This window comes from Neorhizobium descurainiae, assembly GCF_051400715.1.
Lineage (GTDB): Bacteria > Pseudomonadota > Alphaproteobacteria > Rhizobiales > Rhizobiaceae > Neorhizobium.
In genome coordinates this window covers 1-55,445 of record NZ_JBLFFK010000032.1, presented here as the reverse complement: position 1 = coordinate 55,445, position 55,445 = coordinate 1, and the positions used below count along the sequence as shown (strand labels likewise).

Below are 55,445 nucleotides of genomic sequence, written 5' to 3'. Positions count from 1 at the left end.
GAAGACACCTGGCGATATCTCGGCTCACTCGTCAAGACCATCGGTCCAGACGAGTGCACCAATTATCTTGTCAATGCTGGATACGCTTCAAATAAAACATGAAACGCTCTAGTGGAAATTCCGGCTCTTGATCTTGAGCGTATCGATCTGGCGATCAGGCTCGAACATGTCTTTCGACCTGACCGGAGCCGGCGGCTTCCCACGCGGATCAGGCGTTCCCGGAGCGCCGTGAACAAACTCGTCCCCGCGCCCCGTCGGCGGTCGGAATGTGCCGCCGCGTTCCGCCAGACTTGAGAGATCCGCAGACAGATCGAACAGCTGCTGGGCAACGAGGTGGATCGCCAGCATGCTCGATCCAAGCAGAACCCGACGTGACCGCTCGAACAGTTTTGGCCAGACCACGACGTTCGCCACACCGGTCTCGTCCTCGATCGTCACAAAGACGACGCCCTTGGCCGACCCCGGCATCTGCCGCACCAACACCAGGCCGGCCGCCATCAGCCATTGGCCGTCGCGAGCCGTCATCGCTTCCGTGCAGGTCACGATCCTCCTGCGGACCAGATCCTGGCGCAGGAAGCTTAGCGGGTGATGCCTGAGCGTCAGTCCGGTGTGGCTGTAGTCCTCCACGACATTGTGCCCTTCGGTCATCTGCCGAAGTATCACCTCCGGCTCCTGCTGCTCGGCGATCGCGCGCGCTTCCCGCTCGGCAGCCGCGGCAAACAGGGGAAGCGGCTCGTCGCGCAGCGCTTCGATCGCCCAGAGCGCATCGCGCCGTTCAAGGCCGAGGGAAAAGCGGAAGGCATCCGCCTCGGCCAGCTTAGCGAGGCGGTCGGAACACCGCAGCGGCGCCACATGTCGTCGATGGAAGCGAACGGCTCATCGGTCCGGGCAGCGGCGATCCGGGCAGCATCGGCGACCGGCAGGCCTTTCACCAACCGCATGCCCAGCCGCACGGCATGCCGATCCGAACCTTCGATCGGCTCCAGCGTGCAGTCCCATCGGGACCTGTTGATGCAGACAGGGCGGACCTCGACGCCATGCTTTTTCGCATCGGCGACGATCTGCGCCGGCATGTAGAAACCCATCGGCTGCGCATTCAATAGCGCCGCGCAGAACACGTCCGGATAATGGCACTTCACATAGTTCGAAGCGTAGGCGATCAGCGCGAAGGAGGCGGCGTGGCTTTCGGGAAAACCATAGGAGCCGAACCCTTCCAATTGGCCAAAGGTCCGTTCGGCGAATTCTCGCGAGTAGCCATTGCGGATCATGCCAGAAACGAGCTTGTCCTTGAACTTGCTGACGCCGCCGGTGAACTTGAACGTCGCCATCGCCCGGCGCAGCTGGTCGGCCTCGCCGGCCGAGAACCCGGCACAGACCATCGCCACCTTCATGGCGCTCTCCTGAAACAAGGGCACACCGAGTGTCTTGCTCAGCACCGCCTCGAGCTCCGGCGTCGGATAGTCGACCGGCTCCTTGCCCTCACGGTGACGGAGGTATGGATGGACCATGTCGCCCTGGATCGGCCCTGGCCGGACGATCGCCACCTGGATGACGAGATCGTAGAATGTCTCGGGTTTCATGCGCGGCAGCATCGCCATCTGCGCCCGGCTCTCGATCTGGAAGGTACCAAGCGTATCGGCCTTGCTGATCATCGCGTAGGTCGCAGGATCCTCTTGCGGGATGGACGCCAGGTCGAGCGGGATATTCTTCTCCTGCTCCAGCAGCGCGAAGGCCTTGGCCATGCAGGTCAACATGCCGAGCGCCAGCACGTCGACCTTCATCATCTTCAAGGCTTCCACATCGTCCTTGTCCCATTCGATGACGTATCTGTCCGGCATGTTCGCCGGTTCGATCGGCACCAGGTGATCCAATCGATCGTGGGTCAGAACAAAGCCGCCAGGATGTTGGCCGAGATGCCGGGGCGTGCCCATCAGCTGCTGCGTCAGCGCCAGCCGGTAATCATCCGGGTTGAGGCCGAGGTCGCGAACCTGCTTTTCGCCGACCCCTTCCGACCAGGACCAGACGCCGGAGGATAACGCCTTGATCAGGTCCTCCGACAGGCCAAAAGCCTTGCCGACATCGCGGATGGCGCCTTTGGCGCGATAGCGGGTAACGGTCGAGCAGAGGGCCGCCTTGTCATGGCCATAGGTGCGGTAGATCCACTGGATGACCTCTTCGCGCCTTTCGTGCTCAAAATCGACGTCAATGTCAGGAGGCTCGTCACGCTCCTGGCTCACAAACCGTTCGAAGAGCAGATCGTTGGTCTCGGGATTGATCGAGGTGATTCCAAGGACATAACAGACCGCGCTGTTTGCCGCCGATCCGCGGCCCTGGCAGAGAATGCCCTGCGAACGGGCATCGTCTCGATCAAGGAGAGCTCATGGTGGATGGTCTGTTCGACATGCGCCGGCAGGCCCTCCGGATAGCGGGTTTTGACGCCCTCCCAGGTATAATGCTCCAAGGACTGCTGGGCGGTCATGCCGGGGACGAGAGCCTCCTCGGGATACTGATAGACCAGTTCCTCGAGCGAAAACGTGCAGCGTTTGACGATCTCCATCGTGCGCGCCAACGCCTTGGGATAGCGGGGGAACAGGCGCGCCATCTCCTCCGGCGGCTTCAGATGGCGATCCGCAAAACGTTCGCGATCGAAACCGACGGAATCGATGGCCGTCTTCTCGCGAACACAGGTGACGATATCCTGAAGCTGCCGGCGCGACGGCTCGTGGAACAGCACGTCGTTGGTGACGACTGTCCTGACCCGATAACGCGCCGCCATGTTGGAAAGCGTGTGCAGCCGCAGCTGATCGTTTGGACGCCGGCGCAGGCACAGCGACATGTAGGCGCGATCATCGAAGATTTCGGCCATCTTCCTGAGCTGCATGGCGCAGGTCTCGTCGGCCAAGTCCGGCACGAGGATGCCGATCAGACCTTCGGCATAGTGCGCGACATCGTCGAGATGCAGGATGCAGTTCGCCTTGCCGCCTCTGCCCCTTCCGAGCGTCAGCAACCGCGTCAAACGCGAATAGGCGTCGCGATCGGTCGGATAGATGAGGATCGACATGCCGTCTGCGAGGTCCAGCCGGCAGCCGACCACGAGCCTGAGGCCGGTCGCGCGGGACGCTTCCAATGCACGCACGATTCCGGCAAGGCTGTTGCGGTCAACGACGCCGAGCGTCTCGATGCCCATCAGCTTGGCGGTGGCGAACAGCTCCGCGGCGGATGAGGCGCCCCGGAGGAACGAAAAATGGGTCGTGACCTGCAGCTCGGCGTATTTCATGCGAAAAGCCCATGCAGGTACCACTTGTGCGACCCGGTCCCGGCATCGACGCCATCGCCCGAACGAAAAATCCAGAAGCGCTCACCGCTCTCGCTTTCGACGATGAAATAGTCCCTGACCGCCTGAAATTCCGATCGTCTCAGCCACCATTCGCCGAAAATGCGCTCCGGCCCGTCGGCGCGCGCCACCCTCCGCCATGTGCTGGAGCCGATTATCGAACTCGATTGCCGGCTGTGCCGGCGTCGCGGCGGCGGGGAGCGGAAACGGCTGGTAAAAGCCTTCGGCGCCGGCGTCACCTTCGCGGAACTCCGCCGACGGATGACGGTAGGCTGCGAGCGAATGAACACCGAAGAGGGCGATCGATGCGGTGCCTATTTTCCGTGTCTGATGGAAAGAATATCCTCGCCGGACAAAGGCTGAGCTATGGACCACAACGAACGCACAGATCGGCCGCGTAAGATTCTTCATATCGATATGGATGCTTTCTACGCGTCGGTCGAGCAACGCGACAATCCGGAGCTCCGCGGAAAGCCGGTAGCCGTCGGCGGCTCGGCCGCCCGCGGCGTCGTGGTCGCGGCCAGTTACGAGGCACGCAAGTTCGGCGTCCACTCGGCCATGCCGTCGGTCACAGCCACACGCAAATGCCCCGAGCTGATCTTCATCCGGCCGCGTTTCGACATCTACCGTGCCGTCTCCATGCAGATCCGCGAGATCTTCGCGGAATACACGCCAATCATCGAACCATTGTCGTTCGACGAAGCCTATCTCGACGTCACCGAAAATTTGAAGGGCATCGAGATCGCGACCGAGATCGCCACGGAAATCCGGGCGAAGATCAAGGCCGCGACCGGTCTGAACGCCTCGGCCGGCATCAGCTACAACAAGTTCCGGGCCAAGATGGCGAGCGATCTCAACAAGCCGAACGGTCAGGCGGTCATCACGCCGAAGAACGGGCCCGCCTTCGTGCAGGGTCTGCCCGATGGTGGTGATTCAAGAGGCCGGACTGGATGGCTTCTGGCTGGGACGAATGCTGAGCAAGGAAGCTTGGATAGAAAGCCACATTGTAGAGGCCGCATCGATTGCCGTGCCGCGCCGGCATCGCCGGGCAAAGATCGACCGCATCGATGGCGAAACGCTGATCCGCGCATTGATTGCATGGAAACGCGGCGAGCCGCGTGCATGCTCAATGGTCAAGCTTCTTACACCCGAGGAGGATGACAACCGACGGATTGGGCGGGAGCGGAAAACTCCGATCGCCGAGCGCGTCTTCCACGTCAATCGCATAGAGGGACTGCTCTTCACGCAAGGGATACGGGAGTACGAACCCGTTAATCGAGATCGGCGGCAGCGCCTGGACGAGCTTCGAACTGGCGATGGGCGACCGGTATTAAAACACCTTAGGCCGAAGTCTGCAGAGAACTCGATCGCCTCGAATTGTTGCTCAAACAAGTCAAGGCTGTAGAAGCGGAGCGAGATGCCTTGATCGTCCGTGAGACGGCAGAGACACCGAAGGAAGCGACCGCTCTTTTGGGCATCAAGGGAATAGGGCCGGAATTCGCGACGATACTTTACACGGAAGGGCTGTTCCAACACTTCGATAATCGACGCCAAATCGCATCATACGCAGGCCTTGCCCCCTCCCCTTGGCAAAGCGGTAGCGTCAACCGCGAACAGGGTGTATCCAAGGCGGGAAATCCGCGTTTACGAGCCACGATGGTCGAGCTCGCCTGAAAAGTGATAGTCTGTTGGTTCCCACGCGGAACTGAGCCGACTGTCATCGATCTTCCCCCGAAGATGAGGACGCCTCGCGATCCTTCAAAGAGCGAGCTTCTACAACAATTCGGTCGCGCGTCGCATCGTGAACCTCTGCTACGCCCGACACCGCCTTGCCGTAAAGATCTGAGGCAACCTGCTCGGCCTTGTCCTTTGTCTTTTCGACCTCGTTCGCCATACGCGACTTCACGCCGTCGGCCGCCGAACCGAGCGCCTGGTCCTCAGTCCGCGTATGCGGCAAAGCCGCACCGATCGCCGCGCCCACGGCAAAGGCGAGAGCTCCACCGACAAGCGGTTGATCCTGAAAGTGTTTCAAGATCGCATCGTTCAGCTGGTTTCCTTTTTCGATTGGGCCACGTCCAGCGCCGAAGACCGCATCACGCGCTTTGCCGGCAGAATCTGTCACGCCGCGCCACGTCCTCGACATCCAGCCGGACGCCTCGTCGAAAAGTTTTCCCGCTTCGTCTCGAATGTCGTGTATCTGTTTGCCGGACGCATCGGCAAACCCGCGGAAAGTCTTGCCGCTTTCATCGATGAAGTGGCCGGCGCGCCGTCCGCTCTCATCGGTCAACGCTTTGAAACGCGTGCCCGCTTTGTCGGAGAAATGGCTGTATCGTTTATCCCCATCCACCTGGACGGGCCCGATGCGTCGAAGCCCACCTTGAATCGAGGCCAGCGGATATTCCGGCTCATCGCGATCCACATAGGATGAGGCTCTGGCCTTTGGCCCTGCCATCAACCAGGCAAGACTGATCCCCATAAGGGCCATCGGTATCGGATTGTTCTTTACCGCGGCGCCAAGATTGGCAGCATATTCGCCCCCGCCCGTAGTCTTCGCGTAGGCGATGACCTCATCGACGAGCTGGCCCGGCGACATTCGCTGCTGGATCGCCTCAAGCTGATCCTCAATGCGACGACGATCTTCAGCGATCCCCCGTTCGATTTCCGCGGATTTCGGGCTTTCAGATGTGTAGGTCATCACGTTCTGTCCTTTATGATCTTGGCATCCCGTTGCAGAGAGGCAGACGTGCGCTCAAGCTTAAGATTTTCCCCTTTCAGGGAAGCCAATCCGCGAGAGACAAGGGCCCAAGCAATCAACGCAACCACGATACCGACGACGACCGAGGAGAGTGCATCGGCACTAGGTTCGGTCATGCCTTGAGCCACGAGGAATGCCGTGAAGCCCTTGACCAATGCGGCCAGAAGGACGCCGATGGCACAGATCGCAAGGACCAAACCTGCTGCGAACGTTTCCACTCCGGTCAGTGCGTGAGACATCTTTTCGGACGCCTCTGTCTTTGCAAGATCGATTTCCTTGCGAAAAAGACCCGAAATATCACCCACGAGCCCGGTGACGAGTTCAGGTAGCGATCGGTCGTCGAGTGGCTTAGCCATTGAAGCGGTCCTCCATGCTAGCCTGGCTGATGGCACCTTGTGACGGCGCGAGACCGGCGGATGTCTGGCCGGGAGGAATCCGCCCTGATGTTGTGGTCTGGGTAGAGGCCGTATCGGGCAGAGGTGCCGAGGCGATCAGGAAGCGGCTTACCGCAAGACCCGCGATCGCCGCGACGCCCAAAAACGCCAGGGGCTGTCTACGCCCAAAATCCTCCGCCATTCCCGCGATCTCACCCAGGCTGCGGTCTTGGATATCCTCCGAAAACTTTCTCATGCTGGAACCGAGGTTGCGAGTAAGCCGTCCGACCTCCCGGTTATCGCCCTGCTCAAGCTCCGCGGCGACCTTCTCCATCGCCAAAGCCACGCTACTCATTTTACCGGCTATGAAATTTTTCCGCTCATCTGCCGCGTCCTTGGTTTTGTCAGACGCGCTCGACACCTCTTGCTTGACGAAATCTGACGCGGAGCGGACGTCGTCGGATATCTTCTGCTTTATATCGGCAGCTGTCACGTGAGCGGTGTCGCCCGGTGACCTCCCCTCTGGCGCTTGACCGGTCGGGGGGCTGGCCTGTGAAGTGGAGGGGCCGGATGCTGGTCCGCCGGCGCCGCGGCCTGGATCTGTGTCGGTCATGGAGGTCTCCTGGGAAAGATCAAAGTCGTGCCAAAGCGACTGCATCCGAACCGGATCGAAATCGAATTGTTCCGCCGAGGGTAAAATTTGACCGCAGGATGGAATGAATTCCTCGGACTGGACCACGGGGGAACGAAAAAACTGATACGCTCTGTGGGCCTCAGTGGGAGAAGGCTCATGAAGTCCCGAGGACCATATCGACGGCATTCGACGCCGTTGAAGTTGCAGCTCTGCCAGGACATTCGAAACGGCGTCATCGGACGGCGCGATGCCCAGCGAACTTACAGCGTTTTCGGCCAACCTCATCCGGTTTGGCTGACGCAGTTCGATTTGGTTTAAGCAGCGACCGGTAGAAAGGATCGTCGTCCTCGCGGATTAAAGCCGATGATCAATCATCCAGGGGTTTCTGAACAGTTTGAAGTTTTGCGCCATTTGCCCTGACGTTTGAGAACCGATGGCGAGAAAGCCTGACCAAGGCGCATGATAGCCGCTTCTTTTCGCATATTGGTAATACATTTGTCTGAAAGTGCTTCATCATCCTTCGCGGCAATGCTGAAAGACAAGCGATGAGGAAGAGAATACGCCTGCATCAGGTCCGGGTGGGCATGTACATCGAGGAACTTGAGGGCGCTGAGCCCCTGCCTTCTTTCATCGTCGGGTCGATTGTGTCTCCAAGCGACGTCGAGCGCATGCTGAGCAGCCGCGCGATCAGCGTCGTCATTGATACGCAGAAAGGTCTGGACGTCGAACGCGACGCACGGGAACAAGGCGGCGTCGACCTAGCGAGCTTCGCGTCCGGTCTCCGTTCGAAGTTCAGCGACAAGCAGATCCGGCTTGCGCGAGTGGCCATCCAGGAGACGCGTCCGAGCGTACGAGATCTTCTTTCCGCGGCAAGGGAACGGGGCGCCTTTCACCTTGATGCTGCCGGAACGGCCGTAGAAAGGGTCATGTCGGAGGCCATGACGAATGCGGGCGCGATGATCGCCGTGGCGAAACTCAAGGAGAAGGACGAGGGAACCTTCCTTCATTCCCTGGCCGTTAGTGCGCTTATGATCACCTTCGGGCGCAACCTCGGTCTGAGTGAGGAGGCGGTGCGGCTGCTCGGGTTAGGCGGGCTCGTCCATGATCTGGGAAAAATGGTGCTACCGACCGACTTGCTGCGGAAGCCTGGAAAGCTGACGGCGGAGGAGGTCGATGTGATACGTACTCATCCCGCGCGGGGGCACGACCTCGTCAAGCAGATCGAGGACATGCCCCAAGCTGTTCTCGACATCTGCCTTTATCATCATGAAAAATTCGATGGGACCGGCTATCCGCATGGCTTGGCGGGATCGGCGATACCAAGGGTCGCACGGATCACAGCGATCTGCGACGTGTACGACGCGCTCACGACCGTGCGGCCTTACAAGCGTGCCTGGTCGCAAGCCGAGGCCATCGAAACCATGTCGCATTCGCATGGTCATTTCGACCCAGAGCTTCTGAAAGCCTTTATATCGAAAATGGTCATCAACGGCACTATTCATTGAACAAGCTCATTGGGGGCGGTGGGCCGCTCCAGTTCGATGACCTGAGCCGCGATCATCAGGTTCGCCGCGATTTCCCGGCATTGCTCCAGGGTCAGGGAAAACTGCACAGTCTGCAGATCACCCTTCGATGCGTCGTCAATAACCAGCCTGACGATGCACGACATGCCCTGTTCGATGAACCGTTCGAAGGTCAGCAACGGTGGTCTGACCACCCTGCCATTCTTGTCAAGGTCGGGACCTGCCATGATGGACTCCACGAATCATAAGGTTTGATTGCGCTGTATTGAGCCCGCGCAACATTGAATTTATCATTAAGCAACCCTTAATCAGACCGTGCGAATATTCGCACATGGCTCTCCTGTGAGCCGGGAAAGTATCCGTCAGAGAACTAGCGTGGGTATTCTCGATAGTGGTGCGAATGCTGTTGCGGTGCTTGCCGCGCTTTCCAAGTCCCAGGCTATGATCAAATTTGATCTGACAGGTAAAATCCTGGCGGCCAACAATAATTTCTGTCGGCTCTTGGTTACCAGTTAACGGAAATCGTCGGCAGGCACCACAGCATGTTCGTCGAACCGGCCTATGCCGCATCGCCCGAATACAAAAATTTCTGGTCCGGTTGTCGGCAGGGCATTTCGATCAGCAGCAATACAAGCGGTTGGGCAAAGGCGGTAAGGAAGTCTGGATCGAAGCTTCCTACAACCCCGTCATTCGTCGCGGAAAACCGGTCAAGGTTATCAAGATCGCCACCGATATCACCAGTCAAAAGCTGAAGGCCGCCGAAGACGCGGGAAAGCTGGACGCCTTGTCGCGCGCTCAGGCTCTCATCGAATTCACGCCGACAGGAGAAGTGCTTACCGCCAACGAGACTTCCTGTCGGCACTTGGTATTCGCTTTCCGAGATTGAGGGAAAGCACCACTCGATGTTCTGCGAGCCCGCCTATACCGCGTCGGCGGCCTACAAGGGGTTCTGGACGAAGCTGGCGGGAGGTGAGCTTATCGCCGATGAATTCATGCGAATCGGCAAAGGCGGCCGCAAGGTGTTCATCCAGGCGTCCTACAATCCGATCTTCGATCTCAACGGCAGGGTCTTCAAGGTCGTGAAGTTCGCGACCGATGTCACAGGCCGTGTCGAGAATGTCGAAGCGCTGGCGTCCTGTCTCACCCGCCTTGCCGACGGCGATCTGTCCCAGAAGATCGACAAGCCCTTCATACCTTCTCTGGACCGCCTGCGAACGGACTTCAATGCCGCATCCGACAAGCTGAAGCGGGCGATGGCGACGGTCGCCGAGAACGCCAAAGCCATTTCGGCAGGGTCGAATGAGATACGAACCGCGGCCGACGATCTGGCGAAGCGAACCGAGCAGCAGGCGGCCTCTGTCGAAGAAACGGCGGCTGCGCTTGAGGAGATCACCACCACGGTGAAGGATTCGAGCCGTCGCGCCGAGGAGGCCGGCCAGCTCGTCGCTCGGACGCGAAGCCATGCAGAACATTCGGGTCAGGTGGTACGTGATGCGATCAGCGCCATGGACCAGATCGAGAATTCATCCCGCGAGATTTCCAACATCATCGGCGTGATCGATGAGATCGCATTCCAGACCAACCTGCTGGCGCTGAACGCCGGCGTCGAAGCGGCCCGTGCGGGCGAGGCCGGCAAGGGTTTTGCGGTCGTCGCGCAGGAAGTCCGCGAACTTGCTCAACGCTCGGCTAAAGCTGCAAAGGAGATCAAGAGCCTGATCACCGCGTCGGGTGAGCAGGTGCAAAACGGTGTCTCGCTCGTCACCAAGGCGGGGTCGACATTGCAGGAGATTGCGGCCCAAGTGCATGATATCAACACGAACGTCGTCGCTATCGTAGAGGCCGCTCGCGAGCAGTCGACAGCGTTGGGCGAGGTGAGCCAGGCCGTCAACACCGTTGATCAAGGGACTCAGCAAAACGCCGCGATGGTTGAACAGCAGACTGCAGCGAGCCATAGCCTCGCCAGGGAGGCAGCGGCACTCCTCGAACTTCTGGAGCAGTTCAAGTTCGACGATGCGGTAAGGTCATCCTCTCCGCGAGCCCGGCTTGCGCGCCGGCCGTCGCCCCCGCAATCGAGATGCCCATGCATATACCACGCACGGTGCGCGGCTCGGCGGCAGTCGCCATCGAGCGAGCAGATTGGCAAGAGTTCTAAGGACCCCGATCCATACCAGCCGGGATCACTGATCATTTCGGATTATGCCGCGGGAGCAGCAAACCACTCCCAGCCGCCACGTCCCGACCTCTTGCGACGATACAGGGCTTGATCCGCGTGGCGCATTAATGCTTGCAGATTTTGCCCGTCCTGCGGATAGAGGCTGATTCCGACGCTGGCGCCTATTCTGACAGTTGACCCTTCACACTCAAACGGCACGGATAGAGCCTCATTGATCCGCCGGCAGATCGCTTCTGCCTCCGTGGCATCATTCAGACGCGACAGGAGCACCACGAATTCATCTCCGCCGACGCGCCCTACCAGATCTGTGTGCCGCACTGAATCTCGAAGTCTGCTCGCGACCATCTTCAGGACCGCATCGCCGGCCTCGTGCCCGAGCTGGTCATTCACAGGCTTGAAGCCGTCGAGGTCGACCAGCAAGACCGCCATCCTCAGAGACTGGGTATTGCTTGGTAGCGCAACTTCGCTCTGCCACCTGTCCTGCAGGGCACGGCGGTTTGCAAGTTCGGTCAGCGGATCTTCGAAGGCGACCCGTCGCATGACATCTTCAGCCAGCTTGCGGTCGGAAATATCCTCGAACGTGGCAACTCCGATCCCAATGTCAAAGAGGAGCATTCCTCGATGCTGGGTCGTTCGAAATGAACCGTCCGCGCACCGCACCCGTAGTTCCAGCGGTTCAATCTCTTTGACGCCGATATGCTCGCCCTGCCACAATGCGGCCCAGCGCTGGCGGGCAGTCTCCTGCTCAAGCTCAGTTTCGTAGACGTCTGATATCCAGCGATCGACCGTTGGAAAGCTCTTCTCGTCGTAGCCGAACAAGCGTGTGAATGCGCGGTTGACGAATTTGATGTCGCCGCCGGGCAGCGTCGCCCAGGACAAGGCGACAGGAAGAGCGTCGAGAATAATATGAAGATCGCGGAACGACGTGGTGTCGAACTGGTTCGCCCGATCCAACAGCTCCTTCATGCACCCTCCCAAGTACAACCGGCTGCTCTCGCTAGTCGTCGACGAGCCCCTTCGTAACTGTCATTCTATATGGAAGATGTTAAAGTTCGACAGTTGCGGAGCAATACCGAGGAGACCCTTGTCTCTGCAAGAGCAGGTGCCTGGTGTTATTGAGGCCGAGCCGGATTGGCGCTGTTTCCGCAGCGTCGGGCCTATCCCTTTCAACGCTACCGGCATAGTGCTGTCGCTGATTTAGCCGTTCGCGTTGCCTATCTGCGGGTTCTCGCATTCTATTAGTGTCGGGATCCCCTTCGGGCGCAATTTTATAAAAATTATCGCACTGCGTTGAAAAATGCAGCAGCCCTGATCGTCTCTGCATGTAGGCGTGCGTCGGGGGCGTGATGTTGCGTCTGGAGAGCGATGAACGACGGAAGGGGTGGCTTGCACAAAGTCATTCGCACCTACGCTGGCGGCGTCGGTAGCGCTTGCCGCGATCCGGCTGCAGATGCCGTCCGCCATCGCGCGGACCCCGCGACGCAGGTTATTTGTTGTAACAGAGGAATAGGAATGTCGAGGGGCAATCTTCACAACAGCCTGCGAGGGCGTAGCTGGGCGATTCTAGCGGGCGTATCGCTGCTTGCAATGTCATCGGCTTCAGCACAAAGCCAGGAAGGGAACCGCGCCGAGCGCACCTCGAACGCGTCTGTTACGACGCTTGAACCGATCGTGATCCGCAGCACTCCCGAGGGACGTCCGCCGACAACGGGCACCATCCGAAGCATATGCCGGCAATCAGGTTGGGAAGGAGGCCCGCATTGGCGCGCTCGGCAACCGTTCCGTTCTCGAAACGCCCTTCAGTATTACAGCCTATACGGAAAAACTGATACGCGACCAGCAGGCCCGGACGGTTGCCGATATCACGCTGAATGACCCTTCCGTGCGCCAGGATGCACCCACCTACAGCGAGCGCGATGCGTTCTTCATTCGCGGCTTCTCCGTCGTCAACCTGGATGTGCTTTATGACGGCCTTCCCTATATTGCCAATCCGCGCCGCAGCTTTCTGGACGGCATAGAGCGGGTCGAGGTCCTGAAGGGGCCGACGGCGTTCGTTAATGGCGGCGTCGGTCGTGTCGGCGGCACGATCAATCTCGTCCCGAAACGCGCAGGGGACGAACCGCTGACACGGCTCACCACGAGCTATCTGAGCGACAGCCAGGTATGGACGCATGCCGATGTCGGCCGTCGCTTCGGTCCTGCCGGCGAGTGGGGCATTCGCGCCAACGGCTCCTACCGGTTCGGCGAGACCGCGATGGACCATAACGACATAAAGGTGGGTGTCGCTTCGCTCGGCCTGGATTTTCGTGGGGAAGACGTTCGCGCGTCGCTAGACCTGAACCACTCGACCCAAAACATCGACGCGCCGACGTCCCTGTTCAATGGCGCCACACTTCCACCCGGCACCGCCATACCGAGCGCTCCGGATGGAAAAATAAACACAGCAAGCCCCTTCGAATATCACGACAGCACGCACAACATGGTGGCCGCCCGGATCGAATACGACATACTGGGTAATACGACGATCTATGCCGCCGGTGGCGCGAGCCGTTACCGGGAGGACTTTCTGACATCGTCCTATACGATCCTGAACTCAAACGGCGATGCAACGTCGAGCCTTGCTATCCAGCCGCAGCAGATCCAAGGCTTCTCGGGTGAAATCGGAGTGCGTTCGGAATTTGAGACTGGCCCCATCGGTCACAAAGTCAACATTTCGGTGCAAAGAAGCCTGAACGAGAACTACCGAGGCGGCTTCCTGCCCGGTGCGCTCGGCCTTCCGGGCGCCTACCCAACCAACATTTATAACCCGATATACCTGCCCGGCGGTTCAGTGGATACTAGCGGCTTCCCGACGTCGGACAACTTGCCTTTATTCGCCGATCTGTTGTCCACCAGCATCGCGTTTTCGGATACCTTGTCCTTCTTCGACGACCGCTTCGAAGTCACGGTGGGTGGACGTTACCAGGAGATGCGATCGAGAGGTTTCAACACGAGACCCGGCGCCATTCCGATCGGGGAACGGAACTACTTCTATGAAGAGTCGAGGTTCAGCCCCGCCGTCGCGGCCACTCTGGGTCTTACCGATGGCCTGTCCGTTTACGCCAACTACGTGGAAGCCCTGGCCGAGGGTGGCATTGCGCCGGCGACCGCTGCGAATGCCAACGAAATCTTCCCTCCCTTCGTTCACGACCAGAAGGAGATCGGCGTCAAATATGATCTCGGCTCCGTGGCCCTGACCGCCGCGCTGTTCGAGATCAGGCAGGAAAGCGCCTATACCAGTCCGGTCACCAACATCTATTCGGTCGACGGACTTCAGGTGAATCGCGGCCTCGAACTGACCGTATTCGGAGAACCGGCCGATGGTCTTCGCCTGCTGGGCGGCGTCACGTTCATGGAAGCGGAACTTGCTCGGACGCTCGCCGGAACCTTTGACGGCAATCGCGTGCCGGGCGTTCCGAAGACTACGATCAGCCTTTATGGCGAATATGATCTGCCTTGGATTGAAGATTTCACCGTTACCGGCCGCGTCGTCTATAGCGGCACCACCTATTACGACCAGGCGAACACGCAGAAAGTCGCTGACTGGACGCGGGTCGATCTCGGCGCTCGCTACAAGTTCAACAGGGAGAACGGTAAGCCGATTGAAATCCGGGCGAATGTCGAGAATGTTTTCAACGAAAACTACTGGGCTTCGTCCGCGCGCGGCTTCCTTGCGGCAGGCGCGCCCCGGACATTCATGCTTTCCGCTGCGTTCGACTTCTAATCTTTGAGGCCCGAATAACGAACGAGCTGGCCGCGCCTCGGAGGAGCGGCCAAACCTTTGAGGCAGGACGATGATCCTAAGAAAGACCGCGGGAATATGTCATCGACTACCTGATGCATTCCTTCCCGGTGCAGCTCTTCGAGGAATTTTCCGATGCTGATGGCAATCTGAGTTCCCGGCCGGTCCACGATGCGGACGGCAACGCTGTCATCTGCCGGGAGGCCGAACGGCATCGCGACGAACTGGTCGAAACCTTGGGCAGTCTGCCGGCGATCCCGACCGCCCTTGACCAGATCGTCCAGCACTTCGGCATCAGCAAGGTCGCCGAGATCACCGGCCGCTCCCGCCGTATCGTCCGCCGTGAGGACAGTAGCGCTATCGCCCGTTATGCGGTCCAGAGCCGGCCGGGCAGCGCCAATCTAGACGAAGCACGTGCGTTCATGGACGACGAGAAGGGCATCCTCGTCTTCAGCGACGCCGGCGGAACCGGGAGATCCTATCATGCGGATCTGGCCGCCCGGAACCAGCGCCTGCGCCTGCACAATCTACTGGAGGCCGGATGGCGCGCCGACGTGGCGATCCAGGGTCTCGGCCGCAGCCATCGCACCAACCAGAAACAGCCGCCGCGGTTTCGGATGATCGCCACCAACGTCAAGGCCGAACGACGTTTCCTCTCGACCATCGTCCGGCGCCTCGACACGCTCGGCGCCATCACTCGCGGCCAGCGCCAGACCGGCGGGCAGGGCATGTTCCGGTCCGAAGACAATCTCGAATCCCAATATGCCCGTGACGCGCTGCGGCAATTCTACGGACTGCTGCATGCCGGCAGGATCGAAGGCTGCTCGCTCGACAAGTTCGAAAGCATCACCGGCCTGTCGCTGACCTCGGAGGAGGGCGGACTGAAGGATGAGCTGCCGCCGATCCAGACCTTCCTCAATCGCATGCTGGCGCTGACGATCGCCATGCAGAACGTGCTGTTCGAGGCTTTCGAGCAGTTGCTGGCCGGTCGCATCGAGGGGGCGATTGCCGCCGCCATCTATGATAAAGGGCTCGAGACGATCACCGCCGATAGCATGACGGTCACCGACCGCCGGCTGATCTACACCCATCCGGTCACCGGCGCGCAGTCGCACCTCTTGACCATCGAGCGACGGGATCGCAACGCACCGATGCTGCTCAAGGAGGTTCAGAGCCTCGTGCAGCAGGACCCGCGCGCCAGGCTGATGATCAACGGCAAGTCTGGCAGGCCCGCGGTGATGGTGCCGACGCGCTCGATCATGCTGGACGATGGCTCCGTTCAGCCGCGCGTGTCGCTGATCCGGCCGATGGACGAGCTCCGCTTCGAAGTCCGCCAGCTCGAAGAGACGAGTTGGGAAGAATCCGATGAAAAGGTCTTCTCAGATTCCTGGGATGCCGAGGTGGCTGCCGTGCCGGAATTCTCGACCTCGACGATGCATATCGTCAGCGGGTTGTTGCTGCCGATCTGGAAATTGCTGCCCCAGGACTTTTGCCGCGTGCGGCGTCTGCAGGCGGACGACGGCGAACGGATCGTCGGCCGTGTCATCGCTCCCAATCGGCTTGCCGGGCTTTGCCGCAACTTCGCGATCGACCAGACCATGGTGATCTCGCCGGACCAGGCCTGGGCATCGCTTGTCGACGGATCCTCTATCGTCGGGGCTTGTCGGGGACATGACGCTCTGCCGCGCGCGCTTGATGAACGAGTACCGCATCGAACTCATCGGCTTCACCGACGGGATGCGCGACTGGCTGCGCTCAATCGGCCTGTTTTCCGAGATGATCAATTGGAAGCTGTGTTTCTTCGTGCCTGTCACAGACGAGGGTGCGGCGATCCTGTCGAAGCTGATGCAGCGTCATCGCCTCATCGATGTCGCTCGCCGGTCATGACGGAGGTCTGCCATGCTCTCCGCCTCGGATCTGGCGGGCCGTCTCGCGCAGGACGCGGAGGCGGTCTGCCGCCACTATCTCTCCGCCGGCCGCCGGGCCGGCAACTATTGGCTCGTCGGCGATGTCGCTAACAGCAAGGGCCGGTCTCTCTACGTGCATCTGACCGGCCCGCGCGCCGGCCGATGGACCGATGCGGCGACTGGCCAGTTCGGCGATCTGCTCGATCTCGTCCGCGAGACCTGTGGCCTCGTCGACTTCCGCGATGTCGCGGAAGAGGCCCGGCATTTCCTGAGCCTGCCGAAACCCGCGCCTATGTGGTCAAGTAGGGCTTATGGCGCTGACGATCGGCCTGTCGATAGGCCAGCCGCTGAGCGGGCGCAGCGCCTGTTTCGGATGACTGTACCGCTGGCCGGCACTTTAGCAGACGTATACTTGCGCGAGCGCCGCATCCTGCGGGCGTCCGCGCATGCGGCGCTGCGCTTTCACCCGTCCTGTTATTATCGCGATCTCGTCACCGGCCGGACGACAAGCTATCCGGCGCTAATCGCAGCCGTCACCAATGCGGCCGGAGCAATCACCGGCGTCCATCGCACCTATTTGTCATCAAGCCCCCACCCGGACGGCGTCAACAAGGCCAGGGTAGACGATCCCCGCCGCGCGCTTGGCGGTCTTCTCGGCAATGCCGTCCGCTTTCGGTTTCCGGTCAATGCATCCGTGCCGGTGATGGCAGCGGGCGAGGGCCTCGAAACCATGCTCTCGCTGTCGCATGTGATGCCCGCCATGCCGATGGTCGCCGCCTTGACGGCCAATCATCTCGCGGGCTTCAACTTCCCGCCTGGATGCCAGCGCCTCTACATCGCCGCCGACGCGGATGCCGCCGGCCGGCACGGGATTGAGGGATTGAGCAGACGGGCTCAGGAATGCGGGATCCTGCCACTGGTGCTGTCCCCGGAGCTTGGCGATTTCAACGAGGATCTGCGCTGGCTGGGTCCCGACCGGCTGGCGGCTAGCCTCAGGGCTCAACTCACCCCGGAAGATGCGACGGCCTTCCTGCCCTGATGAGGCTGTCGGAAGGGGCGGGCGAGATTGCTGCGGCGTCGCAGAAGGACGGTCCGCGGTGCCGGCTACCCGGTTGGAGGGCGCCCGCGGGCCTGCCGAGAGGCGACCCTTACCACGCGGGCCTCCCGGCCTTCAGCGGGTCAGTCGGGTTTCTTCCCCTGCCGTGCCATTTTCGCGCATCGGCGCTTCCGAAAACCAGTTCCCAGTTTTCAGGCCGATGCGATGGCCCGTCATTCCTCGCGGACCAAGAAACCCTTCTTCCGCCGCCCCGGCGCTTCGCTGGGCCGCTTCGCTTCGCTTGCGGTTCCGGCCTCGGACCGCGTGACCGGGTTCGCCGTCAGGCCGCGAGAGGCGCGGCCCATCAACGGAGACCACTATGGACCTGATCCTTCACCCCGACGACGGTGTCGATCCCCACCACGCATCCTCCCCGACCGATCGCTTCATCTACGAGATGCAGATCTTCGGCTATCGTCCCTTCCAGGACGAGCCCGATCCGCGGCCATTGCCGGAAGAACCACAGGTCCAGTCGTCGATCACCGCGATCTTCGGTGCCTTCGCCGAAATGCTCGGTGACACCCGCCTGGAGCCCGATCTCGAAGACCTTTTCTGGTCGATCCCCAATCTCTTCCATCGCGCCGGCGAGCGCATTCAGCGCGAACTCGACCGCAATGAGGAGGCGCAGCGTTCCGGACAAGGCGAGCAAGACGGCTCGGAGGTGAAGAGCGTCGAGCTCGAACGCCTCGTCGCGGAAGGCATCTCGCTCCTGGAGCGGCGCAACGCCTTCGAGTTCATGCGCGACTACGCGGCCGACCTCTTTGAGGCGCAGACCGGTTCGTCCTGGCGGCCGCGCACCGGCTCGAAGGTCAATCACGCCAACATGACGGCGGCGATGATCGACAGCCGCGACTTCCTCTCCGCCCGCCGGCGCGCCGAAACCGAGGTCCTGATCCCTGCCGGCACCAAGATCGCGTTTTCCGACGGCATGGACTACAACGATCATGAGCGCATTTGGGCGAAGCTCGATCAGGCCCATGCCAAGCACCCCGACATGGTGCTGCTCCATGGCGGCTCGCCGAAAGGCGCCGAACGGATCGCCGCGTGCTGGGCTGAAGCCCGCAAAGTGACGCAGATCACCTTCAAGCCCAACTGGACCAAACACGCCAAGGCAGCACCGTTCCGGCGCAACGACGACATGCTCTCTGTCATGCCTGCCGGATTGATCGTCTTTCCCGGAAACGGCATCACCGACAACCTCGCCGACAAGGCACGTCGCCTCGGCATTCCGGTCTGGCAAGCTTCAGGAGACGGCGCGTAGGCGCCGTTTTCCTAGGAATATGGAAAAGATGGAAAGCATGGAGAAATGTGTTATATGGAGAACCATACCGGAGATCACAGCCATGAAGCAGTTCACGACGGGCGACTTGAATAAACAAATCGGCGATATCACCGACGCGGCGAGCCGCGAGCCGGTGATGCTCACCCGGCACAAGAAGCCGCGTTTCGTGCTGATGAGCTACGAGCACTATGAGCACATGCGCACCGGCGGCGACCCCCGCCGTGCCTATCATATCTCGGAGATGCCCGCCGAGCATGCAGAACTGTTCGACGAGGCCCTCGATCGACTGGCGCGCGGCGAAGGCTACGACGATGAGCCATGAATTTCGCCCCGGTGAGGTCATCTCCTATCCCTACCTTTGGGCCTGGCAGCAGCAGCGCGGCGAAACTGAGGGTCGCAAGCAGCGCCCCGTCTGCGTCGTTGTCGCCATCCGAAGTGCGACCGATGGAAACATGCATCTGGCGCTTCTCGCCATCACTACGCAGCCGCCGCAGACAGGTCGCATCGCCCTGGAGATCCCCGAAATGGAGCGCAAGCGCGCGGGCTTAAGCGATCTGAAGCAGTGCTGGATCATGGCCGACGAGTACAATTACGATATCGTCGAACGCTCCTGGTATATCGAGCCCGATCAGGACATCCTCGGCCGCTTCAGCAAATCCTTCATGGTGAAGATCGCCAGACTGTTTGCCGAGGCGCGCGTCCGAACCGGCCGGGTCAACCGCCTCGACTGAGACTTGCCGCATCACCGCCGGTCGCTGGGGCGACATCCCTTGAAATCACGTCTGTCACTCGGTTGCGCTCCGCAGAACTGCAGTCGCATAAGGGAAGGCCGAGGGCTCGGGCCTAACTCCACCGAAGGCCATTTTACGATGAGGATGGGATCAAGACTGTGCTGATCTCTCGCGATGTGCCGACTGGTTGACGGCCATCGTCCGTTGGCCCGAACACCACCGACGCACGCCAAGAGCGCGGCACTTCGCGCGGCAGCAAACGGCCGCCACGGCGAGGTCTCCCGCTGACGTCGCAATCAAGGACCATTCCCGTTCTTTATGTCGCCTTTCTAAGGGACCGGCCGCGATCGGCGTCAACCCCGCAAGGGGGTTTCCCTCCGCTTAAGCTTCGGTGACGCCTGCGGCGCGGCCCCTTCTTCGGGCGCCATCGGGAATGGTCCCGATGCAACGAAGGAGACAATCCCATGGCTACCACGATCGCAACCCTCACCGAAAAGACCGACGGCACTCTCGAAGGCGTCTTCGCCACCATCCGGGTCAACGCTCCGATCGCCCTAGTCCCGAACGCCAGCAAGGCGAGCGAAGAAGCCCCGGACTACCGCATCATCCACCGCAAGACCGGTTTTGAGATCGGCGCAGGCTGGAACCGCATCTCCCGCCAGACTGGCGAGGAATACATCTCCACGAAGCTCGAAGCGCCCGAGATCGGCGTGATCTTCGGCAACGTCGCCCCGGCACCGGGTGGCGAGCCGGGCAAGAAGGTCATCCTCTGGAACAGCCCGGCCTGAACCGCACCGCCGGCCCCGCAATCGGGGCCGGCGTCCCCCATTTCAAAGGAGGCCGCGATGAGCCGCTACACAATAACGGTCACCAGAACCGCAAACCGCCACGCCGATCCAGACGCTACCATTGGCTACGACCGCCCGCTTCAGACGTTCTTCCTCCAGGCATTTCCTGATGCCGAAGGCGAGGATCTTGAACTCTGGCTGGGCACGGACTTTCGGGAGTTCGAAACACTGTCGCAACTGCGGACCGCAGCAATCGCACGCGGTTTCGACTTCATACCCATGGCATCCGGGGTTCTTCACAAGCTACTGGACGACCATGCCCGCGAAGCCCATCACGTGGTCAGCGACACGATCATCCAGGATATTCTAAACGGAACATCCGCCCGCTGACGCAAACCTAAAACGAAATAGCCCGGCACGGCGCCGGGCTATTTTTTTGATGCTGACAGGATTACTTGTTCAGCGCATCCTTCAGTGCCTTTGCCGGCGTAAAGGCCAGCTTCTTGGCCGCGGCAACCTTGATCGTCGCGCCGGTCGCAGGATTGCGCGCCTCACGCTCCGGTGTCGCCTTCACCTTGAACTTGCCGAAGCCCGGGAGCGACGTCTCGTTGCCGGCCACCGCAGCTTCGGTAATCGAGGCGATCACCGCCTCCACGATGGCTTTTCCCTGCGCCTTTGTAAGGCTGTGTTCGGTCGCGATCTTGTCGGCGATTTCATTAGTGGTCGTCATCTCATGTCTCCGCTCGTTTCAGATGCAGAATCCCTGCCATTGCCGACCGGAGCTGTCATCGACACGCTGCGGCAAATGGCCCAGAAAGCTCAGGATCTCCACAGTTATTCGCGTGATCACCTGTCAGTAACCCGAAGACGGGCATCGAGCCCGTCCTCGGGTTTGGGTGCGGTACGGAGAGGTAATGTCTGCTCAGTCGGTCCGAGGATGTCATGGGTGCATGACCGCGCGCGTCGTCTTTCACAAACGTCAAGGAGACGACGATGCTTCTGGAACAACACATCGAAGAGCTGTGGGCCGAATTGCGAAATGCCATGCACCCCGGCGAACGCCACGAGATCGAGGTCGAGCTGGAACTCGCCTGTGCCGAGTTGGCGGTGATCATGGCCGAACAGGAGGGTGTAATCGACGCCGAGCCGCCCTTCTGAGGCGGCTTTCGCCATGTCGCCTGGCCTGACGCGCCGGGTCGACCGACGCCTCACGCCCGAAGCTTCGCTTCGCCATTGCCTCATGTCAGAACCTGCGGTGTTTCCTTTGGAAAGCCGGAGGCCGTTGGATACCACTCCTATTTCGATCCCCATGCCACCGACATGAGGATGGCATCGGCCTCCACGGCGCTCCTTCGCTAGCGATCAGCCGCTCTATCTTGGCGGATGTGCGGTTCGGCCTATATCCGCGCGACCGTCTCTTTCGCAGAAGCTGAAGGAACAGCCTGACCGCCTCTTCCTCCCGCGCGAAATGATGCTCCCGCCTTTGGCCTTTTGCGCCGATACGACCCCATCGACGGATGAGACAGGCCTCCCCGAACAGGTTGGGCTCGATCGACATGGCATAGTAGCGAGCCATGTTTTTTTGGGCGTCGATGCGTTCGACGTAGAGCTGGTAGCGTTGCGCAATCATGAAACGAAGAATCGGGCAAGGCGGAATCGGCGTCCAACGAGATATTTGAATCGGTCGGTCTCTACCGATTCATGCTGATGATGGGTTGTCGCCGGATGATCGAGGCGAGCCGCCTGCGGCGGACGGTGCTATTCGCCGTCGCTCACGGAGCCCGCAAGCGGTCTCCGCTCATTCGGGTCACGCCCCTCTCGCGGCTTCCGCACCGGCGGCGCGAAGTCTCCGCGACCACGGCCGAGGATAGAGTGAATGGCCGGCTGCGCTCGGCAAACGGACACGGCGCCTGGGGCGCCGTGGTCTATCTCTTTCTGACGTCCCATTGTGCACCTGCCACTCCGGCGTCAAGGATTGCGCGGCCCGATGACCTCGAAATCGACTTCGACACCTACGAGTATCGTGTGAACGGTGGCGAATGGCACTATGCGCTCTCGGCCGATTGCGACGGCGTCGAGATCAGCTATCCGAGCCTTGTGGCCCTCACCGACGACGACTTGGGCTCGCTCGCGCCGATCGTCCGCGCCCTCCGCAGCGAGGCAGGCGTCGGCATAAGCATCGCACGCGATCTATGGCTGAGGTGTTGGGAGGGGCGGCTTCGGCCGTCTCTTGCGTCTTCTGTTGGCTTGATCGCTTACCGACATCGAGCCAGCGCGCGCTCTTGAGGGGAGAGACTTGCCGCCTCTCCCCTCAAACACCCCTCTCCCTGTGGAGCGGGTCCAGACCCGCCCGGCCTTTCGGGGCCGGTAGGCGGACGCTGCCGCGACTTCCCCAAGCAAGACGGAGAGGAGGATCACCTTACGCTCCGCCCTCATGCTTCGGGCATCCACTCCGGGTTCTCCTCCTCTCCTGCGGCGCGCTCGCCGTCTCATCGTTCGCGTGCCATCGATGTCCGCTCCCTTTGGTCACGGACATCCCGGCCGCTGACGACGTCGGCTCGCTTCAGCATTTCTCACCAAATCGGCCTGGTCACCGCGCTGTTACTCCGGCGCGGATCACAGGCTAGAGCCTGCGATCGCTGTTCCTTTGTCTGACGACTCGCAACAGCATGGGCGTGTCGGGCACGGCGTCTAGGCCGGTTTGGTGAGAAATGGCAGGATAGGCTATTGGTATGCCAATAGCCGTTTCGCCCGCGGGGCGATTGTCGCCAAGGCGAGCAAAGGTTGCCAAAAACCGTTCTCCTCCCTTGATCTTAACGGCACGCATCGACGGCGACGTCGTGCCTCGGGCCGGGGAGGAGGGGGAGGTAGGAAGCCAGTCTTGAGGCGGGCGGCATGTTTTCGGCCACAGCAGGTTGAAGCTGGCAACTCGGTGAACGGGGGATTGCGATGATCAGCGTTTAGGACAATCGGGGATTAGGTGCATGTTCGAATTAGCGATTGCGTGATTGCGCATATTGGTGAATCCGGGAATAGGCGAATCACAGATTGGGTGGATCGGTGAATGAGCGAGCTGGTGCTTCCAAGACTGTGCGACCAATGTCGAATTCGCGATTGCTCCCGACCCATCTCGGCTATTCAGAGCACGTCAGCGACTACCTGAAACCAGTCCTTAGTTCCGCTTGCACTGTTGGCAATTCTGTTGCCGGAAGCAGAAAGTCCACTGCTAGCTGCAAATTCCGAGGCAATCCGCCCCCTGATTCCGAGATGATGCCGCCCCCTTGGGAAGGGATGTGGCATGGGTGGTCTGCCGGTGTGAAGTTCCTTCTGTCGATGGTGACGAGGAAGGAACGGGATGCCTGCGGAGAGACTGGAGATGCGGCGTGTCCGCGAGATACTGAGATATCGGTCCGAGCAAGGACTGGGCCACAAATCGATAGCGGTTCGGGTTGGCGCTGCGCCGTCGACGGTGCGCGAGACGCTACGGCGGGCAGCGGCTGCGGGGCTTTCGTGGCCGTTGGATGATGACGTGAGTGATGCCGCCTTGGAAGCGGCGCTCTACCGGGCGGCCGGGACGAAGACGGGTCATCGCCGCGCACCAGAGCCTGACTGGGCACAGGTGCATCGCGAGCTGAAGCGCAAGCACTTTCCCGCGATCCCGGGTCAGCTCTCAGCGCAAATCAACAATATTGCCAATGATGATTTCCACGACGGGGTCGGGGCCGGATGCAACGCTCTGCGGATCCTCTGTCCCTGCTGTTTGTCCGGGCTCATCATTGCCCAACAGTTCTCTGCGCCAGCGGTAAAGTTGAGAAGGGAGAATGCCGATCTGCCGTGCAATCGCCGACATGTTCACGCCTGGCTGGCAGGCTCGTTCGACCGCGGTTGCCTTGAACTCGTCTGACCAGAACCGCCGCAACTGCCGCGGCGAGCCGTCAAGACGATCGGGCACCGCCTCAATCATCCGCATCAATCCAAGGCTAGCCGCAGGCCTAGACATAGATCCTCACATTCACAGAAGTCGTATGTCCGAAATACGCTGCCCAGCATCAGCAGCGCCAGATGGGGTCTCCTCGCCGCTTGCGACACATCATCCGTATTGTTGTGGAAGGCATCGGGGAACGTTCATCGCGGTGAGGCGTCTTGTCGCGCAACTCCCGCAGAGCACATACACCCAGAGCGAATGACTGCGCTTCAGGATGAAGGCGGTGTTACTGGTGATATAGATGCGCAGCGTCTTGACAGCACTGGTGTGGTCGCGCACAGCCCTCACGACCTCCATCGCGTTTCCCGGACCGCCGTGAGTTCGCCGGCCCCTTAATAACCGGACATGGCGTTCCGACGGTTCGTCTGGATCCACAGCGGCCAACTGTCCGGTTGAAATAAGGTGCAGTCACCACATTGGGAAACAAACGCCAGGAGAGTTTGAGGCTTACTGCACAACACAGCCATCGCCTTGTTTCCGATATCGTCTATTACAGTCCCAGTCGTTCCCCGAGTAATCCAGATGCGCATTATCCGGGAGGGTAACTGGGATGCACTTTTTGTCGTTCGAATAAAAGCTCCGATCACACTTCCAAGCCGGTCCAGACGTTGTTTCAGCAAAATACGCATTCGCGGGAACCTTGGCATCAACACAGGTTTTTCCCTGTTTGTGAAAGCCTCTATCACATGCCCAGTCATTGCCCTTGGTGGTGAGAAAGCTATGCGCTGGAAGGGCCAACGCTACACATTCATTGTTTTTAGCTTCAAAACCTCTCTCGCATTCCCATCCTTTTCCGTACGGAAAATCTGCTAGATACGCATTCTTTGGCAGCGCGATAGACCGGCATTGTCCATCTGTTTCGATATAGCCGCGCTCACATTTCCAGCTGTCACCGAAAGGATCCAGAAACGCGTGAGCCGGGACAGTGACGACGATACAATTCCCGCCCTTTGCTGCATATCCGTATCGGCATTCCCAACCGCTACCAAAATCCGAACCACTGAGGTCTGCGTGGTCGGGAATTCTAATCTCAAGGCATGCCTCCTGGTCTCGCCGAAACCCTTGCCTACATTTCCAGTCGGACCCGTACGAATTCGCGATTGCGTGGGCTAGAACGATGGGCTTGCCCATATCTTCGCCTTGGGCTGCAAAAGGGGTGGCAATAACACCCAACATAAGTCCTAAGGCCGCTCCTGCAGCATAGAAGGTCATTGACATATTTCTCTCTTCCTCACAGCTATTTTTTCCGGGGCCCCGATCGGCTTTGCACGTCGCATGGAGCTGTCGTGCTTCTAAAACAGCGCTCGGCGTGTCGATAATAGTGTTTAACCTCAGTCCGATCTCTGGATGCCGCTTTTCTCTGGGCCGAGCGCGAAGTATGCCCCTAGTAACTGTAGGGACGGCTTTGCCCAGGGGATGGCTGGAGATGGCTGTTGCTCATGAGAGAGCTTCGAGGCCACTCTTGGCTGGCTCCCGTGAGATCCAAAAGGCGTTATCGCCTCTCGGCTAGTTTGGCGATTTCTTGCTGATCGAGTTATGGTCACTGGTCGGAGGGCAGAGACCTAGGCGCAACATGGATATACAATCTAATCTGATGCGAAGAGCGTCTCGTGCCAACTCACCTACTGTCGAAGTGCACGACAGCATCCAATTGAACTCCGGTATTTAAAAGAACGGATTTCGCGGCTCTTTGCTATTACAGTCAAAGTAAACGTCCAACGACTTGCATACGACCACAATATGGCTCTTTCACGTCCATCGGTCAGCAATCCTGATTGCATAAGCTATCTGGGATTTGGGCGTTGTGCGATATTGCCCTGCTGGATTCTGCTGTCCAACAACAACACACGGTACAGAAGCACTGCAACTACCTCTTTCCGTAAACAAAATGGCAGCAACCTGCAACCATGACCTCGCTTTCTCGTTTGAGCGGTCAGGACAATCGATTTCTCGCAATCCCCGTTCACATTTAGCCAAGCCATAAAGGTTATCGCCATGACGCCAGAGCGCTTCAATGAATGCCTACAGCATATCAGGTGGACGCCAATCAATATTGCGTCAGCGCTTCAATGCGATCTATCATGGATCGAGGCACTGGAAGCTGGTAACGAAGAGGTTCCCAATGGTCTCGCTGGTTGGCTGGAGGCACTTGCGCAAACTCATGAGAGATCGCCACCGCCTCCAACTTTTTGCCAGCGACGAGCAGATATTCACTCGTAGATGGATCGCGTGCGCACCCCGGGCGCGTAATTGCAATGTTTATTCTCGGCTGAAATTAATACCGTGGAACAATGCCTGGTTGATCGTGTTGACGCGCCGGGAATGCATCGATCTGAGAGGTTTTCCTCTCGTCCCCGCCCGCAGGTCGTTGCGTTCCCACCCCCGGACTAACCAAGCTCGGCTTGTTGGTGCCCAAGCGCCTTTAGGTGGATGGGGATCGGGATCGATGTTAGCATGAGAGTCCGAGATCATATTCTGAACTGGCACGACCATCAATATGCGTGCGTGAAACGAAGCTTTCTGACGGAACCGGGAACGCCAGGGCATAGGTGGAAAGTTTGGCTCAGCTATGAGGTCCGCTTTATGAATGCTTATTCCACCCTCGGCGACCGCGTCCGCACCATGGCGCAAGCGCCTTCCGAAATGACAAGCCGTATGGCCAGTACACCGTCATCGAACTTGCGCGAAATAGGCACGATCTAAAACGCGAAATGAGATTGACTCAATTAAGCCGGAAGAGATGCGGCTAATTCAAACTTAGATTCATATCCTTGCTATAACCCAGTTGGCGCCTCACCCCCGCACAACCAACGCGCGCGTTCCGGGATTTGCGTCCTCAATCCGGAACTTCGCATCGAGTTGCCTTGCCATTGCCTCGACGAGGCCCGTTCCCAGTCCGGGCTTCGCACTATCTGGATCGGATGGTATTCCCACGCCGTTATCGCTGACCGACATCGCCCATCTGGCATCGCTCAACCATACATCCGCCGGAAGATTCCACCAGCGCAGTCTTCAAGCCTCCCTTTTTCCCGGCAACCACATCGGAGAGAAGAACTCAACTGCCTTGACCGCGCTAATGGGCCGAACGTATGACTGCATCATCCGAAGGTGAATTACGCGAAGCGACCTTCTTAACAGGGCTGTTCCACATAATACTGACCCACTGGCGGTTGACTGGGCTGAAGCCAAAATGAGTCAATCAGCATCCAGAGGCGCCGACGTGGAGTGTCTGTTGCCCTTGACCTCGGCCGCGTGCCACTCCCGGAAGAGGCTGTAGGCTACCGCCAACAGCGTTGGCCCGAGAAATACTCCGATGAAGCCAAAGGCCATGACGCCACCAAGAAATCCGAAAAGACCGAGCAGCACGGACAGACTGTTGGTCCTGCCGAGGACATAGGGTCTGAGGACGTTATCGATGCTGCTGACGAGGAGCAGACCCCATGCTGCAACGAACAGGCCCCACCAAACGGCCCCCTGGACAAAAAACCATAGCGCCACCGAGCCCCACACAAGCGGCGGCCCGGCCGGCACGAACGACAGGAAGAACGTAAGGAAACCAAGCGATAGCGCCTGAGGCACACCGGCGATCCAGAAACCAATGCCGGCCAGGACAGCCTGGGCGAGGGCCGTGCCGATCAAGCCGTAAATAACGCCTTTGACGGTCGCGCCGACGACCGTGAGCAGTTTTCGAGACCGGGGGCCGGCGAATCTTTCGCCGACTGCCCGCACGTAGGCTGCCATCTGTCGACCGTGAAGGAAGAGGAAAAAGGCGATGAACACGCTGAGCCCAAGTTCTAAGAGCCCGGCGCCAAGCACCGCTCCGCTGGCTACGGCCAAGTTTGTGGCGGGGCCGATCAGCTTCTTGAGTTCAATAAGGAACGTAGGCGCATTGTGGGCCAGGCTCTCCCAATAGGCAGCCACGGTTTCGCCAACTACCGGGAGTCCGGCGACCCAACGCGGTGGCGCCGGAGGCCCCTGCTCGAGAACTTGGTTCACGGCCGTGGGCAGGTTGCCTACGCGGTCTGTCAACGTCGGCACCATCACGGCGAACGGTGCGACGAGAACGAGGGCAACCAGCAACGTCATCACGGCGGCCGCCAAGCTTTTATTGCCACCGACGAACCGCTCACACCTCTGGTAGACAGGCCATGTTGAGAAACATACGATTGCCGCCCACAGGATCGCCGAGAGGAAAGGCTGAAGGACAAGAACGCAACCAAGCGCAAGAAGAAGGGCGCCTGCCCCCATAATCTGTTCGATCGGCTTACCAAGGAATATCATGGCAGTCTTGCCGCCGCCTAGCACATGCCCGCGCATCGTCCATACTGGGTATGGCGTTTCCAGTTCACGCGGCCGGTCGCTTACAACTAAGTGACGACGAAGCCGCCGACAAGGTGTTCAGCGAATGAAGGCTCCGCATTGATCCACCAGAGAAGACCGCGATGTGAGCGGTACTTTCTCCACCTGAGTCACTTTAGCGAGGTGATCATTGATCCTGAGAGCGGAGCATGATTTTTGAACGCTCCCACGCAGCGGCCAGCTTCAACCACCCGTAGAATGTTACTCTTCCCAAGATGTCTCGGAACAAGTGGCCCATAAGGTTGTTTGGTATTTGTCGCAATTCGCGACGAGGAGTAATGCAAATGCCTAACACTCCACAGCCCGGCCAGCAGGACGATAAAAAGTCCGGCCAGGACATGAACCGTCCCGACGATAAGTCCGGCGTCAAAGCGAGCCTGATGACCGGCGTCAAGGTCAGCAGGATAGGCGCTAATTGATGTGCCGGCTGGGTAAGGCCCCAGCCGGTCCCGTCGCGAAGAGGATTACGCAATGCCGGACGACCCAAAGTCTGACCCGCAAGCCACCAAAAAGCATGATCAGCAGCCGTATCAAAATCCCGGTAAAGACAAAAGTCACCCCGGTGACGAAGCGGCCGTTGACGCATCTACTGAGCCCCGCGAGGGCCAACCAACCAAGCGTTAAATGGATGCACGGCTACGCAGCCCGAGCTATCAGGGCCGTGCCGTAAGGCAAGGGTCCTGGCTGACACACCGGCTCGGAGGGAAACGAGGTCGGGAGCTTGCAACAGGTCTGATGTCCATTTTCAGTCTTGAAATGAGCGGGGGAAATCGCGACTGCCCTGTGGCGCCCCGCTCAGTCTGGACTCTACTTATTCATCGACTATGCCCGCGGAAAAGGCCGCCAAGTTCGGCGAGCAGACGTTGCTCGGCCGCGCCGGTCAACCTGCCGAGTGCCTATGTACTTCTAGCGTCGGAACTCGAAAGTTACATGACGGGCGCGGTCATTCCCGTCACCGGCGGCGAGATCGTGATCTGATACCAATGGAGGTATCCAACATGACAGAATTCCAGGACATCAAGATTGTCGAACTGAGCGATACGGCGTCCGGCCTTGCCAGCGAAGGGCCGCTGACGAGCATGGTACTTCGCCTCTCGGCTGAAGCGCCAGCGGCCTGGTCCGACATCTTCAACGAAGCATGGCAGATGAAATCCGGCATGCTGAGGCGTAAGGCCGTCAGTGCGGGGGACGCAATAACCTGCGCTTGCATGCCTTATGAATTACAAGGGCAAATTTCCGAGCTCAATAAGGTGATCGCCGAGACAAATGCTGGCTATAGAGAGACGGTCACCCGGGCTGAGACCAGCAGAAGCCACGAAATCGACCCTCGGAAAGAGCTGAGAGATCTGAAGAACACTCTGAAATATGATTGACGTCTGGCTGCTCAGCGGTAGGCTCCAATTGTTCCGCCCCCCCGCCGACGGACACGTGCTTTGGCTGCCGCCATTGCGGAGACTTCTGCGCGTTACTGCGAACCGATGCTAATTGCCGACAGGGTCATCGAGGGCGGCTGGTTTGAATATCCGAATCCGTGCCCGAAATCCTTTATCCGTCTCGATCAGCTGTGAGGAGCATCCGCCGCAAGAGCCGCTTCGAGATCTTCGGCCGTGACGTTTATCACTTCAACGATCCCACCGGACGTCAGCATCAGGGTCATCGTTCGGTGACGCCTCCCACGTCAAGTTTAGAGGCTCTTCCGTGATCTGTACTTCGAAAACGGCCTTGACCTCGGTGATCCATTTCCGCATCCCGTACGGCGGCGACAAATCGGGTGCGTGCTTCCTCTGCCGACTGGCGACCGTCCAGGGCCGCCAGTATGGCAAGGTGGGCCTCGGCAAACGCCAAGTTTTTAGCATTCGGCCATCCATGCATCATGAAGCCATGTGCCTGCAATGGGCTCTTGATCGAGCTATCACCGATCCGAAGCGGGCTACTCCAGGGTCCTGTTAGCATATCCGCTACTCCTTTACGTTGGGTTCAAGTGACCCGCCCTCATTCTCCCATGATGCGATCTCGCCTCGACGGCTGTGTTTTCGCGCCTTTGGTGAGGGCGGATAGCCTTCCGGCGAAATCATGCCGTCCAGAATCCGTTGAACGATGACCGCCTCTTCGAGATGATCGGCTCCGACGCGGGCCTTCAGATCCAGTGTTGCATAGCGTCCCTTCTTCAGGACACGGCGGAGAATTTCATTGTCAACGGATGACGTTTTGGCAAAAAGAACTATGACCACAGAAAACCGCTCCCCAAAACGTAGAGGAGGATGCACACACTCAGGCCGGCACACGCCTTCGGTGCAAACCCCTCATAGTACCAAGATCGTAGATGGTTGGCCTTGGAAGACATGTCGTCCTCCTCTTTTGGGGCCAGGGATAAACCCTCAACAGCAGCGCCCGTTCAAGGATGCCATCAAGAGTTGATATGGGGCGGCTCCGGCTCAATTACAAGTCGGAGCAACAATCCCAGATCATGTGGTGGATCACGCCAGACGCGCCAAAGATGCAACGCTTCCTCATGTAAATCGCAATCAAACAATCCGGTCAGATGGCTAGCCGTGCGTGCAGTTGCAGATCAAACGTCGCTGATCGAGGGAAGGTGAATCTCGACTTCGTGCCGCTGCTTGTCATCCATCGGTTCGATATTTTCTCTCCAGAAGACGGCCGCTTCCGGGGTTTCGTCTTCCCATCTGCGCGTGCTGACGATGTTGTCATCGACCTTGGCGCGGCGCTGGCCGCCCAGCCGCAGATATTCCTCGGCCAGCTTCAGTGATGGCGTCTTTCATCATCGCGCATACCTTGCATCGACGGCTCCTTTGTCGCTTCGAGGACCGCCAGCAGTGCCTCGCGCTCGGGCGTAACCGGCTTTTGAGCCAGAAAAGCGTTGACCGATATGCGCGTCTCATGCCCGCCGGACGAAGGATTGCCCCGGTGGAGAACAAAAATCCTGACCGCCGGCAACATCCTTTCCGAGAAGCCATCGGTCTCCGTTGGAGCTCACCGCAAATTCTTGCAACCTGTCTATGATGTTATCCTTCCAAAAGGTGATAGGCGAAGCTGCTGGCATCGGTCTAATGCAGGCGCTCTTCCGCCTCGCGCAGCGAGACTAATCTTTGCGTGGTTTCGTCCCAGAGAACGAGTTTGACGCACCCAAGGCTGTCTCGAAGACCGATGCGACCAAGGTTTGCAAGCTCTGGATAATCGCGAAGAACCTCCGGCAACCGGTAAAATGGCACCTTGCTCGATAGATGGTGGACATGATGCATGCCGATATTACCGGTCATCCAACGTAGCGGGCCAGGCAGGTCGTAGTGCGACGCGCCATGCATTGCAGCGTAGGGAAAGGTCCATTGCGGAGGCTTGGACCAATGGGTGTCTTCGAACTGATGCTGCACATAGAACAGCCAGACACCGGCCGATCCGGCAAGCAGCACGATCGGCAGATGAATAAGGAGGAAAGGGATAATCCCCATCGCCCAGATCAGGATAAGAGCCAGGGCAGCCACAATGGCGTTCGTCGCCATTGTCGAAATCCAGGGCAAGGCACCGGACCGCATCATGCCGAACGGCAGCCTTTGTTTGAACAGAAACAGAAAAGCAGGGCCAATGCCGAACATCACCAGCGGATGCCGGTACAAGCGGTAGCCAAGTTTCCCGCGAGGGGTAAGCGCACGGTACTCGGCCACGGTCAGCGTGGTGATGTCGCCGACGCCGCGCTCATCGAGATTGCCGGCTGAGGCATGGTGTTCGGCATGCGCACGGCGCCAGTAGTCGTATGGCGTCAGCGTCAGGATTCCGATCGCACGGCCGATCCAGTCATCCCACCGGCGACGCCCGAAAAACGAACCGTGCCCGCAAGCGTGCTGCAGCATGAAGAGCCGCAACAGGAACCCTGCTGCAGGGAGTGCTAAAATAAGTCCGATCCAGTAGCCGAGATGAACGGCAGCCCAGGCCGCAGCCCAAAAGAACACAAATGGGAAAAGCGTCACGGCAAGTTCATACAAGCTGTGGGCCGTACGAGGCCGGCGGTAATTTGAGAGGATTTTGAGCCAGGCTTTCTCATTCCCACCGCCAGATAAGTCGGCTGTTAACGTCGCGATCATGGTCAATCGCCATCCTTTTGTTCGGCGGCACTTCGAAAAAAGTGTTCCGCATGCTGAATATCGTTTTCTGCGTCAATGCGATCACCGGCCGAGGCCTTCAATTCGGCAAACTGGAGATGCTGTCTATACCTGTCCAGCAGGCGTTGCCGCGAAGGCTCCGCGCTTTGCCTGGTGCGAGTACTTAATCTTTTGCTCATGAACGTTCGCGCCGTAGCTCGCTCCTAAATTCTGAAATGGCTGACTCAATCGATCTGCTCGGCAACGATCTGGCGCAACTCCTCGCGGCAGAAGCCGATCATCTTCGGTTTTGTCGCGGCCGGTTGTGGCGAGCCTGAGACGTCGAGGAATTTCGTTCTAGGCTGGCCGGCATTGGTATTCACGCGCAGGAGCAAGGTGGACTGCGGCTATCAAAAATCGCTAAGGGAAAAGTGGCGAGCGTGTTTCGGCAATCGGACGACAGTCGCTCGCATCCATTACGAGCAACATGCTCGAATTTCTTTGTTCTACAGCAGCATTGTGGCCGCATCACGTTCGGCGCCGCGGTTCAAGCGTATGGGATCGATGCTTCCAGAGAGGCGGCCTTGAATGCTTCCCATGAGAGCTCAAGGTCGCCGCGTTTTGAAGGGCTGCATAACAGCGGTTCAACGCGCGTTCAAAGAACCGTCCGCCGCCCGGGCGCCATTGCGCAAGGGATCGCAACGCATCGCCAGGCACACAGATCAATCGCGCCGCCCCGCCTCCAAAGCCCCTTTTGACGGGATGTGCCCAGAATAGATCATGCCGCACTGCATATTTGTATAACCGGCTGAGGGTGGATTGCTCCAGACACGACTGGAACAACTAAAGGTCGAGTTTGCACTACCAAAAATTGAATTCATCACCATATCCTAGTCTCAACAAGGAAGAGTCTGATGAAAAAATTGATGGTAGTAGTGGTTTCACTCATGACGGGGTTTGCCGGTATCGCACCGGCCCAAGCGCTCCCCGCCATCGGTTCATCGGCAACGTTCATAAGTTCGGACGCTCAGCAAATTCAGTATCGTGGCTACGACGATCGGCGCACCGACCGTCGTTATTATCGCGAAAGAGACCGGCGTGAGCGTTACAGCAACGATCATCGATATGACCGTCGCGATCGCCGGAACAATGCTGGCGCCATTATCGGGGGCCTGGCTGCAGGTGCCATTATCGGCGGAGCGATCGCTTCGCAGAACCAGGATAACATCAGTTGCGCCTCGCGCTACCGTTCCTACAGGGCCTCGGACAATACCTATCAGCCCAACTCCGGCCCGCGTCGGGCCTGCCGCTAACGGTGCGCGTTCTTTGGCGACCTTCCCGTCAGCGATGGCGGGACGGGGCCGATTGTCGGCGAAACTCAGGGCGAAGCTGTTAGCCAAGCCAATATCAGGCGTCGGTTAAACGTCAGCCTAACTCCGCAACATACGGAAACTACAGGTGAAAAAATGAAAACGATCAGCGACTGGCTCGACGATAAATACGAGGCGATGGCAACTTCTACTGGATTCTCAAACAAACCGTCTGATTTCGAGCAGCGCGCCGCCATCCTGCGCGATCAGGCTAAAGCGGAGGGTTACAGCACGAAAGACCTTTCAGACGAGTGCGGCGGCAATATCGCCGCTCATCTCATGAACAGAGTCAACACTATGAATCGCGCCGAAATCCGTCGAAGGGCTGAAAAGAACCTTACCGAATGAGATATCTTCGGAAAGGGATATTTTGCTCCCATCTGGATGCATTCCCCATCAGTTGAATGCGCGTCAGGGGGCCTGCCCAACACCCGAAGCTGCCCTTGTAGATGCCCAGCTTCGGGGTCATAGGTCATGGCACAAGAGATTGTCGAGGACATAACGTCATGGCTGGTCCCACGTTGAAGCACCTTTCCAGCAATCGGCCAGAAGCATCTTCCGGCGGAGTTGCCATCGGCACCGTCTGGGACTGGTCGGACTTGGCGGTGCAGAGTTCCGGCTGCCTCTGCTCATCGGCTTGTTTGGCTTCTCCGCGTTGGAAGCCCTCATCCTCAACAAGGCTATGAGCCTGGGTCATGTTGACAAAGTGCCTTCTCAAATCAGCTGAGTTCTGATTCAAGGGTGTCTTTTAGGAGGCAGCGATGGCACGTGGAGACCTAGAACAGACCTTGGCTCGGTTTCGATTTGCGTCTAGCCGTCAGCCGATTGAGCCTTTGAATGGCGGGTACGTGCCCCCATCTAAGTCATAGAAGCGGTCGTAGGCGCACCGAAAAGCAGACATCCATCGCCGAGGGCCGCTTTTCTCTAATCTACTATCTTGACCACCGTCCGGGTTGCGGAATCAACGATTAGGCGGTCCTGGTTCACCACGATGAAACCATACTGGTGAGCATCAGGTATCGGAGATAGTTCAAGATTGTTGGGAAGGCGGCTTCCAGCAGTGATAAGCTCCGTCACCTGAACCGGATTTCGCGGAAGGGGCTGATTTCTGACGTAGTCAACAACCTCCTGCGATAGGGGGCGTGGAGTTGGTACTACATTCTCCGGCTGTTGGCCGAAAGCGTCCACAGCGGCAACGGCGAACGTCATGATGATGAGGAATGTTCTGATCATTGACTTCTCCCTAGAAGCGGATGCGTTATGACTGGATTTGTTGAGAAGCGACGAAGCCCTCGTTGCAACGGACACCAATCAGGAACCAGGGGCGGCTTCCATAAAACAATGATTCAAGTCCTAATGCTGCGTCTCGCCGTCAATGGCTTCCGCCGCGCGTTCATGGATTGCGCGGAGTGCGGCTTGCTCTGGTCCCTCGGGTCCACGCTCCAAGAAATCAGCAATAGAACTTTGGGCCTCGTGACTGCCGGAGGGCCTATTGCCCGGTGAAGGATCATTGACTTGCCTTGTGCGGGCGTCCGTTCCCAAGAACCATCGGTCACCGTTGCTGCTGCGGTAGAACTCTTCGAGGTCGTTGAAGACGTCTCCCCTGGCGCCCCGGATGCCTGCTGCCGCAGAAGGAGTTTCCCCCTCATGGGCGACGCGAGATTCTTCTCCATCAGAAGCGTCTCTTGCGAGAGCAGCCTCAAGTTCGGCTGCATTCACGTTCCAGGCTTCAACCAGCCCCCCCGAAGTCAATATTAGCGTCATGGTCTCATGATAGGCCTCCCACCATACATCCAGCGGCTCTCGAGCTATTTCTAAGCTCGAACGTCCCCGGTGGGTGATCGCTATCCATCCCTGGAATACGAAAAGGATGGTCGAACGTTATGGATTTGACGGTTGTGCTGCTCATGGTCTCGTTCCTTCAGGACATGGTGAGGTCTCTGCAGCCGAACGGGCTGTGGCGGTTTGCCACGTTCCCACGGACCACCCCTTGCGCAGTCCCGAGGTGATGTTCAGGCTGCTTCTTCTAGTGGCTGCGGATCTTGCACACTGCGTAAGCAGCGATGGAGATCCTCGCGCTTGCTTTGGAGGGAGAGGAGAAGTGCTTCCCTCGTTCTCGTTCCATTGCGGAGTTCAGAATGGAGCAAGGCTGAAGCTGCGCGTTTGGCGTCAGAACTTTCTTCAGCGTCAACGCCTCTAAAGCCTCCGGCTCTGAGTACATCCCTGATCATCGCAAGATCGGCGGCATCAAGCTTTTCTGGGTGGGGAATGGAAGACATGTCGTCCTCCTTGGTTGGGGCAAGGATCCTAACCCTCAATGGCAGCGCCCTTTAGACGAGCTGCTATCTCATCCTATGTCGTGCTGCGTGTCGTCCTTTGCAAGTAGCAACCCGAGGGTTTTGGCTTAGAATTGATCTCCAGCCTACCGGCACCCTGTTCGCAACGCATGTCGCAATCTCCGTTCCGTCCGCAGCCAGTTCATGCCTTGGCTCGGCGAGAGCCTCAACGAGCTACCATAACATTAGTCGTGGTCGACATGGCACGTGTTGTCGATACGCCCTCCTGCTCGCCTTCAGCATCTTCATAAACATTGGCCGTCGAGGATATTCGTGGTTGCTATCTCATCGCAATGAGCGCGTTGTGGATCAGGAGACACAAAGTCTTCGAGGAGAACGTAAATGTCTATCCAATGGAGAGACCGTTTCTTTGACCTGCTGAGCGTGCCGTATTCCATCCTCGGGATCACGCGAGACAAACGTCAGGTTGCGGGTGCTTCTGGTCCGCAGGTACCCGAGAAGCTCTATCAGAATCCTGGCAAGGATAAGAACCATCCAGGCGACGAGGCGGCAATTAAATCCTCTACCGAGCCACCAGCAGGCGCAAGCAAGCACTGAGTTTCTCGGCTGGGTGCGGCCCCAGCCGAGACCACCAAAATAGGTCTCGCTCGTCCTCGTCTATCTTCCGTGCTCTAAGGCGCCGGCTGCGCTTCGATGTGCAACCGTCCGGCATGCTGCAGAGCCGACGAATCTCAATGATGGGCACCCGCCGCTTGTGGGGAACGACAACGATGCGACGTTTTCGGCAGGTGTATGCGCCTTTAAAAATGCCCAAGAGTTCGCAAGGCAAATGATGCGGGGGCCTAGCCAAACCCATTCTTCGTTCCCATATCTAGTTCTTCGCTGTTCCTGTGCACTAGCAACGCCCTCGTGAGCGGATGCCGGCGGTCCCTACGAAATCTCGTTCTGGACTGACGCTTGGCCCAACACAGAGAAATCCATACAATGCGTATTGCACAAGTCGCACCTCTGGCGGAATCCGTTCCGCCGAAGCTTTATGGCGGCACTGAACGTATCGTCTCCTGGCTCACGGAAGAGCTCGTCGAGCAGGGTCACGATGTCACCCTCTTTGCCAGTGGAGACTCTCAAACTTCTGCTGAACTCGTGCGAGCTGTTCCGCGGGGATTGCGGTTAGGAGGTGTGCGCGATCACACTGCTAGCCTGCTCGTGATGCTGGAAGAGGTTCGGCGCCAGGCTTCGTCCTTCGACGTGATCCACTTCCACGTAGATCTGCTTCAATTTCCGGCGTTTCGACATTCGTCCGCGCATTGTTTGACCACGCTGCATGGCAGACTGGATCTGCCAGACTTTCACCCCGTTTACCGTGCATTTCCTGAGATGCCCCTGGTCTCGATCTCAAGGAATCAGCGCCTGCCGCTTCCCGAAGCCAACTGGCTGGCCAACATCCAGCATGGTCTTCCACAAGGCCCTGCACCTTCCGACGTGCACAAGCGTGATTATCTTGCCTTTCTGGGGCGCATAGCGCCTGAGAAGCGGCCGGATCGAGCGATCGAAATTGCGAAGCGGGCCGGCATTCCGCTGAAGATTGCTGCAAAAGTTGATCCAGCCGACCAAGACTACTTTGACCATGTCATTCGTCCGCAGCTCGACCACCCGCTGATCGAGTTCATCGGCGAGATCGGCGATCATGAGAAACGCGACTTCCTCGGAAACGCCATCGCGCTCCTCTTTCCGATCGATTGGCCCGAGCCGTTCGGCTTGGTCATGATCGAGGCCATGAGAGAAGGCACCCCGACGATCGCGTGGCGTCGAGGCTCGGTTCCAGAGGTTATGGACGAGGGAGTGACTGGCTTCATCGTCGAGTCAATCGAAGACGCCGTTGTGGCAGTCCGTATGGCTTTAGATCTTGACCGCCGGCAGGTGCGGCAACGGTTCGAAGAGAGGTTCACCGCCACCCGAATGGCTTCCAACTATGTCGCTGAATACGAGGGTCTCTTGGAACGCTCAGCAATGATCGTGCCGCAGTGGCGAGAAGCAGATGCTCCTCCACCCCCCTTGGATCTGCTCGTTGCCGCGAAAAATGTTTCCGGTGATGGCCTCAATGTCTCACCCTTTCATAGGCCCATCTGATGGTGCTCGCCATTGATTCGTCGGATGAAGTAACAGTTGGCCTCGAGACCGTCCGGTACGATCTTGAGGTGGAGACCTCCCTTGTTGGCCGATCACTTCAAAACCTCAAGGATGGAGAAACCTTCGCGGTTTTGAACAGTCACGGTGACATTTCTGGTATCAATAGCGTGGAAGGCTTATTCCACCGCGATACGAGATTTCTATCGCAGCTAGAGCTACGTCTTAACGGGCGAAAGCTCCTGCTCCTGAATTCGTCCAATCATGATGACAAGGCGGCGCTGTCGGTCGATCTCACGAATCCGGAAGTTGAACATGATGACGAGTCTCTGCCCCGCGAGACCGTCTTCTTCGAACGCACGAAGTTTCTCTCTAGGGGAGTGTTTTACGAGCGGCTCAGTGTCCGGAACTTCACGTTGTCGCATCGCCGTTTGACCATCGACTATACATTCGATGCCGACTTTCGCGATCTGTTCGAAGTTCGCGGGATGAAACGGGAGAAGCGTGGGCAAGAGACTTTCCCGGTAGTCAAGCCCAATGGAGTCGAGTTCTGCTACTTGGGTCTTGATGACGTGAAACGACGAACCTCGATCGCTTTCACGCCTGCTCCGACACGGCTTGAGGCAAATCGCGCGACGCTCGACGTAGTGCTTGAACCAGGCGAGAAGACATCAATCTTCCTTTCGGTCGCTTGTGAGGAGGATGAACCGACGCCCGTGATGGATTTCTTCCGTGCCTACCGTGACAGCCGTCGAGCCAGACGGGCCCAGACTCGGAGCATCGCGACCCTGCATAGTTCAAGCGATCTTTTCAACGAGGTCGCTTGTAGAGCCGCCTCCGACGTCTACACGCTGATCACGTCGACACCGTGGGGTCCCTATCCGTATGCGGGGATTCCCTGGTTCAGCACGATTTTCGGGCGCGATGGGATCTTTACGGCGATGTTCATGCTGTGGATGGATCCGTCAATTGCACGGGGTGTTCTGCGTACACTGGCGGCAATGCAAGCCAAGGAACTTGATCCCAGATCGGACGCGCAGCCCGGCAAGATTCTGCACGAGATGCGCCATGGCGAAATGGCCAATCTTGGGGAAGTGCCGTTCGGCCGCTACTACGGAAGTGTCGATTCCACGCCACTGTTCATCATGTTGGCGGGAATGTACCTCGACGCGACAGGCGACTTGGATACCATTGCCGAGATCTGGCCAAACATCGACGCTGCGATGCGCTGGATAGATGAACATGGCGACCGCGACGGCGACGGCTTTGTAGAGTATCAGGCAGAAAGCAACGGCAGCCTCAAGAACCAGGGCTGGAAGGACTCACACGACTCTGTTTTTCATGAAGATGGTACGGACGCCGCAGGGGCCATCGCTCTATGCGAGGTGCAAGGATATGTCTTCGCAGCCAAGCATTCTGCGGCACGAATGGCTGAGCGGCTGGGCCATCACGATTTGGCAGGCGATCTGAGAAGGGCCGCTGAAGAATTGCGCGTTCGTTTCGAAGCCGACTTCTGGGACGAACAACTTGGAACTTACGTTCTGGCTCTTGACGGGATGAAGCGGCCGTGCCGCGTGCGCAGCTCGAACGCGGGGCATGCCTTGTTTACCGGCATTACTTCGCCCGAACGTGCCAAGCGCGTGGCCGCAACCCTCTTGAGCAAGGATGGATTCAGTGGCTGGGGCATCCGAACGCTTGCTCAGGGCGAAGCACGGTTTAATCCAATGTCGTACCACAATGGTTCTATATGGCCGCACGACAACGCTGCGATCGCAATCGGTCTGGCGCGATACAATCTCAAGGATGAGGCGGCGCGCGTGCTCGGAGGTTTGTTCGATGCTGCAAAAGAGCAGGAGATGCGACGCCTCCCGGAACTCTTCTGCGGCTTCATCCGGCGGCCGAGTCGAGGGCCGACACCTTATCCGGTCGCGTGCTCACCACAGGCCTGGGCCGCCTCGGCGATATTTGGCGTTCTAGGAGCGTGTCTCGGTCTCGAGCAGGCTCATGCTGAGAATGAAGTCCGCTTCCGCAGTCCGATCATGCCTGCATTCCTGGAGGAGATCGTCTTACGTAATGTCCGGCTCGGCTCATCGCATGCTGATTTCCGCATGCATCGATACGGCAGTGACGTGGCAACGAGTGTCCTGAACAGGAGAGGAAACGCCAAGATCCTCATTGTGAAGTGAGCTCATCGTGATCGAGGGGCGAACGAGATGGGGCGTTTCATCGGAGGTCGTACGCTGCGCCTGAAAGCAACCGGTCTCTGTCGCAATGTTCGCCGATACGATCTCCTAGGGATCAATGGAGAAGGCTTCTCTGTCCGCTAATTAAAGTCTAGCGATACGTTGTTAGGTAACCGGTGTTCCGTTCCCACGTTGCTCTGTCCGCCCTCATCTGTGATCGCCTATCGATGCCGGAAGATTTAAGGGGGATTCTTGACTGAAAAGAGCTTCCGATCTCTCCGCTAAGCTGAAGACTTGTGTCTTTCGGAAGGCTTCAACGTCTTGTGGAATACCGCCCGCAGGCCGGGTTTCATCATCAATTGTCGCAAACGGCGGCGCCTCTGGAACGAGCGATGTCCGGCGTCTTGCCGTTTTCTTCGAAGCTCGCCTTTTGGCGGTCAGCCGCGATTGCGCCGCGCTGAGCTCAATGAGCCATTCGTTCGTCGCTTCCGGATCGCCGCAGCCATAGATCCGCGCTAGCCAGCGAATGTTGGAAGGGCTGATTCCCTTGTCATTCTCTTGAAGCCAGAGCTGGACTGTTCGCAAATCAACACCGAGTCTGTTGGAGTCGATTTGCGATATCGCCTCAGCCAATGACTCCGGCGTCCATGGGCCTTGTGGAAACCCGTCACGACCCAAAGGCCGGCCCGCACCCGCGGCCGCTAACTCCTTAAACAGCTCCTGAAATCGCGTCCATCCTTTGGAGGGGGGACGAAGATCTTCCCGTTTTTTTCCAATGGCCTAGATGCTCCAAATTTGGCTTCGTTTTATCGACCACAAAGGCCGCATCCCACCATTGTCGGCGCATAGGAATCTACCGTGAGTATGCGTTCGTCTATCGGGTTAGGCATAGGAAGAAAGCACTCTGTCAGAAGAGGAACCATAATTTTCCTATCAAAAGCACTCTGTTAACGAATTTGGGCGCTAAGCTCTGCGCCTCATTACCCCGCGTAGGTAAAGGAGCGGATTTTCTAAATGCGCAACTAGAGGTAGCAAACGTCGCGTAAGCTTTATTATGGAACTAACCAATTGAATTCCTTGTGATTATGATCACTCAGCGCGGTTGATATAGCCGAGTTCAAGTGCCCGCAGAATCGCCTCAGTTCGGTTGTGAACCTTCAGCTTCTTTGTCGCGGTAGCCACGTAGCTTTCCACTGTGCGGGTCGACAGCCCGGAAAGATAGGCAATCTGCTTGTAGTTGTTCCCCTTCATCAGGAGATAGAGCGTTTCGATTTCGTGCGGCGCCAAAGAGGTTTCACCAACTGTCGGATCGACGGGCTTGGAGTTATCCACGTTTTCGCCCAGCCAGTTGTTGAGGCGAAGCGCAACAAAGTCCAATGCGTCTTTCTCAACTCCAGCCAGAGGACGTCCGTCGGTGGCAAAGGTGATAAAAGCGAGCCGCATCTTGGGACCCCAGAATGGTACCGTGTAGCCATCGGATAGGCCAAAATTTTGAGCATGCAACATTACGCTCCTTTCGGATTCGCTGAATTCTCTCTGGTTCAGCGTCTGGCTCCACAAAAATGGGAAGGTCGTCCGTCGGAGGTGTTTCATCACAGGGTCGATGTGAACAAAGTCATTCAGATCGTATGATTCAAGCCACTCGGTCTTCCAACCCGGCAATCGCACATGGCCTGCGAGGTGCTCGCGACGGCTTGGAAGCCAAGCTGACACTATATTCACAATTCCAAGGCGCTCTTTGATCGCGTCCAATGTGGCCAGGACATGGGATTTATTCTTGAGTCCTCTGCTGACGCTACAGAAGGCTTGGACGAGAAGGAGAAGATCGAGATCAGCGGATAAACCTGAGTTGTGCATTTCGAAGACCTGTTTCATCATAGATCTCCTTGGCGAGAAGGCAGTGCCACGCGCTGGCTGTCTGCCTTAATCACCCGGTACAGACTGCAAAGTGCGCAGCCCGCCGTGCGGAGAATGCTGTTTGACCAGACAGCACTCGAAACAAGGGGCCTTAGCACCGTCGGACGGCGAAATGAGATCCGCGATCGTCACGCGTTCCATCACCCTCAAGAAGGGTGCGAACGCCGCGTCGACAATTGGACCTACGAGCGTAGCAGGTGTGTCGAGGGTCCGCCCGGCCCTCTTCGCGAGGTCGGGCTGTGTGATCCGGAGAACCTGATTCAGAGTCAATTCCCGGGCATCGGCCGCAAGCCGGACCCCGCCGCTGCGACCCCGTGAGGTTCGTAGGTATCCGCTACGTGTCAGTATGCTTATGATCTGTGCCGCGTGGTCCTTTGTCGTCTGAGCGATCTCTGCAAGCTGCACCGTCTGCAACTGCTGCTCCGGTGCCGCGGCACAAGCTGCGAGAATGCTGATGGCGATTTCAGACTGTCGATTGAGGCGCATTGTTGCTATCCTTCTTTCTTCAGCAGGCGACGGCGATCGGGTGGCCCATCGCTGGATGAGCCATCACTGCCATTTGAACTCCATAGATTTTCTTCAATTCATCGGGCTTCATGATCGCACTTGGCATGCCGCGGGCGACGAGCCGGCCAGTATGCAAGGCGATGATCTCGTCACAGAAACGGGCGGCCATGTTCACGTCATGCAAGACGACCAGGACTGTCAAACCTTTTGCGTGGCTGAGGCGCCGGACCAGCGACAGGATTTCGATCTGGTGGGCTATATCGAGCGCCGATATTGGCTCGTCGAGCAATAAGCACTCGGTGTCCTGCGCCACCAGCATCGCAACCCACGCTCGCTGACGCTCGCCACCTGACAGAGAGTCAACCATCCGGTCGGCCATGCCGGCCACATCGGTCAAGTTCATTGCTTCAGCCACTTTGTCGCGATCCAACTTGCTGAAGCGACCGAGCGCCCCGTGCCAGGGATAGCGGCCAAGCGCGACCAGTTCCTTGACCAGCATCCCACTTGCAGATGGCGTCTGTTGCGGCAAATAAGCGACCTTGCGCGCGAACAGTCGGTCGCTCCACGCAGCAAGGTCACGCCCCTCAAACGAAACAAGCCCCTTCGTTGCGAGTTGCTGGCGCGCCAGGATCTTGAGCAAGGTAGACTTGCCGGAACCATTGTGGCCAATCAGAGCGACCGTGCGAGCGGCAGGGATCGATATCGTGAGGGGATGTAACAGCGCCCTGCCCGGGACTGAGAATGAGACGCCCCGAAGTTCGAAGAGCGATTCCGCGGCGGCGGTGGGATGGCGTTCAATCGCCAATGGTTGTAGCACCTCGACCATCAGCGCGACCCTTCCACCTGCTTGGGTAGCCGGCTCGTCACCGCCGCTTCGGACGTTGGCGGTGTACGATCACTTGCGAGATCAACTGCTGTGTCGCCTGGATCGGAAATCTCGACGATCTTGCCCTTGTCTATCCGGACGAGCCTGTCCGCTGCCGAGAAATAGCGATCGTCGTGGGAGATGACGATGAGGGTCTTCCCCTGCTTTTTGAGATCAGGGAGCATTTCAGAATAAAATAGACGCCGAAAGGTCGGATCCTGCTCGGCGGCCCACTCGTCGAACACGATGATAGGCCGCCCCTCGAGATAAACCTGAACCAGCGCCAGGCGCTTGCGTTGTCCAGCGGACAAGTCGGTGGTCGAGAAGCGGCCATTCTCAATTCTGACCTTCCTGCCGATTTCGAGTTGCTCGAGATAACCCCGAGCCCTATCCGTCGCTTCTCCTTCCGGTGCCACGACATCGTCGAACAGGAAGTAATCGAAGAAGATGGCTGAGAATAGCTGGCGATAGTCGTCGCGATTTTCCGCGGTGACGATCGATCCATCGAGATAGAGTGCGCCGTCCATCGGCTGGTAGAGACCGAGAAGCAATTTGATGAGCGTCGTCTTGCCCGATCCATTCTCGCCGACGATAAACAGAATCTCGCCTTTACGAACCGTCAGATCAACCGGACCAAGGGTGAAGGTCTCAACACCCTGGGCGGCTGGAAAGCGGTAGAGGGCGGATCGCAGTTCGATCGTGGCCGCAAACTCTGCGCGCGATGAAACAGGAAGGGACGCGGCCGCCAGATGCGGCTCCGGATTGGCGAAATCGGCCGACAATTGAGCGATGCGCTTGAACGAAACCTGCGCGTTGACAAAGGAACCGTAGGCACCAAGCGCCTGGTCGAGAGGGCCTTTGACGTAAAGGAGTACCAATACGAAACCCGAAACCGTCGCCCGCTCAACCCCGAACCAGCCTTGCCAGCCGACGATCAGGCCGATGGCCGCGAAAAACAGCGCCGAATCTGCAGCATTCGCAGACATGAATATTCGGAAGGCCCTCGTCTTTGTATCCCTGATCCGGTCGATGGTCTTTGCCAGTCCGATGCCGTGAACATGCAGGCGGCGTTCCCGATTGATGCGCAGTTCCTTGGCTCCTTCCGTGATCGATCGATAATGCCTGTAGAGATCGTCCTGGGCGCTTCGGGCTTCGTCGTAATAGGCAGCGCCACGTCGGCGTGCGAGACGGTTGAAAGTGACACCGGCGCCGATCGCGATTGCAACGATGACGAACAGGATGGGAGACAGAAAGAGAAGATAAGTGATGCAGGCGGCAGTCACGGCCACCGCGATCGCCAGGGCGGAAAATCCATAGGAGAATGCCGATACGGTATCGACGTCCTGTCCGAGGGCCGACAGCAGGCGGTGGGCCTTATAGCGTTCGATCTGGTCGATTGGCGCGGCAACCACCTTTGCAACGAGATCCTTCCTTAAGGAAGCGATGATCTGCTGACCTATCCAGCTGTTGCCGAGATCGGAGACGATCTCGCCGACGAGGGTAAGAACGACGAGGCCAGCGAATGTCCATAGCAGGGCCGCAGTGATATCGCCGTCGGCATAAAGTGCGTGATTGATCGTCGCGAGCAGCCAGGCCGTAGACAGGCCGCTGAGCGTCCCCATGCCCGTGGCAAATGCCGCGATGGTCCAGAAGGGTTTCAGCAGTCGGATACCCTCCGAGATCAGGCTGTCTTGATTACGCATGTCACGCTTCCTCCACCGTCGAGGAGGTCTTACGGTCGCAGACCCGTCCCTCGCGTTGCCGCTTCTTTGTCCACCACGTGCATAGACGCGCGTGATCGGCGTTTCTCAAGGCTCGGTCGCCAGCGCTCAGGTTTCGGACTCGTAACGAGCGCAAGCAGCGGAGCCCGACCATCGGCTGAAGGTCGGCCCAAGGCCTCAAATCTAGCCTCCTATTTTTCGGGTTCATCGGCTGCTTCTCCAGATCAGGCCCGTCAGGTAAGGCCCGCCGATGAAGGTAGCCAGCAACCCGGCCGGGACCTGATAAGGAAAGAGCAGGTTGCGTCCGAACCAATCGGCAACGAGCATGATGAGAGCGCCGATGACCGCCGAACCGTAAAGCTGCGGCATGGCCCTGCGCAGGCCGATCATCCGCGCCATATGCGGCGCCAAAAGACCGACGAAGGACAGGGGGCCGACGATCAGTGTCGCGCCGCCGGTCAACACCGCCGCGGCGAGAAGCACGTGCAGGCGGCTTGTCGTCAGGTTGACACCGAGAGCGCGACTCGATGCCTCGCCAAGCGGAAGGATCTCAAGCCAGCGGGACAGCAGCGGCATAAGTACGACGGAGGTGCCTGTGACGCACATCACCAGGATGGCATCGGATTGCGTGACGAGATATGTCGATCCCGCCATCCACGCCAGGAGCGCTCCCATGCGGGGATCTCCGGATGCCATCAAGATAGCGACGAGTGCGCCGAAGGCCGTGCCAATCGCGATGCCGGTCAAGAGCATACGGTCCGGAGAGAAGACACTCTTCCGACCGAGTGCCAGCATCGCGAGCAGGCAGATCGCCGCGCCAGTTGTCGCGGCCAGTATCTGCGCGGTCTTACTTGGAGCAGAGATCGTCAAGGCAAGAAGGATGACGCCGCAAGCGGCACCCGACGAGACGCCAAGCACTTCGGGTGAAGCCATTGGATTGGCTGTCAGCCGTTGCACCAGCGCCCCGGCAACCGCGAGCATGGCGCCCGCCGAAAGCGCAGCCGTGGCCCTTGGCCAGCGCCAATGGAGGAGCCGCTGAAACTCGTCCAGCCCGAGCCATGTCCAGCCCGCCGGTCCTCTTCCAAAGAAAAGAGCCGGCAAGAGCATGACGACAACCATGATAAGACCGATCGAGATCAGGGTCCACGGCCTTGCGCTTGACATTCCCGTCTCGCTTATCCCCGCCTTTGACGGCAGGATTGTTTCCCTCAATCGCGGAAGCATCCATATCAGGATCGGGGCGCCGAGAACGGCAGTCCCGACCCCGGTCGGCACCTCCTGGGCGAAGGGGAGCATTTGTACACACTGGTCGGCAAGCCAGAGCAGCAAGCCGCCAATAAGCGGTGCCCAGAAGAGCTGCTGACGCACAGTCCGAGCGCCGGACAATCGCGCGATTGCTGGTGCGGCAAGCCCGATGAAACCTACGATGCCCACGGCGCTGACAACGAAGGCGGACAGGGCAACGGCCATCGAAAGGGCCAGCAGCCGCGTTCCGCGCCGCGATACGCCAAGGCTGCTGCTGCTCTCGTCATCGAGCCCGAGGATCGTCAGCGGACGCGCGATTGCAAAGGCAAGCATCAACCCAACAGCAAAGCGCGGCAATAAATAGTTGACGATGTCCCAATCGTTCTGTCGCAGGGAGCCGGCGCCCCAGAGGAACACGCTTTGCAAGGAGTGATTGTGAAACAAGGCGATGACGGCGCTGACAGCACTGAAGTAAAGTCCGACCACCAAGCCCGCAAGAACGAGCGACAGAGGCGAAAACCCCCTGCCCCAGGCGAGGCTGAAGACGATCAGGGTCGTTGCCGCCGCACCTGCGATCGCCACGCCCTCACGCTCGAAGCCGAGGGAATCGGGCAGCCAGAGCGCCGAAAGCGTGACGGCGAGCGAAGCACCGGCTGAAATGCCAAGCGTCGCGGGCTCTGCAAGCGGATTACGCAGCACTTGCTGGAATATCGTTGCCGCAAGCGCCAGCATCGCACCAGCGAGGATCGAAACCACAACGCGCGGAAGATAGCTATAATGAACAACAAAGGCGGCAATATCCGAGCCATCAGCGCCCAAAATCGCCGGTCCCCAGGATCGGGGCGGAAGCATCAGGGAAAGACGGAAGACTGACAACGCGGCGGCGACCGTCAGGAGCGTTGCTACAAGCGTGATTGGCCGTAAGAGCGGCGCTCGCGAGAATTCGCTGGGGCTAGCCAGATCGCTCATCCCGTCAATCCATCTGGCAGCCGCTCGAGCAGCAGCTCGGCAAACCGACGAGCCGTCGGCAAACCGCCCCAGCTGTAGAGTTCTGGTATCGAAGTCAACCGGCCTGCCTTGACCGCAGGAAGATGCAGCCATAGGGGATTTGCAGCAAGCGGACCTTCCGTCGGAGGCTCGAAATGGATGATCCAGGCATCGGGCTCCGATGCCAGGCTGTCGATTCCGATCGTCAGGAAACCCCAGTCGCTCGCGACACGACAGGCATTGCGCAGGCCAAATTTAGCCAGAACCGCGTCGAAAAGGCTTCCGGCGCAATAGAGCATGACATTGCGATCATCGAGGATTCGAACCACAAAGACAGGGCTTTTCGCGGAGGAGAAGCGCTTGTCATGCTCATCGAGGATCGCGTCCGTCGCTCCGATCAGTTTTTGCGCTTCCTCGGGCGACGAGAGCAGTTCGCCGAACCGCAGTGTCTCGCTGTGGGCAGTTTGCAGGGGTTTGCGCTCGGCCGTATAGATGGAACTGACGATGACCGGCGCAATCTGCCGGAACAACGGTTCCCAGCGCGCGCTCTGAAACCGCCCCTCGATAAAAATGTAATCCAGGCGCAGCTGGTCGAGAAGTTCCAGATTCGGTTCACCGGTAAGCCCTAGATCCACGGTGTGTTCCAGAAGAGGCATGTCTTGCCAGATGCTGTCACTCGTCGTCAGCTCCGGCACGGCGGCGGGCGGGATCCCCATCGCGACGATCGTTTCGGCGATCCATCTCGCGAGCACAGCGACGCGTGGCTGCGGACGAGCAGTCGCGATCCCCGTTTCGCCCCTCGCCCGAAGGGGAACGAGCCCCAGGAACGACATGCCGGCGGCGGCAATCACCTGCCGCCGCGTTCCAAGAACGGGACGGCGTACATCCGCCCTCCTCTTCATGTCACTATCGCTCACCATTTGTATTTCAGATTGGCAAGGATCGTCCGGCGAATGCCATAGGAGCAATTGATCTCGCTGCAGCGCGCCAGATAATCCTTGTCGAATACGTTCGAGACATTGACATTGAGTTCCAGCCCCTCAAGCTGCGGGTTCTTCGCGCCGAAATCGTAGGAAACGGCGGCATCGAACAACGTGTAGTCCGGCACCTTGTAGAGCTGATGCGGACCATTATAGCCGGAGCCGACATAACGGATGCCGCCGCCGAGCTTCAGCCCTTCCAGAACGCCGCTGTCAAAGGTGTAGTTGAGCCACGCCGACGCGGTTTGCTTCGGATAGTACCACGGCACGCGGCCTTCCGGATTGAAGCCGGTCGCGTCAGGATTGGCTTTTGTGGTTTCCAGATCGTTGTAGGTGTAGGAGGCGACAAGGTCGATATTGTCGTTGAGCGCCAGATAAGAGCTGAGCTCGACACCTCGAACGCGCACCTCGCCGCTCTGAACGCTGAAGCCGACATGCGTCGGATCGGGATCGCTCGTCAAGACATTCTGCTGCCTGAGATCGAACAGCGAGGCTTGAACATAGCTGTCGAGCCCTTCCGGCTGATATTTGATGCCTACCTCGTATTGCTCAGCGGTGGTAGGATCGAACATGTTGCCGTCGAAATCGGTCCCCGTCTGTGGCAGGAATGACGTCGTGTAGCTGGCATAGGGCGCCAAGCCGTTATCGAAGAGGTAGACGGCGCCGGCGCGCCACGTGAAGGCATCGCTCTCTTGCGAGGTCTCCGGACTACCGGCAACGCGGAGGTTCTTTGACGTTGTCTCGGCCCAATCCTGCCGAATGCCTGCGAGGAACCGCCAGTTGCCGAGTTCGATCTGATCCTGTGCATAAATACCGATTTGTTCGAGTTCGCCCTCCGTACGGGAAATCATCGGCGGGTCCGAGATGGGCGAACCGTAGACCGGATCGAATATGTTCAGCGGTGGGACCCCGGCTCTGGACCAGTAGTGTGAAACGTTCGTCCATTGATGCTTGTAGTCCAACCCGAAGAGCAGCTTGTGGCTCAGCGATCCCGTATCGAATTCTGCCTGCGCCTGATTATCGACGGCAACGGAATTGAGGATGCCGTCCGTTCCCCAGTTCCAGCGGCTCATTTCGGTCTCGGTCGCATCCGTCCAGTCGTCCGGCTGGATCTCGCGGTAGTGACCGCCCGTGTGGAGGAAGCGGAAGTTCTGGTGGAAGGTCCACACATCATCGAAATGATGTGTGAACTCATAACCAATCGATGCAGTTTCACGATCCAGTTCATCATAATCCGGCTCGCCAAAGTAGAGATCACGAGGGATTTTCCCATTGACGCTGGGCAAAAGGGTGCCGACCAGTGGGAGCGAGCTAAAACCCAGCCCATCCGGATCGCGCTGATAGCTTCCAAGGATCGTCAGTTCCGTGTCGGCGTCGGGCTGCCATGTCAGCGACGGTGCAATCGCGATGCGTTCGTTCGACGTGAAGTCGACCTGCGTTCCCGTATGGTAGGCGACTCCTGTCAGGCGATAGAGCAGATCACCGTCAGCGGTGACCGGCCCGCCGAAATCGAAACCGGTGTAGGCTCGCCCGAAATTGCCGGTTCCAACGACGACTTCATGCAGCGGCTGCTCCGTCGGTCGCTTGGAGCGAAAGTTGACGATGCCTCCCGGCGCCGACTGCCCATAGAGAACCGAGGCGGGACCCCGCAAAACCTCGATCTGCTCGAGTGTATAAGGGTCGATCGTCGGTGAGTTGACGTAGCTGTCGCCAGGCAGGCTCAGTCCATTCCAGAAAAGCTGGCTTGGATCATCGCCGAAGCCGCGAATGTATACCTGAGCATCCAGGCTGCGCGAGTCGTTGCCGAAGAAGCCGGTCGCCACGCCGGGCGTATAGCGCAAGGCCTCCGGCAGCGATTGCGGGTTCTGCGCATCGAGCTGTTTGCGGTTGATGACGGAAACCGAATAAGGCGTCTCGACGATCGGCGTATCGCTTTTCGTTCCCGAGACCGAGTTTTCTGCGATGAAACCCTTCTGCGGACCGAAGCCGTTATTTCCGTTGCCTTGAATCACGATGGGCGCAAGCGTCGTCGCACTCGAGGTTGAAGCGCCAGGAAGCTGCGCCGGCGATCCGATCGTTGCGCTGTTCGGGCCGGTGAACCGGTAGCTGAGGCCCGTTCCGGCGAGAATCCTATCGAGAGCTGCCTGCGGCGTGAGATTGCCGGAGACACCCGAAGTGCGCAGGCCTTGCGTGACGGAACTGCTGTAAAGGACCTGCACACCGCTTGTCGCCCCGAACCGCACGAGGGCATCGTCCAGCAGACCGGCGGGAATGGAATAGGCAATCGACTGTTGCGCGAGAGCGACAGCGGGGCTGCAACAAACAGCTGCACACGCGATCGAGGCTGATAGCCTTGCAATCCTCCAGCGATATATTCGCTTTGAACCAAAGTGCTTTTTGAAACTAGAAAGCCCCATTCCCAACGTCCCCGATCAATACCTGCCGCAAGACCCAAAATGCGGCCCTATTGATAAGAACGATTGGAAACCGCCGACCCGAAACGATCGGCGAAATTTTTTTGACATCGCTACTGCAGGAGCATCACCCCGCCGACCAGATTGATCGGTCGAACATGAAGGGTGTCTTCCAGATGGGCGAGGATTTCTTCCGGCCGCGCCAGGTGGAAGACGCCGGATACCCGCCTTGAGCGGAGATCGCGCCTCGCAATCACGACCTTTCCCTTCCGATGCCGATTGAGGTCCGAGACGACATCGCCAAGAGGACGGTTCTTGAAGATCAAAAGTCCCTTACGCCACGAGGCGGCCGTCTCGACATCAGACGCCACCTTTTCGCCCAGTCCGCGCGACGAATAGCTGATCCCTTCGCCCTCGACGAGATCGGCCGTCCCAAGACATTCGACGCGGACGCCGTCCTTCAGACAGTCGACGGATACACTATCTACGCCATGCGTGACGGAAAAAGAACCGCTTGCCGCAGCTGAACTGCCGTCCTGGGCCTTAACCACGAACGGCCTTCGATCCTCCGCAACGACATCAAATACTGCTGCCCCGCTAGTCAGGCGCAGATTTCTGGCCTGCTGCGTAAAGTCGAGAGAGAGCGTCGTTCCACCATCCAGCATGGCCGTGGAGCCGTCGGGCAATTGCACCGTCCGTTGCTCGCCGACACCGGTGGTATAGTCCGAAAGCAAGGCCTCGAGCGTCGGCAGGAAGCCCAATTGAGAAAGGCCAAAGCCGACGCCGGCCGCTCCTGCGGCCAGACTTCCGGTCGTGAGAAATGCCCGCCGCGTCAGAACCGCGCTGGAAGACTTACTCTTCTGCCCGAGGACCGGACCGAGGTTTTTCCAGAGCCTTGCAGCCTCTCGAAACGCCTGCTCATGCGCCGGGCTGCGTGCGCGCCAGCGCATCAGTGCATCCGCATCGTCCGCTGTCGCAGTTCCTGAGGTGATCCGGACGACCCATGCCGTTGCTTCTCGTTTGAGAGCTTCGAAATCGCCGTCCAATATCCGTCCTCCAAATAGCTTACATGTCGGCGAGACGCCGACGCGTCATGCCTCTATAGCTATAAACGATGGAGAATTGAAAATCCGAAGCGCTAGATGCGATTTATTTCATCAAGCCTGGCGCCGCAATAGGCGAGCGCCTTGTGTATCTCGATTTCGATCATACGCACCGAGACTGAAAATTCGTCCGCCACTTCGGCATGCGGTCTTTGATGAAGGCGGGTTGCGATCAGGATTTTTCGCTGCCGGTCGGGGAGTTCGTCCATGATGCGGCTCAGCATTCGCAGTTGATCGTGCCCGTCCGCCTCACGTTCCGGATCCGGCCGGTCCTCCGGAAGAGAGAGAATTTCGTTGATTTCGACGCCGGTCAGTCGACGTTTGCGGCCGCGGCCATGATCGAGGGCGAGCGTGCGGACGATCCGCATAAGGTAAGGCACGGGGGCGGCCAATGCCGTCGCGCCATTCCGCGCCAGCTTGATCCAGGCCTCCTGCGTGATGTCTTCGGCATCTTGGTATGAGCCGGTGGACTTAAGGAGGTAGCGCTTGATCTGTGGCTGGGTTTTCAGAAAGGCAGACAGCAGGTCGTCTTCGTAACTCGTCATCCTCGCCTCCGCAGTCTCCCGAACGCTCGATTTGATAGTCCTTCAGCCGCGAGCTGACAATAGTGGAGTTTGTCACTCACGTTTTTCGACTGTATCCGAGGTCCGGTGTTGCGGATGGGGTACAGTCGGGGTCGGAATGGAGTGTGTCTCTTCGAGAAATTGCTGATTGCGTTCATGAATAGCTGGAGGGGTCGATCAGCCCATGCCGCCATTGGTATCGATGATGCGAGCGCCATTTCCGAGGCGTCCCCTCAGCCTCTCTATTTCCGACGCCGTCCAAAGCCTGATGTGTTCGGGAATGCCTGCGGCTTCAGACAGGAGGCCTGCCTTATCCATCTGCTTTGTGGCCTCTTCGCTCAAGCCAGCCCGTGTCAAAGCGTCGGCCAGAGTGAGAGATACCGCCAAGCCGTTGATCACGTCCCGCTGGCTACCACCAAGCGTTCCATTGATGTGATCTTCCAACACTGTCAACCGCTCAATCACAATCTGCAAGGCGCGATTGTCGAGCAGCATCCTCGACAAGATCCTCGTGGCAAGACGGGCCTGGACATGCGGGTCGCTCTGGAAGAGGTCTGCGCATCGACAATAGTGTGCAAGTGCTGCTTCATGATGGACGGAACCCATGGTGAGCGCGTCAAGTTTCAACATGTTGAATTCCTTGTCGAGCCCAAGTGCCGGCCATTGTTCCTCCGCATCCGCGATGGCTCGATTGGTCGCGTCGATGTCGCCTTCGAAGAACATCTCGGTCAAATCGAGGACGATGCCCCGGTTCTGGATCTCCTCATCGGAGCGCTTGAGCCTCCAGGCCTCTCTCGCCGCCCCGACATCCCATTCGCCTTTCAGGATACTGTAAAAAGCGGGCTTCATCTCCGCCGGATCACCCATCCAGACGATGACGCCCCTCCGGTCCACGATGAAGCCCGCAGGAACGCCGGGATAGCCGCTGGGCTCCAGCCAGTGCCGAGTGACCCAGCCGCGCGAAAGACCGCTTGCTGGCATCGCTGGCCGCTCCTCGAGCGCAAGCAACGCCTTTGCCGAGCTTGTTCCTGCCGCCTCGGCCGTTGCCTCGATGTCCCTGACCATCACGGCCACACCATAACATGGCACGTCATGCTCTTCGACAAGCTCGGAAAGTGCCTCGATGGTCGGAAGACAGCCGGCGCAACCGGCATTCCAGAGAATCACCATGCTCAGTCGATCGAAGACAATGGCGGGCAAGCCATCCCTGTTGAAGTAGCGGAAAATCCTCAAACTCGGTGCCTCATCTCCCGGCAGGAGACGAGAGATCTTCGAGATTTGATAGGCCTGACCCGAGTGCTCCCACAACGGGTTGTCCTCTCACTGAAGCTGCCGGTTATCTGGGCGCAGCTCCACGATTTTCAACAGGGCAGCGTCAGCAACGGTCCGCTTTTGCGATCGTAGCATCATTCGCATCCGGAACGGCGGCCCAAAGCTCGTTCACCAGATCAGAGTAATGGATAATGTCGCCATGCGAACTGCTGTCAATTATCGATGCGACCGTTCCCGACGGAAGGAGGTTGTTCCAGTCGAGAAAGCTCGCCTCGCCACGGCGGCCGTAAAACGCCGTCGTGGCCTCCGCCCACCAGACATGCGTCCTGATGCTCAACAGAATGGGCTCCGGGCGATAATCGAGCAGCAGGGCCTGATGGAGCATGGCGATGGCTAGCAGATTCTCAGATAGCTCGGCATTGTCGGAAATACCGAGATGTGCAAGCTCGTCCTTGACCGTCTCCCGCCACTGCGTCTCGGTTTTGGCAAACGGCCGAAAATCCCTGCAGGGTTCCGTGTCGATAAGGCCGACGAAAGAGACGGAACCGTCGGACGATGCCTCGATCAGGCGGGCGATTTCCAACGCGATCCAGCCGCCGAACGACCAGCCGATCAATCGATAGGGGCCATTCGGCTGAACCGTGCGGATCGTCTCGAGATAATGACGGGCCAAGCCGGCCATCGACGGAACGGTCCATCTTGCATCGCCGTGGATAGGCGACTCGATGCCATAGACCGCAAAATCCCGGCCGGCAGCCTCGGCAAGGAGGCGATAGTCAGTCACCAGACCGAAACCAGGATGAATGCAGAAGACGGGCGGCGCACCAGCGGCAGCCTCATTGAGCTGCCGGATGTGGCTTGTCGGAGAATCAGCCCGCACAAAGCCATCGATGACCGGATGATCCAGAAACTGGGCAAGCGGGATCGATCTTCCGGAGAGCGCAATCATGCGGGACCATGCCCGAAGAAGCGAGATGGAATCGCCGCCGATCTCGAAGAAATTGTCGTTGACGCCGACGCGGTCGAGGCCGAGGACGTCCTGCCAGATGGCGGCGAGCGCGGCTTCGGTCTCGTTGCG

General features: G+C 58.8%; 47 protein-coding genes and 11 pseudogenes. 26 read left to right on the top strand and 32 right to left on the bottom strand.

The window, feature by feature from the left end; genetic code table 11:
- Positions 1 to 108 precede the first annotated feature (108 nt).
- Positions 109 to 3,277 (bottom strand): annotated as a pseudogene (locus ACMGE0_RS31175) (error-prone DNA polymerase).
- Positions 3,274 to 3,471, bottom strand: a pseudogene (locus ACMGE0_RS31170) (DNA polymerase Y family protein); the annotation flags it as partial. The pseudogenes ACMGE0_RS31170 and ACMGE0_RS31175, both read right to left, overlap by 4 nt.
- A 229-nt stretch (positions 3,472 to 3,700) precedes the next feature.
- Here ACMGE0_RS31170 and dinB point away from each other — a divergent pair.
- Positions 3,701 to 4,255 (top strand): annotated as a pseudogene (dinB, locus tag ACMGE0_RS31165) (DNA polymerase IV); the annotation flags it as partial.
- Positions 4,203 to 5,005: pseudogene (locus tag ACMGE0_RS31160) on the top strand (transposase); the annotation flags it as partial. The pseudogenes dinB and ACMGE0_RS31160, both read left to right, overlap by 53 nt.
- A gap of 46 nt (positions 5,006 to 5,051) precedes the next feature.
- Here ACMGE0_RS31160 and ACMGE0_RS31155 read toward each other — a convergent pair.
- From ACMGE0_RS31155 to ACMGE0_RS31140, 4 genes are all read right to left on the bottom strand, one after another.
- Positions 5,052 to 6,029 (bottom strand): DUF3618 domain-containing protein, encoded by a 978-nt coding sequence (locus ACMGE0_RS31155; protein ID WP_436819751.1) that lies wholly within the window; start codon positions 6,027 to 6,029, stop codon positions 5,052 to 5,054.
- Complete coding sequence (locus tag ACMGE0_RS31150) at positions 6,029 to 6,445, bottom strand: phage holin family protein (RefSeq protein ID WP_436819750.1); 417 nt, start codon at positions 6,443 to 6,445, stop codon at positions 6,029 to 6,031. The genes ACMGE0_RS31155 and ACMGE0_RS31150 overlap by 1 nt, the downstream gene beginning before the upstream one ends.
- The gene (locus tag ACMGE0_RS31145) at positions 6,438 to 7,076 is read right to left on the bottom strand and encodes a nutrient deprivation-induced protein (RefSeq protein WP_436819749.1); all 639 of its coding nucleotides are present in this window, start codon (positions 7,074 to 7,076) and stop codon (positions 6,438 to 6,440) included. The genes ACMGE0_RS31150 and ACMGE0_RS31145 overlap by 8 nt, the downstream gene beginning before the upstream one ends.
- 392 nt (positions 7,077 to 7,468) lie before the next feature.
- Positions 7,469 to 7,666: a hypothetical protein gene (locus ACMGE0_RS31140; RefSeq protein ID WP_436819748.1), complete on the bottom strand. Its 198-nt coding sequence runs from the start codon at positions 7,664 to 7,666 to the stop codon at positions 7,469 to 7,471.
- A gap of 15 nt (positions 7,667 to 7,681) precedes the next feature.
- Here ACMGE0_RS31140 and ACMGE0_RS31135 point away from each other — a divergent pair, with 15 nt between their 5' ends.
- Positions 7,682 to 8,602, top strand: coding sequence for an HD-GYP domain-containing protein (locus tag ACMGE0_RS31135; RefSeq protein WP_436819747.1), 921 nt, complete (start codon positions 7,682 to 7,684; stop codon positions 8,600 to 8,602).
- On the opposite strand, the gene ACMGE0_RS31130 is transcribed toward ACMGE0_RS31135, so the two are convergent.
- On the bottom strand, positions 8,596 to 8,847 hold the full coding sequence (locus tag ACMGE0_RS31130) for a hypothetical protein (RefSeq protein WP_436819746.1): 252 nt from the start codon (positions 8,845 to 8,847) through the stop codon (positions 8,596 to 8,598). The genes ACMGE0_RS31135 and ACMGE0_RS31130 overlap by 7 nt on opposite strands.
- Positions 8,848 to 8,995: 148 nt before the next feature.
- Here ACMGE0_RS31130 and ACMGE0_RS31125 point away from each other — a divergent pair.
- A pseudogene (locus ACMGE0_RS31125) lies at positions 8,996 to 10,620 on the top strand (methyl-accepting chemotaxis protein); the annotation flags it as partial.
- A gap of 194 nt (positions 10,621 to 10,814) precedes the next feature.
- Here the strand turns inward: ACMGE0_RS31125 and ACMGE0_RS31120 are convergent.
- The gene (locus tag ACMGE0_RS31120; RefSeq protein ID WP_436819745.1) at positions 10,815 to 11,759 is read right to left on the bottom strand and encodes a diguanylate cyclase domain-containing protein; all 945 of its coding nucleotides are present in this window, start codon (positions 11,757 to 11,759) and stop codon (positions 10,815 to 10,817) included.
- Positions 11,760 to 12,552: 793 nt separating this feature from the next.
- Between ACMGE0_RS31120 and ACMGE0_RS31115 the strand changes: the two genes are divergently transcribed.
- The 8 genes and pseudogenes from ACMGE0_RS31115 to ACMGE0_RS31080 all read left to right on the top strand — a co-directional run bounded on the left by ACMGE0_RS31115 (position 12,553) and on the right by ACMGE0_RS31080 (position 20,768).
- Entirely contained in the window at positions 12,553 to 14,556 is a 2,004-nt protein-coding gene (locus ACMGE0_RS31115) for a TonB-dependent receptor (protein ID WP_436819754.1), read from the top strand.
- A gap of 86 nt (positions 14,557 to 14,642) precedes the next feature.
- A pseudogene (locus ACMGE0_RS31110) lies at positions 14,643 to 16,461 on the top strand (strawberry notch C-terminal domain-containing protein); the annotation flags it as partial.
- A gap of 12 nt (positions 16,462 to 16,473) precedes the next feature.
- Positions 16,474 to 17,520, top strand: a complete 1,047-nt coding sequence (locus ACMGE0_RS31105) for a DUF7146 domain-containing protein (protein ID WP_436819744.1) — start codon at positions 16,474 to 16,476, stop codon at positions 17,518 to 17,520.
- Between the two features lie 376 nt (positions 17,521 to 17,896).
- Positions 17,897 to 18,838, top strand: a complete 942-nt coding sequence (locus tag ACMGE0_RS31100) for a DUF2493 domain-containing protein (protein WP_436819743.1) — start codon at positions 17,897 to 17,899, stop codon at positions 18,836 to 18,838.
- A gap of 82 nt (positions 18,839 to 18,920) precedes the next feature.
- Entirely contained in the window at positions 18,921 to 19,181 is a 261-nt protein-coding gene (locus ACMGE0_RS31095) for a type II toxin-antitoxin system prevent-host-death family antitoxin (RefSeq protein ID WP_436819742.1), read from the top strand.
- A complete protein-coding gene (locus tag ACMGE0_RS31090; RefSeq protein WP_436819741.1) occupies positions 19,171 to 19,590 on the top strand; it encodes a hypothetical protein in 420 nt (139 codons plus the stop codon). Before ACMGE0_RS31095 ends, ACMGE0_RS31090 begins: the two co-directional genes overlap by 11 nt.
- 464 nt (positions 19,591 to 20,054) lie before the next feature.
- Positions 20,055 to 20,378 carry a DUF736 domain-containing protein gene (locus ACMGE0_RS31085; RefSeq protein ID WP_034499714.1) on the top strand — a complete coding sequence of 108 codons (324 nt, stop codon included), beginning with the start codon at positions 20,055 to 20,057 and terminating at the stop codon, positions 20,376 to 20,378.
- Positions 20,379 to 20,435: 57 nt separating this feature from the next.
- Complete coding sequence (locus ACMGE0_RS31080; protein WP_436819740.1) at positions 20,436 to 20,768, top strand: hypothetical protein; 333 nt, start codon at positions 20,436 to 20,438, stop codon at positions 20,766 to 20,768.
- Between the two features lie 61 nt (positions 20,769 to 20,829).
- Here the strand turns inward: ACMGE0_RS31080 and ACMGE0_RS31075 are convergent, their stop codons facing one another.
- Complete coding sequence (locus tag ACMGE0_RS31075) at positions 20,830 to 21,108, bottom strand: HU family DNA-binding protein (protein WP_436819739.1); 279 nt, start codon at positions 21,106 to 21,108, stop codon at positions 20,830 to 20,832.
- A 263-nt stretch (positions 21,109 to 21,371) separates the two neighbouring features.
- Between ACMGE0_RS31075 and ACMGE0_RS31070 the strand changes: the two genes are divergently transcribed.
- Positions 21,372 to 21,536, top strand: coding sequence for a hypothetical protein (locus ACMGE0_RS31070; protein ID WP_436819738.1), 165 nt, complete (start codon positions 21,372 to 21,374; stop codon positions 21,534 to 21,536).
- A gap of 223 nt (positions 21,537 to 21,759) precedes the next feature.
- On the opposite strand, the pseudogene ACMGE0_RS31065 reads toward ACMGE0_RS31070, so the two are convergent.
- A pseudogene (locus ACMGE0_RS31065) lies at positions 21,760 to 22,008 on the bottom strand (WGR domain-containing protein); the annotation flags it as partial.
- Positions 22,009 to 22,085: 77 nt separating this feature from the next.
- Between ACMGE0_RS31065 and ACMGE0_RS31060 the strand changes: the two are divergent.
- Both ACMGE0_RS31060 and ACMGE0_RS31055 read left to right on the top strand, forming a co-directional pair.
- Positions 22,086 to 22,664 carry a hypothetical protein gene (locus ACMGE0_RS31060; protein ID WP_436819737.1) on the top strand — a complete coding sequence of 193 codons (579 nt, stop codon included), beginning with the start codon at positions 22,086 to 22,088 and terminating at the stop codon, positions 22,662 to 22,664.
- 1,090 nt (positions 22,665 to 23,754) lie between these two features.
- Positions 23,755 to 24,024, top strand: a pseudogene (locus ACMGE0_RS31055) (RNA polymerase sigma factor sigma-70 region 4 domain-containing protein); the annotation flags it as partial.
- A gap of 24 nt (positions 24,025 to 24,048) precedes the next feature.
- On the opposite strand, the gene ACMGE0_RS31050 reads toward ACMGE0_RS31055, so the two are convergent.
- Together ACMGE0_RS31050 and ACMGE0_RS31045 are read right to left on the bottom strand one after the other, a co-directional pair.
- Complete coding sequence (locus ACMGE0_RS31050) at positions 24,049 to 24,342, bottom strand: transposase (protein ID WP_436819736.1); 294 nt, start codon at positions 24,340 to 24,342, stop codon at positions 24,049 to 24,051.
- A gap of 468 nt (positions 24,343 to 24,810) precedes the next feature.
- Positions 24,811 to 25,575, bottom strand: a complete 765-nt coding sequence (locus tag ACMGE0_RS31045; RefSeq protein ID WP_436819735.1) for a hypothetical protein — start codon at positions 25,573 to 25,575, stop codon at positions 24,811 to 24,813.
- 783 nt (positions 25,576 to 26,358) lie between these two features.
- Here ACMGE0_RS31045 and ACMGE0_RS31040 point away from each other — a divergent pair.
- The gene (locus tag ACMGE0_RS31040) at positions 26,359 to 26,583 is read left to right on the top strand and encodes a hypothetical protein (RefSeq protein ID WP_436819734.1); all 225 of its coding nucleotides are present in this window, start codon (positions 26,359 to 26,361) and stop codon (positions 26,581 to 26,583) included.
- 975 nt (positions 26,584 to 27,558) lie between these two features.
- Here the strand turns inward: ACMGE0_RS31040 and ACMGE0_RS31035 are convergent.
- Positions 27,559 to 28,644 carry an AI-2E family transporter gene (locus ACMGE0_RS31035; protein WP_436819733.1) on the bottom strand — a complete coding sequence of 362 codons (1,086 nt, stop codon included), beginning with the start codon at positions 28,642 to 28,644 and terminating at the stop codon, positions 27,559 to 27,561.
- Between the two features lie 362 nt (positions 28,645 to 29,006).
- On the opposite strand from ACMGE0_RS31035, the gene ACMGE0_RS31030 reads away from it, so the two are divergent.
- From ACMGE0_RS31030 to ACMGE0_RS31020, 3 genes and pseudogenes are all read left to right on the top strand, one after another.
- Positions 29,007 to 29,141 carry a hypothetical protein gene (locus ACMGE0_RS31030; RefSeq protein WP_436819732.1) on the top strand — a complete coding sequence of 45 codons (135 nt, stop codon included), beginning with the start codon at positions 29,007 to 29,009 and terminating at the stop codon, positions 29,139 to 29,141.
- A 346-nt stretch (positions 29,142 to 29,487) separates the two neighbouring features.
- Positions 29,488 to 29,700, top strand: a pseudogene (locus ACMGE0_RS31025) (NAD(P)-dependent oxidoreductase); the annotation flags it as partial.
- Between the two features lie 20 nt (positions 29,701 to 29,720).
- A complete protein-coding gene (locus ACMGE0_RS31020) occupies positions 29,721 to 30,095 on the top strand; it encodes a hypothetical protein (protein ID WP_436819731.1) in 375 nt (124 codons plus the stop codon).
- Positions 30,096 to 30,375: 280 nt separating this feature from the next.
- Here the strand turns inward: ACMGE0_RS31020 and ACMGE0_RS31015 are convergent, their stop codons facing one another.
- Positions 30,376 to 30,675 carry a DUF982 domain-containing protein gene (locus ACMGE0_RS31015; protein ID WP_436819730.1) on the bottom strand — a complete coding sequence of 100 codons (300 nt, stop codon included), beginning with the start codon at positions 30,673 to 30,675 and terminating at the stop codon, positions 30,376 to 30,378.
- Positions 30,676 to 30,680: 5 nt separating this feature from the next.
- Positions 30,681 to 30,953, bottom strand: coding sequence for a hypothetical protein (locus ACMGE0_RS31010; protein ID WP_436819729.1), 273 nt, complete (start codon positions 30,951 to 30,953; stop codon positions 30,681 to 30,683).
- A gap of 362 nt (positions 30,954 to 31,315) precedes the next feature.
- Between ACMGE0_RS31010 and ACMGE0_RS31005 the strand changes: the two genes are divergently transcribed.
- A complete protein-coding gene (locus tag ACMGE0_RS31005; RefSeq protein ID WP_436819728.1) occupies positions 31,316 to 31,489 on the top strand; it encodes a hypothetical protein in 174 nt (57 codons plus the stop codon).
- Positions 31,490 to 31,787: 298 nt separating this feature from the next.
- Here ACMGE0_RS31005 and ACMGE0_RS31000 read toward each other — a convergent pair whose 3' ends face one another.
- The 3 genes from ACMGE0_RS31000 to ACMGE0_RS30990 are packed head-to-tail and all read right to left on the bottom strand — an operon-like array spanning position 31,788 to position 33,211.
- The gene (locus tag ACMGE0_RS31000) at positions 31,788 to 32,819 is read right to left on the bottom strand and encodes a fatty acid desaturase (RefSeq protein WP_436819753.1); all 1,032 of its coding nucleotides are present in this window, start codon (positions 32,817 to 32,819) and stop codon (positions 31,788 to 31,790) included.
- A 2-nt stretch (positions 32,820 to 32,821) separates the two neighbouring features.
- A complete protein-coding gene (locus ACMGE0_RS30995; RefSeq protein ID WP_436819727.1) occupies positions 32,822 to 33,016 on the bottom strand; it encodes a DUF4167 domain-containing protein in 195 nt (64 codons plus the stop codon).
- 45 nt (positions 33,017 to 33,061) lie between these two features.
- Positions 33,062 to 33,211, bottom strand: a complete 150-nt coding sequence (locus tag ACMGE0_RS30990; RefSeq protein ID WP_436819726.1) for a hypothetical protein — start codon at positions 33,209 to 33,211, stop codon at positions 33,062 to 33,064.
- A gap of 519 nt (positions 33,212 to 33,730) precedes the next feature.
- Between ACMGE0_RS30990 and ACMGE0_RS30985 the strand changes: the two genes are divergently transcribed.
- From ACMGE0_RS30985 to ACMGE0_RS30975, 3 genes and pseudogenes are all read left to right on the top strand, one after another.
- On the top strand, positions 33,731 to 34,129 hold the full coding sequence (locus ACMGE0_RS30985) for a BA14K family protein (RefSeq protein ID WP_436819725.1): 399 nt from the start codon (positions 33,731 to 33,733) through the stop codon (positions 34,127 to 34,129).
- A gap of 153 nt (positions 34,130 to 34,282) precedes the next feature.
- Positions 34,283 to 34,534 (top strand): hypothetical protein, encoded by a 252-nt coding sequence (locus tag ACMGE0_RS30980; protein ID WP_436819724.1) that lies wholly within the window; start codon positions 34,283 to 34,285, stop codon positions 34,532 to 34,534.
- 158 nt (positions 34,535 to 34,692) lie between these two features.
- Positions 34,693 to 34,877: pseudogene (locus ACMGE0_RS30975) on the top strand (hypothetical protein); the annotation flags it as partial.
- Positions 34,878 to 35,110: 233 nt separating this feature from the next.
- Here the strand turns inward: ACMGE0_RS30975 and ACMGE0_RS30970 are convergent.
- Both ACMGE0_RS30970 and ACMGE0_RS30965 read right to left on the bottom strand, forming a co-directional pair.
- Complete coding sequence (locus ACMGE0_RS30970; protein ID WP_436819723.1) at positions 35,111 to 35,419, bottom strand: DUF1236 domain-containing protein; 309 nt, start codon at positions 35,417 to 35,419, stop codon at positions 35,111 to 35,113.
- 779 nt (positions 35,420 to 36,198) lie between these two features.
- Positions 36,199 to 36,465 (bottom strand): hypothetical protein, encoded by a 267-nt coding sequence (locus ACMGE0_RS30965; protein WP_436819722.1) that lies wholly within the window; start codon positions 36,463 to 36,465, stop codon positions 36,199 to 36,201.
- 399 nt (positions 36,466 to 36,864) lie between these two features.
- Here ACMGE0_RS30965 and ACMGE0_RS30960 point away from each other — a divergent pair, with 399 nt between their 5' ends.
- The 3 genes from ACMGE0_RS30960 (at position 36,865) to ACMGE0_RS30950 (ending at position 40,796) form a co-directional block, all read left to right on the top strand.
- Positions 36,865 to 37,080 carry a hypothetical protein gene (locus tag ACMGE0_RS30960; protein WP_436819721.1) on the top strand — a complete coding sequence of 72 codons (216 nt, stop codon included), beginning with the start codon at positions 36,865 to 36,867 and terminating at the stop codon, positions 37,078 to 37,080.
- A gap of 387 nt (positions 37,081 to 37,467) precedes the next feature.
- On the top strand, positions 37,468 to 38,613 hold the full coding sequence (locus tag ACMGE0_RS30955; protein ID WP_436819720.1) for a glycosyltransferase family 4 protein: 1,146 nt from the start codon (positions 37,468 to 37,470) through the stop codon (positions 38,611 to 38,613).
- Positions 38,613 to 40,796, top strand: coding sequence for an amylo-alpha-1,6-glucosidase (locus ACMGE0_RS30950; RefSeq protein ID WP_436819719.1), 2,184 nt, complete (start codon positions 38,613 to 38,615; stop codon positions 40,794 to 40,796). The genes ACMGE0_RS30955 and ACMGE0_RS30950 overlap by 1 nt, the downstream gene beginning before the upstream one ends.
- 219 nt (positions 40,797 to 41,015) lie before the next feature.
- On the opposite strand, the pseudogene ACMGE0_RS30945 reads toward ACMGE0_RS30950, so the two are convergent.
- The 12 genes and pseudogenes from ACMGE0_RS30945 to ACMGE0_RS30890 all read right to left on the bottom strand — a co-directional run.
- A pseudogene (locus ACMGE0_RS30945) lies at positions 41,016 to 41,569 on the bottom strand (RcgA family putative transporter); the annotation flags it as partial.
- A gap of 313 nt (positions 41,570 to 41,882) precedes the next feature.
- A complete protein-coding gene (locus ACMGE0_RS30940; protein ID WP_436819718.1) occupies positions 41,883 to 42,668 on the bottom strand; it encodes a helix-turn-helix transcriptional regulator in 786 nt (261 codons plus the stop codon).
- 48 nt (positions 42,669 to 42,716) lie between these two features.
- The gene (locus tag ACMGE0_RS30935; protein WP_436819717.1) at positions 42,717 to 43,196 is read right to left on the bottom strand and encodes an RrF2 family transcriptional regulator; all 480 of its coding nucleotides are present in this window, start codon (positions 43,194 to 43,196) and stop codon (positions 42,717 to 42,719) included.
- 19 nt (positions 43,197 to 43,215) lie between these two features.
- Complete coding sequence (locus ACMGE0_RS30930) at positions 43,216 to 44,043, bottom strand: ATP-binding cassette domain-containing protein (RefSeq protein WP_436819716.1); 828 nt, start codon at positions 44,041 to 44,043, stop codon at positions 43,216 to 43,218.
- On the bottom strand, positions 44,043 to 45,785 hold the full coding sequence (locus ACMGE0_RS30925; protein WP_436819715.1) for a cyclic peptide export ABC transporter: 1,743 nt from the start codon (positions 45,783 to 45,785) through the stop codon (positions 44,043 to 44,045). The genes ACMGE0_RS30930 and ACMGE0_RS30925 overlap by 1 nt, the downstream gene beginning before the upstream one ends.
- Before the next feature lie 222 nt (positions 45,786 to 46,007).
- On the bottom strand, positions 46,008 to 48,017 hold the full coding sequence (fhuB, locus tag ACMGE0_RS30920; protein WP_436819714.1) for a Fe(3+)-hydroxamate ABC transporter permease FhuB: 2,010 nt from the start codon (positions 48,015 to 48,017) through the stop codon (positions 46,008 to 46,010).
- Entirely contained in the window at positions 48,014 to 48,886 is an 873-nt protein-coding gene (locus tag ACMGE0_RS30915) for an ABC transporter substrate-binding protein (RefSeq protein ID WP_436819713.1), read from the bottom strand. Before ACMGE0_RS30915 ends, fhuB begins: the two co-directional genes overlap by 4 nt.
- A 62-nt stretch (positions 48,887 to 48,948) precedes the next feature.
- On the bottom strand, positions 48,949 to 51,432 hold the full coding sequence (locus tag ACMGE0_RS30910) for a TonB-dependent siderophore receptor (protein ID WP_436819752.1): 2,484 nt from the start codon (positions 51,430 to 51,432) through the stop codon (positions 48,949 to 48,951).
- Positions 51,433 to 51,542: 110 nt separating this feature from the next.
- Positions 51,543 to 52,475, bottom strand: a complete 933-nt coding sequence (locus ACMGE0_RS30905) for a FecR family protein (RefSeq protein ID WP_436819712.1) — start codon at positions 52,473 to 52,475, stop codon at positions 51,543 to 51,545.
- A 92-nt stretch (positions 52,476 to 52,567) separates the two neighbouring features.
- Entirely contained in the window at positions 52,568 to 53,077 is a 510-nt protein-coding gene (locus ACMGE0_RS30900; protein WP_436819711.1) for an RNA polymerase sigma factor, read from the bottom strand.
- 195 nt (positions 53,078 to 53,272) lie between these two features.
- Entirely contained in the window at positions 53,273 to 54,169 is an 897-nt protein-coding gene (locus tag ACMGE0_RS30895; protein WP_436819710.1) for a hypothetical protein, read from the bottom strand.
- A 301-nt stretch (positions 54,170 to 54,470) separates the two neighbouring features.
- The coding region (locus ACMGE0_RS30890; RefSeq protein ID WP_436819709.1) for a thioesterase domain-containing protein at positions 54,471 to 55,445 on the bottom strand (975 nt) is incomplete at its 5' end.

Bases quoted from the DNA above. Each gene is read 5' to 3' on its own strand.
- ACMGE0_RS31155 (WP_436819751.1), bottom strand. From the start codon at position 6,029: ATGACCTACACATCTGAAAGCCCGAAATCCGCGGAAATCGAACGGGGG.
- ACMGE0_RS31150 (WP_436819750.1), bottom strand. From the start codon at position 6,445: ATGGCTAAGCCACTCGACGACCGATCGCTACCTGAACTCGTCACCGGG.
- ACMGE0_RS31145 (WP_436819749.1), bottom strand. From the start codon at position 7,076: ATGACCGACACAGATCCAGGCCGCGGCGCCGGCGGACCAGCATCCGGC.
- ACMGE0_RS31140 (WP_436819748.1), bottom strand. From the start codon at position 7,666: ATGCAGGCGTATTCTCTTCCTCATCGCTTGTCTTTCAGCATTGCCGCG.
- ACMGE0_RS31135 (WP_436819747.1), top strand. From the start codon at position 7,682: ATGTACATCGAGGAACTTGAGGGCGCTGAGCCCCTGCCTTCTTTCATC.
- ACMGE0_RS31130 (WP_436819746.1), bottom strand. From the start codon at position 8,847: ATGGCAGGTCCCGACCTTGACAAGAATGGCAGGGTGGTCAGACCACCG.
- ACMGE0_RS31120 (WP_436819745.1), bottom strand. From the start codon at position 11,759: ATGAAGGAGCTGTTGGATCGGGCGAACCAGTTCGACACCACGTCGTTC.
- ACMGE0_RS31105 (WP_436819744.1), top strand. From the start codon at position 16,474: ATGCTCTCCGCCTCGGATCTGGCGGGCCGTCTCGCGCAGGACGCGGAG.
- ACMGE0_RS31100 (WP_436819743.1), top strand. From the start codon at position 17,897: ATGGACCTGATCCTTCACCCCGACGACGGTGTCGATCCCCACCACGCA.
- ACMGE0_RS31095 (WP_436819742.1), top strand. From the start codon at position 18,921: ATGAAGCAGTTCACGACGGGCGACTTGAATAAACAAATCGGCGATATC.
- ACMGE0_RS31090 (WP_436819741.1), top strand. From the start codon at position 19,171: ATGAGCCATGAATTTCGCCCCGGTGAGGTCATCTCCTATCCCTACCTT.
- ACMGE0_RS31085 (WP_034499714.1), top strand. From the start codon at position 20,055: ATGGCTACCACGATCGCAACCCTCACCGAAAAGACCGACGGCACTCTC.
- ACMGE0_RS31080 (WP_436819740.1), top strand. From the start codon at position 20,436: ATGAGCCGCTACACAATAACGGTCACCAGAACCGCAAACCGCCACGCC.
- ACMGE0_RS31075 (WP_436819739.1), bottom strand. From the start codon at position 21,108: ATGACGACCACTAATGAAATCGCCGACAAGATCGCGACCGAACACAGC.
- ACMGE0_RS31070 (WP_436819738.1), top strand. From the start codon at position 21,372: ATGCTTCTGGAACAACACATCGAAGAGCTGTGGGCCGAATTGCGAAAT.
- ACMGE0_RS31060 (WP_436819737.1), top strand. From the start codon at position 22,086: ATGATGGGTTGTCGCCGGATGATCGAGGCGAGCCGCCTGCGGCGGACG.
- ACMGE0_RS31050 (WP_436819736.1), bottom strand. From the start codon at position 24,342: ATGATTGAGGCGGTGCCCGATCGTCTTGACGGCTCGCCGCGGCAGTTG.
- ACMGE0_RS31045 (WP_436819735.1), bottom strand. From the start codon at position 25,575: ATGACCTTCTATGCTGCAGGAGCGGCCTTAGGACTTATGTTGGGTGTT.
- ACMGE0_RS31040 (WP_436819734.1), top strand. From the start codon at position 26,359: ATGACGCCAGAGCGCTTCAATGAATGCCTACAGCATATCAGGTGGACG.
- ACMGE0_RS31035 (WP_436819733.1), bottom strand. From the start codon at position 28,644: ATGATATTCCTTGGTAAGCCGATCGAACAGATTATGGGGGCAGGCGCC.
- ACMGE0_RS31030 (WP_436819732.1), top strand. From the start codon at position 29,007: ATGCCTAACACTCCACAGCCCGGCCAGCAGGACGATAAAAAGTCCGGC.
- ACMGE0_RS31020 (WP_436819731.1), top strand. From the start codon at position 29,721: ATGACAGAATTCCAGGACATCAAGATTGTCGAACTGAGCGATACGGCG.
- ACMGE0_RS31015 (WP_436819730.1), bottom strand. From the start codon at position 30,675: ATGCTAACAGGACCCTGGAGTAGCCCGCTTCGGATCGGTGATAGCTCG.
- ACMGE0_RS31000 (WP_436819753.1), bottom strand. From the start codon at position 32,819: ATGATCGCGACGTTAACAGCCGACTTATCTGGCGGTGGGAATGAGAAA.
- ACMGE0_RS30995 (WP_436819727.1), bottom strand. From the start codon at position 33,016: ATGAGCAAAAGATTAAGTACTCGCACCAGGCAAAGCGCGGAGCCTTCG.
- ACMGE0_RS30985 (WP_436819725.1), top strand. From the start codon at position 33,731: ATGAAAAAATTGATGGTAGTAGTGGTTTCACTCATGACGGGGTTTGCC.
- ACMGE0_RS30980 (WP_436819724.1), top strand. From the start codon at position 34,283: ATGAAAACGATCAGCGACTGGCTCGACGATAAATACGAGGCGATGGCA.
- ACMGE0_RS30970 (WP_436819723.1), bottom strand. From the start codon at position 35,419: ATGATCAGAACATTCCTCATCATCATGACGTTCGCCGTTGCCGCTGTG.
- ACMGE0_RS30965 (WP_436819722.1), bottom strand. From the start codon at position 36,465: ATGTCTTCCATTCCCCACCCAGAAAAGCTTGATGCCGCCGATCTTGCG.
- ACMGE0_RS30960 (WP_436819721.1), top strand. From the start codon at position 36,865: ATGTCTATCCAATGGAGAGACCGTTTCTTTGACCTGCTGAGCGTGCCG.
- ACMGE0_RS30955 (WP_436819720.1), top strand. From the start codon at position 37,468: ATGCGTATTGCACAAGTCGCACCTCTGGCGGAATCCGTTCCGCCGAAG.
- ACMGE0_RS30950 (WP_436819719.1), top strand. From the start codon at position 38,613: ATGGTGCTCGCCATTGATTCGTCGGATGAAGTAACAGTTGGCCTCGAG.
- ACMGE0_RS30940 (WP_436819718.1), bottom strand. From the start codon at position 42,668: ATGAAACAGGTCTTCGAAATGCACAACTCAGGTTTATCCGCTGATCTC.
- ACMGE0_RS30935 (WP_436819717.1), bottom strand. From the start codon at position 43,196: ATGCGCCTCAATCGACAGTCTGAAATCGCCATCAGCATTCTCGCAGCT.
- ACMGE0_RS30930 (WP_436819716.1), bottom strand. From the start codon at position 44,043: ATGGTCGAGGTGCTACAACCATTGGCGATTGAACGCCATCCCACCGCC.
- ACMGE0_RS30925 (WP_436819715.1), bottom strand. From the start codon at position 45,785: ATGCGTAATCAAGACAGCCTGATCTCGGAGGGTATCCGACTGCTGAAA.
- fhuB (WP_436819714.1), bottom strand. From the start codon at position 48,017: ATGAGCGATCTGGCTAGCCCCAGCGAATTCTCGCGAGCGCCGCTCTTA.
- ACMGE0_RS30910 (WP_436819752.1), bottom strand. From the start codon at position 51,432: ATGGGGCTTTCTAGTTTCAAAAAGCACTTTGGTTCAAAGCGAATATAT.
- ACMGE0_RS30900 (WP_436819711.1), bottom strand. From the start codon at position 53,077: ATGACGAGTTACGAAGACGACCTGCTGTCTGCCTTTCTGAAAACCCAG.